Origin of the sequence: Cupriavidus sp. SZY C1 (assembly GCF_032190535.1) — a bacterium.
GTDB lineage: Bacteria > Pseudomonadota > Gammaproteobacteria > Burkholderiales > Burkholderiaceae > Cupriavidus > Cupriavidus pauculus_C.
Map to the genome: position 1 here is coordinate 57,672 of NZ_JAUANU010000015.1, position 55,917 is coordinate 113,588.

The following is a 55,917-nucleotide window of genomic DNA, read 5'->3' on the forward strand; positions in this document are numbered from 1 at the left end:
TGGCGTCCTCGGTCTGGGCGTGCAGCCGGGCGCGCTGCGCCGGGTCGGCCGCGGTCACCGTCTGCCAGGCCAGCACGTAGAGCTCGCCCCAGACGCCGCGCATGCCGGCGCTGTAGTTCAGGCCGGGCAGCGCGTCGGTGCGCATGATCGTGGTTTCGCGCTCGATGGCCGTCAGCCGGTTATAGGCCGCCAGGCTCATCATCGTCATGACCAGCAGGATGAAGGTGAAGCTTGCCAGGATGCGCGTGCGGATGGTCCAGTGGTTCACGGTCTATGGAGTCTGGTTGGGCCGGGACGGGGGCGGCGGGGGCGGCGGGGCCGGCCCGGGCCGCCGGCCGGGGCACGCCCACCGGACCCTGGGGAATCCCACGAACGGGTGGTAGGCGTTTGCGGCGTAGGGTACTGTAACGCCCGGGCCATTTCAACGGCGGCCCGCTACCCGCCAGGCCGCGCCGTTGCGCGGGAGCGGCGGGAATTTGAAGCGCTTGCTTTTTTCAAGGTTTTCGTCACACTTGCCAAATAGCTTGAGCGGGAAACATGTTCATCACAACTGATAGGGCAGGGATGGTGGCCAAGTCGGAGGCGCAGGCGACTGGCGCCTTGCCGCCGGCGGACCTGGATCCGCTGACCGGCGTGGTCGTCCGCCAGGCGTTCTTGAAGCGGGTGGAAGCGCGTCTGCAAAGCGAGACGACGCCCCGTTTCGCCCTGTTGCTGGTGGGTATCGACGATTTCCGCGCTTTTAACGACATGCACGGCCATGCCGAAGGCGACGCCGTGCTGCAGCAGGTGGCCCGCCGCCTGCGCGATGCGTCGCCGCGCGACGCCGTGGTGGGCCGCGTGGGCGGCGACGAATTCGGCGTGCTGCTGACGTCGATCTCGGACCCCACGCTCGTGCGCCATGTCAGTGCGGCCATCCTGTCGATGCTGTCCGCCCCCTTCGAACTCAATGGCAACCGCCACCACGTGCTGGCCAGCCTGGGCGCGTGCGTGATGCCCGCCGGCGGCGACAGCACGGCCGACGTGCTGGCCGCCGCCAGCCTGGCGCTGGCCCGGGCCAAGCACGACGGCGGCCGCACCATCCGCTTCTTCAAGCCGCAGATGCGGGCCGACGTGACCACGCGCCTGTCTTTGGTGCAGGCCCTGCGCGAAGCCTACGCCCAACGCCAGTTCGAACTGCTGTACCAGCCGCAGGTGGACCTGCGGGACGGCCGCGTCAAGGGCGCCGAGGCGCTGATGCGCTGGCGCCATCCCACGCTGGGCCTGCTCACGCCGGCCGCGTTCATCGACGCGCTGGCCGCCAGCAGCGTGGCCGCCGACGTGGGCATGTGGCTGCTGCACACGGCCTGCGCCCAGGCGCGGGCATGGTCGCTGACGTTCGAGGACGCGCCGCGCGTGGCCATCAACCTGTTTGCCGCCCAGCTGGCCGAAAGCCGGCTGCTGACCGAGGTGCGCCACGTGCTGCGCGCGCTGGAGCTGCCGCCCGACCGGCTGGAAATCGAGATTACCGAGACCATCGCCCTGCAGCAGGGCGACGAGGTGTCCGACCAGCTTCAGGCGCTGCGCCGCGACGGCGTGACGCTGACCTGCGACGACTTTGGCACCGGTTACGCGTCGCTGAGCTTCCTGAAGACGTTTCCGGTGGACCGGCTCAAGATCGACCAGTCGTTCATCCGCAACGTCACGCAGGACAATGTGGACGCCGCCATCGTCCGCTCGGTCATCAACGTCGGCCAGAGCCTGCAGATCGGCGTGGTGGCCGAGGGCGTGGAAACGCCCGAGCAGCGCGATTTCCTGCTGGCCCACGGCTGTGTGGAGGCGCAGGGCTACCTCTACGGCCGCCCGATGCCGGCCGACCGGCTGACCGAATTCCTGCGCAACCAGCCGCGCTGAGCGGCGGCGCCTGCCGCACCGCAGCATCGTCCCGCCCGGCGGCGGGGCGGCCCCCCAACTGCAAGACTTGTATCCGGCTTTGTCCCGCAAGCCCCGCCGGGCATGCCGGGAAATAAGTCCTTACAAAGACCGGTGCACAGACCGGTCCGCCTGCCGTTATCCGGGATACGGTGGCAGCGGGTGCGTGCCGCCATGCTCGCCGGCACACCCGCCGGACTCAGGTACTGGATCATGCAACCCCGTTATCGCCTCGTCATCGTGCCCGCCGTCGGGCTGGCCGCGCTGCTTGCCCAAGGGCAGGCTGGCGCACAGGACTACAACGCCGCCGTGCCGCCCGGCTATGTCGAACGGGCGCCCGACGACGCCAATGTGCTGGGCGATCCGTCCGCGCTGGCTGCCGACCCGCCGTCGCGCATCGCCACCGTGACCGACATGGCCGGCGGGCTCAGCTTTGCGCCGGCCAGCTCTGACGAATGGGCGCCGGTGGGGCTGAACCGGCCGATGACCACCGGCGACCGGCTCTGGGTGGACCCCGGCGGCCGCGCCGAACTGCACGCCGGCACCACGGCGGTGCGCCTGGGGGGCGGCACGGCCGCCACGATCCTGAACCTGGACGATCGCGCCACGCAGGTCAAGCTGACGCAGGGCACGCTGCAGCTCCGCGTGCGCGCGCTGCCGCCCGACCAGCAGGTGGAGGTCGACACGCCCAACCTGGCGTTCGTGCCGCGCGAGCCCGGCGACTACCGGATCGACGTCTCGCCCGATGGCACCACCACGCTCGTGACGATGCGCCATGGCAGCGCCGTGCTGTATGGCGACACCCGCGCCATCGAGTTGACGCGCGGCCAGCGCATGCGCTTTGCCGGCACCGACCTGGCCGACGCCGGGCCGGGCAACTATCCGGGCCCCGACAGCTTTGACCAGTGGACCGCCGCCCGCGACGCGCGCGAGGACGCGTCGCCGTCCGCCCGCTACGTGCCGGCCGACATGACCGGCTACACCGCGCTGGACGACTACGGCGACTGGCAGCAGGACCCCGGCTACGGCGCGGTGTGGTTTCCGCGCACGGTGGCGGCCGGCTGGGCGCCGTACAGCGCGGGCCACTGGGCCTGGGTGGCGCCGTGGGGATGGACGTGGATCGACGACGCGCCGTGGGGGTTTGCGCCATCGCACTACGGGCGCTGGGCGTACTTCGGCAACCGTTGGGGCTGGGTGCCGGGGCCGGTGGCGGTGCGGCCGTGCTACGCGCCGGCCGTGGTCGGCTTCATCGGTGGCGCCAGCATCCGCATTGGTGGCGGGCCGGGCGTGGCGTGGTACCCGCTGGGGCCGCGCGACGTCTACCGGCCCGTGTACCGGGCCAGCCCGCGCTACATCACGCGGATCAACAACATCACCGTCAACAACACATGGATGCGCGGCGGCGACCGTGACCGCTGGGTCAACCGCAACGTGCCCGGCGCCATCACTGGCATGCCGTCGCGCAACTTCGTGGAAGGCCGGCCCGTGCCGCGCGGCAGCCATCGCGACGAATGGCGCACGCTGCCCGTGGGCGAGGGGCGTGGCGGGCCGATCATCGCGCCGGTCAAGGCCAGTCTTTGGGGCGGCGGCGCGCGGCCGCAGGGCTTGCCGCCGATGGCGCGGCAAGGCTTTGAACGGCAGGCCATTGCGGCACGGCAGCCGGGGCGGCTGGGCAGCGACGACCTGGCGCGCCGCTTTGCGCGCGAGGGCGGCACCGCCGGGGCCGGTCCGGCGTGGCGGGGGCCGCAGCCGGGCCAGGAAGGCCGCGGCCAGCAGGCCGGCCGCGACGACCGCCGACGCGGCCCGCAGCCGGCGCAGGCGCTGCCATGGCAGCCCGACGTCCGCATGAGCCAGGCGGCGCAGGCCGGGCGCGGACCGGGCGGCTGGTCGGGCGGCCAGCCACGCGCGGGCATGCCGGACGCGCAGCGCCAGCAGTTCGTGCAGCAGCGCCAGCTCGACGACCAGCAGCGGCAGAGCGCCGACAACCAGCGTCAGCAGCAACAGGCGTTGCAGCGCCAGCTCGACAGCCAGCAGCGGCAGATGCAGGGCCAGCGGTGGCAGGGCGAAGACCAGCAACGGCGCCAGCAGTTCGAGCAGCAGCGGATGATGCAGGACCAGCAACGGCAACTGGACGACCAGCGGCGCGAGGCGATGAACCGGCAGCAGTTCGACCAGCAACGCCAGCAGCAGGAGCGTCAGCAGCAGGATATCCAGCGTCAGGCACAGGAGCGCCAGCGGCAGTTCGACCAGCAACGCCAGCAGCAGGATCGGCAGCAGCAGGATATCCAGCGTCAGGCACAGGAGCGCCAGCGGCAGTTCGACCAGCAGCGCCAGCAGCAGGATCGGCTGCAGCAGGATATTCAGCGTCAGGCGCAGGAGCGCCAGCGGCAGTTCGCCGACCAGCAGCGGCAGGCGCAGGAACGGCAGGCCGACATGCAGCGGCAGGCGCAGATGCGCGACCAGCAGCGGCAGTTCCAGGAGCAGCAGCGGCAGCAGATCGACCAGCAGCGGCAGCAGGCGGCGCAGCGCGAGCAACTGGAGCAGGCCCGCCAATTCCAGGAACAGCAGCGCCAGCAGTTTGAGCAGCAGCGCCAACAGGCCATGCAGCGCCAGCAGATGATGGAGCAGCAGCGCCAGGCGCAGGAGCAGCAGCGGCGCGTGCACGAGCAGCAGCAACAGCAGGCGCAGCAGCAACAGCAGCACATGCAGCGGCAGGCGCAGGAACAGCAGCGCCAGTTCCAGGAGCAGCAGCGCCAGCAGCAGGACCGCCAGCGCCAGTTCCAGCAGCAACAGCAGCAACAGCAGCAACAGCAGCAGCGCGGCCAGCAGGCGCGCAACGACGACCGGCGCTAGCGCCGGGCCTGACCGGCGGCAGCAAAGACAAAGGGCGTCCGGTGGTGCCGGACGCCCTTCGCTTCTCTCCACGTCGACTGTTTTGACTGCCTTGTCGATGCTGGCTGCCCGCCAGCCGGGTACTGCCCCCTCCGCCTCTCTCTCTTTGCGGCGCCTTACTTCGCCAGTTCCGACAGGCGCACCGGCTCGATCTTGCCCTTCTGCACCCAGCCGACCACGGTGTCGGCCTCGGAGCCGCCCTTGGCGTCGATGCCGTCCACCTCGTTCGGATTCACTTCCTTCGGCAGCGCCTTGACCGCATCGGGCATCTTTGCCCGGATGGCCGCCGCGTCGGTGGTGGTGCCGGCCAGCTTCATCGCGTTGGCCAGCGCCCACGTCATCGTGTAGTTCAGCGACATCTCCGTGGTGGCGTCGCGGCCGTCATGCAGCTTCTTGTAGCGGGCGTTGTACGCCTGCGCGGCCGGGCGGGCGTCGTTGACCAGCGGCATCACGCCGATGGAGCCTTCCAGCATGCCCAGCCCGTTGGTGACCTTGGCCATCTCGTCCATCTTGGCCTGGTCCATGATGATGAAGCCGCCCTTGAAGCCCAGCTCGCGGGCCTGCTTGACCACCAGCGCCGTCGGCTCTGACGGGCCGCCCACGAACATCACGTCCGGCTTGTCGGCGATGGCGCGCGACACGCCGGTGTAGAAGTCGGTGGCCTTGGTGTACGACATCGGGTTGTTGCCGACGACCTTGCCGCCCGCGCCTTCCCAGGCCGGCACGAACGCCTGCACCCACGCCTTGGCGTAGTCGTGGTCGGCCGGCACCAGCGCCACGTTCTTGCCGTAGCGCTTCATCTGCGCCTTGACGAACGGCTCGATGTAGCCGGTGTAGGCCGGCGGGATGCGGATCGTCAGCTTGTTGCCGGCGTCGGTAATGCGCGGCACGCTGGAATAAGCCATGACCAGGAACTTCTCCTGCTCGTTGAACGCCTGCAGCGCGAAGATGCCACCCGAGTGCGGCACGAACACGGCCGGCGTCTTGTGCTGCTGCACCAGCCGGCGCGCATTGATCGCGGCCTCGGCCGGCGCGTACTTGTCGTCCAGCGCCACGACTTCGAGCTTCACCTTCTTGCCGCCCACCTGCAGGCCGCCCGCGTTGATCTCGTCGACGGCCATCTGGATGCCCGACAGCACGTTCTTGCCATAGAGCGCGGCACCGCCCGACAGCGGGCCGGTATAGCCGATCTTGACCACTTCCTGCGCCAGCGCGGGCGAGGAAGCCAGGACTGCCGCCGCGGCGCACGCGGCAAGCGCGAAGAAACGACCCAGTGTTTGGTGGTGCATGTGCTGTCTCCTAGTCTGTTCTGGCTTCGATAGCCAATTGTTTTCTCCCCTCTCCCGCCTGCGGGAGAGGGGCGGGGGAGAGGGCAGGACGTTCCAGATGCGACGGTCGCGATTTGGACCGCAACGCCCTCTCCCCCAACCCCTCTCCCGCGAGCGGGAGAGGGGAGCAAACCTTTCCACTACCCCCCGATATAAGCCTTCCGGATTCCCTCGTCCTTCAGCAGCGCGTCGCGGTCGCCTTCCATGACGATGCGGCCGCTTTCGATCACGTAGGCGCGGTGGGCGATGCCCAGCGCCGCGTAGGCGTTCTGCTCGGCCAGCAGCACCGTGGTGCCGGCGCGGTTGATGCGCTGGATCACCTCGAACATCTGCTTGACCACCAGCGGCGCCAGGCCCAGCGACGGCTCGTCGAGCAGCAGCGCGCGCGGGCGGCCCATCAGCGCGCGGCCCAGCGCCACCATCTGTTGCTGGCCGCCCGACAGCGAGCCGGCCGGGTCGTCCTTCTTCTGGCGCAGGATCGGGAACATCTCGTAGACCTCTTCCAGCGTGGCGCGGATGCCGGCGCGGTCGCGGCGGTGCACGTAGGCGCCGAGCGTCAGGTTCTTCTCGACGCTCATGGCCGGAAACAGCTTGCGGCCTTCGGGGCAGTGCACGAGCCCGGCCTGCACGATCTGCGACGGCTTCATGCCGCCCAGCTCGCGGCCGTCAAAGCGCATGCTGCCGCCGCTGGTGCGATGGATGCCGCTCATCGCCAGGAAGATCGAGCTCTTGCCGGCCCCGTTGGCGCCCAGCAGCACCACCAGTTCGCCGGCGCCGGCGTGGAGCGTGATGTTGTCCAGGGCGCGGAAGCTGCCGTACGACAGCGAGACGCGTTCAAGCTGCAACATGGTCGGCTCCCAGGTAGGCTTCGATGACGCGCGGGTCCTGCTGGATCTGCGCGGGCGTGCCCTCGGCGATCTTCTCGCCGTAGTTGAGCACCATGATCTTGTCGGCCAGCCGCATGATCATGTCCATCTTGTGTTCGATCAGGCAGACCGTCTTGCCGTGCCGCACCATCTTGCGGATCAGCTCGGCCAGGCCCACGGTTTCCTCCGGGTTCACGCCGCCGGCCGGCTCGTCGAGCAGCAGCAGGTCGGGGTCGGTGGCCAGCGCGAGCGCAAAGGCCACGCGCTTGCGTGCTTCCTGCGTGATATCGGCGGCCACCTCGTGCGCCAGATGGGTCAGGCCGACGAAGTCCAGCGCGGCTTCGGCCTTGTCGCGGCACAGGCGTTCTTCCTCGCGCAGGCGGCGCGTGTTCAGCAGCACGTCGGCCAGGCCGGACTTCGTGCGCAGGCGGTGGCCGACGATCAGGTTGTCCAGCACCGTGGCGCGGTCGAACAGCGCGGTGGCCTGGAACGTGCGCGCCACGCCCAGCCGCGCGATCTGGTCGGCCCGCAGGCCCGCCACGTCCTGGCCCTTGAACAGCACCTGCCCGGACGAGGGCGCGTGCGTGCCGGCGATCAGGTTGAAGAACGTGGTCTTGCCGGCGCCGTTGGGGCCGATGATCGCGTTGATGTGGCCGGCCTCGAACGTCACGGACACGTCGTGCACGGCCGTCAGGCCGCCAAACTTCTTGGTCAGGTTGCGGATCTCAAGCATTCTCGGCTCCCGGGCGGCGCGTGGCGATGGGCTGGGCGTTGCGCGCGGCGGCCAGTTCGCCCCGGCGTTGCGCGGCGGCGCGGCGCGCCTGGCGCTTCAGGTAGGACCCCACGATGCCGTCGGGCACGAAGATGATCAGCAGGATCAGCACCGGGCCGAACACCAGCATCCGGTAGTCCTGCAGGAACTGCAGCGTCTGGGTGACCCACGGCACCAGCACGGCGCCCAGCAGCGGCCCCAGCAGCGTGCCCGTGCCGCCCACCAGCATCGACATGACCATGTCGAACGTGATGTCGGTGCGCGCGATGTCCGGGCCCAGGAACCGCACCTGCCCCGCGTAGAGTGCCCCGGCAAAGCCCGCGTAGGCCACCGACAGCACGAACGACAGCACCTTGGTGCGCATCAGGTTGATACCCAGCGCCTCGGCCAGCGCGTCGCTGTTGCGCACGGCCATGAAGCCGCGCCCCAGCAGCGAGCCGACGATGCGGTGCATCACGAACGTGCCGATCGTCAGGAACGCCAGCACCAGGTAGTACTGGGCCTGCACGCTGTCGAAGGCGAGCGGGCCGATGGCCGCCGGCACCGGGATGCCGATCAGGCCGACGGCGCCGTGTGTGAGCCCCTCCCACTTCTCGATCACCAGGTAGATGATGTAGCCCACGCAGAGCGTGAAGATCGAGAAATAGTGGCCCTTCAGGCGCAGCGACACCACGCCCACGCCGTAGCCCAGCACCATGCAGACCACGCCGGACAGCGCGAACGCCAGCCAGAACGGCACCTGGTGGTCGACGGTCAGGATGCCGAGCGTGTAGGCGCCGACGGCCATGAAGCCGCCGTGCGCCAGGTTCAGCTGGCCCGTGTACCCGGTCAGCAGGTTCAGGCCCAGGGTGGCGATGGCGGTGATGAACGCGAGCGTCATCACGGTCAGGAAGTAGCTGTTGGGAACGGCCAGCGGAAACGCGATGGCGGCGGCCAGCAGCAGCGCCCAGCCTGTCTTGCCTTGCAGTGCTTTCATGTCGGTGTCTCCTCAGGCGGCCTTGCCGGCGAACAGGCCCTGCGGACGCACCGACAGGATGATCACGAGCAGCAGGAAGGCGATGATGTCCTTGTAGTCGGTGGAGATGTAGAACCCGCCGAAGCTTTCGGCCATGCCGATGATCAGCCCGCCGACGATGGCGCCGGGAATGCTGCCCATGCCGCCCAGGATGATGATGACGAACGCCTTGGTGATCACCAGGTTGCCCATGCTCGGGTACACGAGGTTGATCGGCGCGTAGAGCGTGGCGGCGATGGCGGCCAGCGCACCGGAGATGGCGAACACCAGCAGCGTGACGCGCGTGGCGTCGATGCCCACCAGCGCCGCGCCCTCGCGGTTCTGGGCCATCGCCATGATCGTGGAGCCGGTGACCGTGCGCGTGAGGAACAGGTGCAGCAGCACCATCAGGCCAAACGCGGCCACGATGATCAGCACGCGCTGCAGCGGCGCGGTGAGCCCGAAGATGTCCACCATCTGGCCGTACGGCGTGGGCATGCGGTGGAAGTCGGCGCCCCACAGCGCCTGCGCGCCGGCTTCCAGGAACAGCAGGATGCCGATGGCCGCGATCATGTCGTGGATCTCGGGCGCGTTGCGCAGCGGATGGAACACCAGCCGGTCGGCCAGCATCGACAGCACGGCCACCACGGCGGCCGCGGCCAGCATCGCCAGCCAGTAGTTCAGGCCCAGCGTGGTCATGGCGTAGTACGACACGTAGGCGCCGGCCATGTACAACGCGCCGTGCGCGAAGTTGGGCACGTGCAGGATGCCGTAGACAAGGGTCAACCCCAAGGCCACCAGGCTGTAGACGCCGCCCAGTGTCAAGCCATTGAGGAACTGCTGGAAAAACAGTGCCATGCGTTTGTCTCCTTGCGATGGTGTGCCACCGGGGCACCCGCGCTGTGTCCGACGCCGTGTCGCGTTCTCGCACGGTCGTTCTTTTTCGGCGACTTTGCATAGCGTTTCAGCGAGCGTCAAGCGATCAGACGTAGTATTCCGATACGCGAAATAGCATGCCCGCAACGGGCCGAAAACCGTCCGTGTATTCCCTGATTTCAGCGTGCAAGCTGCTGCGGGGCGGGCCAGCAGGCGCATATTTACGGGGCCTATGGCCCCTATGTTTTCCCTACATACCGGCGCTCGCCGGCATGGAAACTGATATCAATCGCTCATGAAACGCACCACCTCGATTCCGCAGCCGCTCGATGCCGCACTGGTGTCGGCGGATGTCGCGTGTCCGAACGATGCCGAGGACCGCAATTTCGTGACGGCGCTGGCGCGGGGGGTGGAATTGCTGCGTGCGTTCGGGCCCGACGACGACTTCCTGGGCAACGCCGAGTTGTCGCGTCGTACGGGTATTCCCCGACCGACCGTGTCGCGGCTGACCTACACGCTGGCCAGCCTGGGCTATCTGGTCTACGTGCCGGCGCAGGAGAAGTACCGCATCGGCCAGGGCGCGATGCTGCCGGGCCAGCGGTATCTGTCGGGTGCCGGCATCCGCCATATCGCGCAGCCGCTGATGCAGTCGCTGGCGTTCGCCACCGGTTGCACCGTGGCGCTGGCGGCGCCGGACCGGCACGACATGCTTTACCTGGAAGTCTGCCAGCCGCGTGGCGCGCTTGTGATGCGGCTGACGCCGGGGTCGCGGCTGCCGATGTCGACCTCGGCGATGGGCCGTGCGTGGCTGGCCGGGCTGCCGGCGCCGCGCCGCGTGGCGGTCATGGCCGAGCTGGAGCGCCACCACGGCGCGCGCTGGTCGGCCGTGCGGACCAAGCTGGAACGGGCGATGCGCGAACACGCGCGGCGCGGCTTCTGCGTGGCCCATGCCGAATGGGACCGCTCGGTCAGCGGCGCCGCCGCGCCCGTGCGGCTGGCCGATGGCTCCGAGGTGCTGGCGCTCAACATTGGCGGCGCATCCACGCGCCTGTCGCCCGAAGTGCTCGAAGGCAACCTGGGCCCGCGCATCCGCGAGCTGGCCGATACGCTGGCCGCGCGGCTCTGGCAGCCCGCCTGACCGATTCCGAAAACCTGCAAGGAGAGAGAGATGGAGATTCGCAACAAGACCGTGATCGTCACCGGCGGTGGCACCGGCATCGGCCGCGCACTGGTGCTGGCGTTTGCGCAGGCCGGCGCCCGTGGCGTGGCGGTGGCCGACATCGACGCGGCGGGCGCTGCACAGGTGGCCGCCGAGGCCGCCGCAGCCGCGCCGGACTGCCAGGTCTTCTCGCAGCGCGTGGATGTGGCCGATGCGGCCGCCGTGCAGGGGCTGGTCGACGTGGCCACGCAGCGCTTTGGCCAGGTGGACGTGTTCTGCTCGAACGCCGGCATCATCCTGCGCAAGGGGCTGGAAGCCTCCGCCGACGACTGGCAGCGCATCTGGGAAATCAACGTCATGGCCCACATCCACGCGGCACGGGCCGTGCTGCCGCAGATGCTGGCGCGCGGCGAGGGGTACTTCGTCAACACGGTGTCGGCGGCGGGCCTGCTGTCGCAGATCGGCTCGGCGCCGTACGCGGTGACCAAGCACGCCGCGATCGGCTTTGCCGAGTGGCTGTCGATCACCTACGGCGAGCGTGGCATCAAGGTGAGCTGCATCTGCCCGCAGGGCGTGCAGACGAAGATGCTGTTCGGCGACGATGGCGAGCGCAAGGGCTTTCTGCAGGCGGGTTCGGTCACGCCGGAGCACGTGGCCGAGAAGACGCTTGAAGGCGTGGCCAACGAAAGTTTCCTGATCCTGCCGCACCCCGAGGTGCTGGAATACTATCGCCGCAAGGGCCAGGACTACGATCGCTGGCTGCGCGGCATGCGCCGGCTGCACGAGCAGGTCACCCAGGAATTCGGCAATATCGCCGTGTAGCAGCAAATCCCACAAGAACGATTCAGGAGACAGACATGCGTGCTCGACTGTTCCGGCGCCGGCAGGTGCTGGCGATACTGGCCGCCACGGCCGCAGTGATGACGGCGCCCGTGGTGCAGGCCGCCGATGCCTACCCGTCCAAGCCGATCCGGATCGTGGTGGGCTTTCCCAGCGGCGGCGCGCCGGACATCCTGTCGCGCATCTTCTCCGAGAAGGTGTCCCTGGGCCAGCCCGTGGTGGTGGACAACAAGCCTGGCGCGGGCGGCAACATCGGCGGCGAGATCGTCGCCAAGGCCCCGCCCGACGGCTACACGCTGGCGCTGGGCACGGTCGGCACGCATTCGATCAACGGGGCGCTCTACAGCAAGATGCCCTACGACATGGTCAAGGACTTCGTGCCCGTGATCCTGCTGGCGTCCACGCCCAACGTGCTGGTCGTGCATCCGTCGGTGCAGGCCAGGAACGTGCAGGAACTGATCGCGCTGGCCAAGTCCAAGCCGGGGCAGTTGACGTTCGGCACGCCGGGCGTCGGCACGTCGCTGCACGTGGCGGGCGAGCTGTTCAACACGATGGCCGGCACGAAGATCGTGCACGTGCCGTACAAGGGCCGGGCGATGGCCATTCCGGACCTGCTCGGCGGCCATATCACGATGATGTTCGACAACCTGCCCTCGGCGCTGCCCGTGGTGAAGGAGGGCAAGCTGCGCGCGCTGGGCGTGACCAGCGCCCAGCGGTCGGCATCGGCGCCCGACATCCCCACCATCGCCGAACAGGGCCTGCCGGGCTACGACGCCACGTCGTGGTTCGCGGTCTTCGCGCCGGCCCACACGCCCAAGGACGTGGTGGCCCGGCTCAACGCCGAGCTGAACCGGATCTTCACGTTGCCGGACGTGCAGGCCAAGCTCAAGACGCTGGGGCTGGACCCGGTGCTCGGCCCGCCCGAGAAGCTGGCCGAGTACCAGCGCAGCGAGATCGCCAAGTGGGCCAAGGTGGTCAAGGACTCTGGCGCCAAGGCGGAATAGCCGGCTGGGCGGGCGGCGGCTAGCGTTCAGAAGGCGCGCGCCGCCGCGCCAGTCTGGGAACGAAAGCGGTAGCCCACCTTGGGCACCGCCGAGACGCAGCTGTCCAGGCCCAGTGGATGCAGCGCGCGCCGCAGCCGCGACACCAGCTGCGTCAGGCAGTTCTCGTCGACCATGGCCTGCGGGCCCCAGACCGCCGCGATGATCTGCTGGCGCGACATCACGGTCTCGCCATGGTCCTTCAGCACGATCAGCAGCCGTAACTCGAAGCGCGTGAGCTTGGCGATGACCCCGTTGCACGACACGATGCCCTGCGACTCGTCGATGTGCAGCGCGTCGTCGATATCGGCGAACGACACGGGCGCCGACGACGTGGAGATCGGCACCCCCAGCCGTGCCAGCACATGGGCCAGCCCGCGCGCCTGCTCGATGCCCGATTCCATCGGCTGGGCCGGCTGGACGGGCTGGGCCGCCTCGGCGGGCGGCACGGTGGTCGTGTAGGGCACGGGGATGAACCGGTACCCCTGGCGCGGCACGGTGACGATGTGGGCGTCCAGGCTGACCGGGCTCAGGGCCTTGCGCAGACGGTAGACCAATTGCACCAGGTATAGCTCGTCGACCAGCGCCGCGCGTTTTCCCCAAACGCCCTTGAGCAGGGAATCGCGGGATTTGACCGGTGCTTTTCCTTCCACCAGCAGGCGCAGCAGTTTCTTTTGCTGGCCGGTTATTTTCGCCACCACGCCGCCGCGCAAAACTCGGTCGGTGTCCCAATCGAAAAATACAGAATCGCCATTCCGGATCATTTGGATTACCCCTGTCGTCTGCGATGGACGACAAGCGTATCGACCCGCAGAAATAGCTCCCATGGAAGATATTTCTCTCGGTATCTGACCCGCACGGGTGACAGCTCAACGCCGCTCTATGCCGTATATCGCCAAATATGGAAACAATGGCGAGCATCGAATGCCCGTCTTCTTCGCGCGAATAAGGAATGGCTGTCAACGCTGACCGGTTGTCACTACATCAGGACGTGACAGGATTAAAGACGGCTGGCGCGGCATTCCGCCTGCATCATAACCCATACGGGTATGCGTTTCGGATATCGACGAGACTGTTCAATCCGATGGATTTCCCGGAATCCACGTCATCCATTTGGCGTGGTGGATCAGTGCCGATCCATATCGATTAATCGCCGGGCATTGGCGGCGGGGTGAAATGCCAAATGCCGCGCCAAATGCGGCCGGCTATTCGGATGGAATGGTTATGACCGCCGATATTCCACGTTGAATCCATGTCATTGCAGGCGGCACGGGAGAAAGATGCGTCTGGCCGCCGGTGCCGCAGTCCGGATGAGAGGGGCTCCCAGGGCGCCGGCGGCATTCAAACCATTCTGCAAGGACAGATGTCATGACAAAGAAAACGTGTGACAGCAAGGACCAACCCGCAGGCCAGGCGACGCAGGGACGCGCCGGGCTGCTTGGCCGGACGTACCGCAGCGGCGATCCGTCGGATCCGGAACCGCCGCGCACACCGCGCCGCCGCTTCAGCAACGTGCGCGCCAACCTGGGCGCCGGCCGTACGAACAGCAAGCTCGTCTACGCGGAGGATCCGGGCGATCCCGCCATCTCCGGCACGGCGGGCGCCACGGAACGCACCTACCGTCAGAACAACTTCGACCCGTCGACCGAGGTGCAGAACTACTCGTACACGTCGACGCGCGTGGCCAAGCGCGTGTACAACAAGTACGGCGCCCCGCAGCAGGGCACGGAAGTGTTCGGCTACTACACGGACTGGTCGCAGTACGACGGCCGCCTGGATGGCAATTTCACCAACAGCGCCGCCGGCCGTGGCACGGACCTGATGCTGCTGGACGCCGCCGCCTACGACCGCCTGATCATCGGCTTTGCCGGCATCGTCGGCGATCCCGGCGAGAAGCAGTACGCGATCGACGAGGCCGCGCGCCAGTTCGGCCGCAAGCTGAACGAGGCCACCTTCACCGACCCGTGGGGCGACGTGGCGTCGTACCGCAACGTCGGCTTCTCCGGCTGGGTCAGCGACGACTACAAGTGGCTGTTCGACCAGAGCCGGGCGCAGGGCATCCTGGGCGGGCTGGCCAAGCTCAAGCAGAAGAACCCGAACCTGAAGCTGTCGTTCAGCCTGGGCGGCTGGACCATGAGCGGCGGGTTCCACGCCGTGGCGGCCGACCCCACCCGGCGCCAGACGCTGATCGAAAGCATCGCCTACATCTTCGATCGCTTCCCGATGTTCACCGAGGTGGACGTTGACTGGGAATACCCGGGCATGCCGGGCGCCGGCAACCCGCACGGCCCCGAGGACGCCGCGAACTTCCAGGCGCTGGTGCGCGGCATCAAGCAGCGGCTGCCGAACGTGCGCGTCAGCATTGCCGCGGGCGCGTCGATGGACACGATGATCGCCGCCGACATCCCCGGCATGCTCGAAGCCGGCGTCGAGGGCATCAACCTGATGACCTACGACTTCTTCGGCACGCCGTGGGCGCCCGCGCTGGCGCACCACACCAACCTGTACGACTACGCCGACAGCGCCTTCAGCATCGACCGCTCGGTGAAGTACCTGCTGAGCGTGGGCGTGCCGTCGAAGAACATCTTCGTGGGCTACGCCGCGTACAGCCGCAGCGCGCGCAATGCCGTGATCGAAAGTTGGTCGCCGCTGGTCGGCACGTACAGCCCGGGTACCGGCACCACCACCGGCTCGTACGAATCGGGCGCGAGCGAGTTCTACGACATCCTGTACAACTACCTGGACCTGGAGAACCGCACCGGCATCAACGGCTTCAACCTGTACACGGACAAGGAGGCTGACGCCGACTACCTGTACAACCCCGAGTCCGGGCTGTTCCTGTCGATCGACACGCCGCGCTCGGTGCTGGAAAAAGGCCGGTACGTGCTGCAGAACAACCTCGGCGGCCTGTTCACGTGGACCATCGACATGGACAACGGCGTGCTGCTGAACGCCGCGCGTGAAGGGCTGGGCGCCCCGATCCAGAACGAAGTGATCGACATGGACCCGCTGTACTTCGAGGGCATCAACACCGAGAACATGGACACCACGGTGGCCGTGATCGAGGGCCCGACCGAAGCGTTCGAAGGCGCCACGGTGTCGTTCTCCGGCCTGCGGTCGTGGGGCGCCGAGCCGCTCACCTACAAGTGGAGCGCGTCGGGCCTGACGTTCCTGGACGGCAAGACCACGGCGGTGGTGGAAGGCACGCTGCCGCTGACCACGCGCACCTACACGGTGACGCTGACCGTGACCGACGCCGACGGCGACACGGCCACGGCCACCCAGTCGCTGGTGGTCAAGAAGAAGACGCAGGAACCGCCCACGTCGCGGATCACGGTGATGCTGGAATCGGGCACGCCGTACGCGCTGTCCGCGGAAGCATCGTTCGACCCGGACGACAACGCGCTGACCTACAGCTGGGACGCCCCGGACCTGTCGTTCGACGGCAGCACGGCCGAACTGGTGGAAGGCACCGCACCGGCGGTGACCGAGCCCACCGACTTCTGGGTCAAGCTGACCGTGAACGACGGCACGGAAACCGACCAGAGCGCGATCTTCCTGACCGTGGTGCCCGCTGAAGTGGAAGAAGGCGACGTGAAGGCCGTCATCACCGGCCGTACGCAGATCGAAAGCGGCGCGCCGATCCAGCTCTCCGCCAGCGAGTCGAGCGGCCCGCCCCCGCTGCTGTTCTCGTGGTCGGCGCCGGGCCTGTCGTTCGACGGTGCCGATTCGGTCTCGGTCAGCGCCAATGCACCGGTCGTGGACCGCGACACGATCATCGAGGTGACCCTCACCGCCACGGGCCTCGCAGGCACCGGCGACGAGGGTACCGCCACGGTGGAACTGCGCATCCTGGCCGGTGGCAGCGCGGAGACGGAAGGTACGTGGCGTGCGCAGGGTTATGCCCAAGGCTCCGAGGTGACCAACAGCTACCTGGGCCAGGGCCTGCGCAAGTATCGCGCCAAGTGGTGGGCAGAAGCCACGCAGGAGCCTGGCAACCCGCTCTACACGACCACGCTGGCCGATGGCGACAACCGCGTGTGGCTCGACCTGGGTCCGGCCTGAGTTGACCGGGAGGTCCCCAGCCGGCGGGTAAGCCGGTAGCGGTTCCGGGCAACGCGCCGTCAGGCAGGACGGCGTGTTGCCCGGTCTTTTTCATTGGGCCGGGTGCCCGGAGAGGCGCGAATCATGCTGAAGCGAACGGTGCGCGGGCTGGCCGCGCTGGCCTTGATGCTGACGGGCTGCACGGTGATTTCGGTCGAAGGCGACCACAACCGGATACGCGATGCCGGCGGACACGGCGGCGTGGCGCTGCCGGAGCGGGACGACGGCGCGGCGACGTGGCTGGAACGCCTGGAACGGATCGAGAAGGCGATGGGCATCGCCCACCGTGACGCCCAGCGCTGACGCGTGGCCGACTTACCGCCGGCGCAGCCGGCTCAGGCTGACCAGCGCGCCGACCGACGCCACGGCAGCCGCCACGTACAGCGCAGTGCGGGCCGCGCCGGCGCGGTCCAGGCTGAACAGCAGCGCCACCACGGCCGTACCCGTGGTCTGCCCCAGCAGCCGGGTCGTGGCCTGCGCGCCGCTGGCGCCGCCGCTGCGCTCGTGGGGCGTGGCGCTGATCATCGCCCGGTTGTTGGGCGACTGGAAGAACCCGAAGCCGGTGCCGCACAGCGCGGTGCGCCAGGCAATGTCCAGGCTCGACGCGTCCGGCCCGAGCATCGCCAGGCTCACGAGTCCGGCGCCCAGCATCAGCAGCCCGCCGCCGGCCAGCACACTGGCCGGATAGCGGTCGGAAAGCCGGCCCGACAGCGCGGCCATCACCGCCACCATCAGCGGCCACGGCGTGATCAGCAGGCCGGTCTCCTGCAGGCTGCGCCCCAACTGGTATTCGAGATAGAACGGCAACGCCACGAACGCCAGCATCTGGGTCATGAACGAGCAGAACGACGTGGCAACGGCCAGCGTGAATGCGCGGCTGGCGAACAGGTCCACCGGCACCAGCGGGGCGGCCTGGCCCTGCTGGCGGCGCACCAGGACCCAGCCCAGCCCCAGGGCCAGCACCAGCCCGCAACCGCCGGCAATGCGCAGCGGTGCGTGGCCCAGCGCGTCGACGCCCAGGATGAACATGCCGATGACCACGGCGGACAGCACCGCGCTCGGATAGTCGAATGCGCGCGGCTGCGGCGGCGTCTCGGGCAGCGCCCGGCGCGCCAGCGTCAGCGCGAACAGCGCCACGGGCACGTTCACCGCAAACAGCCACGGCCAGCTGGCAATGCCCAGGATCAGCGCGCCCAGCGACGGCCCCACGGCAATCGTCACCCCCACCACCAGTGCGTTCAGCCCGATGCCGCGCCCGAGGCGCGTTGGCGGGTAGATGACCCGTACCAGCGCGGTGTTGACGCTCATGATGCCGGCCCCGCCGATGCCCTGGATCACCCGCGCCGCCACCAGCATCGGCAGGTTGACCGAGATTGCGCAGAGCAGCGACCCAACCAGGAACGTGGCCAGCCCCACGCGATACACGCGCTTGTAGCCGAGGATGTCGCCAAGCGAGGACAGCGGCAGCAGGCAGACCGTGACGGTCAGTTGATAGGCGTTGACGACCCAGATCGTCCGCGCCGGGTCGCTTTGGAGTTCCCGGGAGATGGACGGCAGGGCGATGTTGGCGATCGATCCGTCCAGCACGGCCATGATCAGGCCGCAAAACACAGTCAGGATGGCCCAGGTACGCTGGGGGCGCGGAAGACCTTGATGGGACTGCATGGAGGCGGGTCGGGCGGCTTGCGCTGTTCTTGGAAAGCCCGGACCCCGCGGAAGATGACAATTCTGTCAGGATCGGACGCGCCATTATCGTCCGGCGCGCCGCCCTGTGCAAATGCGTGGCGCATCCGCGCTACGGTGCCGCAGCCGCCGGCACCCCGCCACCGGCCGGATCGCCGGCGCCGTCCTGCTGGAACGCCAGCACGGCCGCGTGCAGCGCGCCGCCGGCCTCCGCGATGGCTTCCGACCAGCCCTGCTCCTGCTCGCACAGCGCCTCCACGGCCCGGCACAGCGCCACGGTGTCGTGCTCCGCGACGATCAGGAACGCGCCCGCCGAGCGGTGCGCCCAATGCTGCAGCGCCACCGGATCGTGCCGCAGCAGGATGTCGGCCAGCTCCGGCTCGTCGGCCAGCAGATGCTGGCGCAGGATGCCCCGGTAGCGGGCCAGTTCGGCGGGCGGGATCGGCGGGTCATCGTCGACGGGGTCGGCGTAGTCGGCAAGGTCGGGGGATTCCACCGGGGCCGGGATGGCCTGCAGCGCCTGTTCCAGCGCCTTGAGCGACGCGGGTTTGGCGACATGCCCGGCGAACCCGCGAGCGCGCCAGTCCTCGGCCTGATCGCTGGTCGTCACGGCGCTGAACGCCAGCACCGGCAGCGACGGATGCGCGGCCCGTATCGCGCCCAGCAGCGCATAGCCATCCATCACCGGCATGTGGATGTCGGTCAGCACGGCGTCGAACCGGGCGTGCTCCAGCGTCGACAGCGCCTGCCGGCCATCGCCGACGACCACCGGGTCCCAGCCCAGCGTGTCGAGCTGTTCCGCCACCAGCATCTGGTTCAGCACGTTGTCCTCGGCCACCAGGATGCTGCGGCGGGGCAGGGCGGGATCGCGGGCGGGCGCCACCGGCGCGGCGTCCGCCGCCGTCAGGGCCGGTGCCGCCTCGTCGTTCAGCGCCGCGAGGGTGCCGGCCAGGATCGCGTCATGGCTGAACGTCGACACCTCGTAGACGCCGTCGCCGCGCGCCGCGGGTTGTTCCGGGCCGTCGCGCGTCACCCAGACCACGTTGGCCGGATGCTGCCGACGCAGCGTGTCGAGCGTGTCGCGTCCGTACTCGCCCGTGACCACGAGGATGTGGGGCCGGTTGGCGCGCAGCCATGCCTGCGCGGCGTCGAGCCGGTGGAACGTATCGACCCGCCAGCCCGCGCGCTCCAGCCACGCCTGCAGCACGGTGCCAGATTCGGTTTCCTGGCACAGCACCATCGCGCGCGTGCCCCGCGCCACCGGCTCGGGCGCCGGCAGCGCCGCGGCGGCGGCCCCCAGCGGCACGGCCATCGTGAACGCGGTACCCACGCCTTCCACGCTCTCCACGGTGATATGCCCGTTCATCAGCTCCGTCAGCCGCGCGCAGATCGACAGGCCCAGGCCCGTGCCGCCATAGCGCGCCGACGTACTGGCCTCGCCCTGCACGAACGGGTGGAAGATGCGCGCCACCAGCGCCGGCGGCATGCCGATGCCGGAATCGCGCACGCGGCAGACCAGCACGCTGCGCTCCTGCGTGTCCGTGGTCATCTCGGCGCTCAGCGTGATCTTGCCGCACGACGTGAACTTGAACGCGTTGCTGAGCAGGTTGTTGACGATCTGCGCGATGCGCGTGCGGTCTCCCACCACCATCGTGTCCAGCGACGGCGACAGATGCACGTAGAAGCGCACCGGCTTGTCCTGCACCATCGGCGCGTACGACATCGCCAGGCTTTCCAGGTCGGCGATGGGCCGGAACGGCTCGTTGACCAGCTTCATCTCGCCGGCATCGATCTTCGAGAAATCGAGGATGTCATTGACGATGCGCTGCAGTCCTTCTGACGCCACCTGCAGCGCCCGCAGCCGCGCCGCATGGGGTGCCAGGCCGTCGGCGCGCGTCAGCAGTTCGATATTGCCCAGCAGCGCGTTCAGCGGCGTGCGGATCTCGTGGCTCATCGACGCAAAGAAGTTCGACCGTGCCCGCATCATCGACTCGGCCGTCTCACGCGCCGTGCGTAGCTGCGATTCGAGCTGGTGCTGCGCCGTGATGTCCTGGACGGCGCAGAACAGCACCGCCTCGTCCCGGTACGTGGCCGGGGCGCAGGTCACCTGCAGGAACTGGGTGGCCGATTCGGCCGGCGCGAACGCAGCGGGCACGGTCACCTGCGTGATCGACGCCGCCGGCTGCCTGTCCGCCGGCGCGCGGCGCCGCAGCGCATCCATGATGTGGGCCGGCATGCGCGCGCCCTGGCCGTGGCCCAGCAACTGGTCGGCCACCGCGTTCGACGTCAGGATCGATTCGTCCTGCTGCCGCACGATGCACAGGCCCACCGGCGTGGCACTGACCAGGATATGGCTGATCGTCTCGCTTTCCAGCGCCCGCGCGGCTTCGGCGTGGCTGCGCCGCAGCAGGTGGATGTCCCAGTAGCGCGCCGTCAGCACGATGCCGGCGATCAGCAGCAGCCCCGCGCCCAGGATCACGGCCAGTTCCGTGGCAATCGATCCGAACAGCGTGCCATAGGGCAGGAAATAGACGAGGGAGCCGAAGTCCGGCTTGAGCGGCTGCACGAGCAGCAGGCCGTCGCGGGTCAGCGCGGGCGCGTCCGATGTCGAGTCGCCCGCATGTTGCAGCACACGCGCCGCCACGGCGGGCTTCACGGTCGGCGAGACGTCGATGATGGCGTTGTCGCGGTTCCGCAGCCACAGGACGGCAGGCATGTCCGGCCGTTCCAGACTTGCCAGGAACGACGCGGCGGGCAGGCTGACGGCGGCCAGCGGCAGCGCACCGGTCGCGCCGGCCCGCGCGCCCAGCACGGCGATCACGGCGGGCCCGTGTACGGTGGGGTCGTCGACCGGACCGACCCAGCGCGGACCGGCATCGGCGCTGCCCGACTGGCCGGCGTGCCGCACCAGGCTGTCGCGCAAGGCGGCTACCTCGCCGGCCTGCGGCTGTTGCGCTGCCGGAAAGCCGGACGGCGACAGCAGGATCGCGTACGCCCCGCCGGGATCGACGACATAGGCGCGCTGGTCGAGCTGGAACGCCATCTGCGTCGTCAGCGTGGCCGTGGCGATCTGCTGGAGCTGCCAGACCTTGCGCGGCAGCGCGTCGCCCCATTCGCGGCGCGTGGCCTCGGGCACCAGCAGCACGTACCGGCCATCGGCCGACCGCGCCGAGCCCGACTGCCGCACCTGCGCCAGCAGGGCCGCGTCCGGCGGCGCGTCGACGCTGGCGCCCAGGTAGTAGTCGATCGTCAGCGCCGTGCGGCGCAGGAACGACGCCTGGCTCTGTAACTGCAACGAAATCGTGCTGACGTACTGCGCGATCTGCCCGCGCCGGACGTCGAGGTGCCGCGCCGCCGCCAGCCCGGCCAGCAGCAGGCCGGACACGATGACGATGGCGATCAGCAGGCCGACCGTGGCGTAGTAGAGGTGCTGCTGGCGGCGGGCGTTGCGGGCGAGGGAGGCAAAGGCTTGCGCAAGGGATTCCTGCGTGCGGTCGAGAATCTGCTGCATGGCGCGTCAGATCAGTCCGTTCTCGTAGGCGTAGCGGATCAGGTCCGTATTGGTCTGCACGTTGAGCTTGCGCATTGCCACGGTCTTCTGGCTGGAGATCGTGCTGACCGACCGGCCCAGCTTGTTGGCAATCTCGCTGAGCTGGAAGCCTTGCGCGTACAGGCGCACCACCTCCAGTTCGCGCAGCGTCAGTTCGGTATTGGGGGCGGCGGAGGCCACGCCGTCCAGCACGGCGCGGATGGAGGGAGAGTAGAAGTTGCCGTGGCTGACCGTTACATGGATGCAGGCGCGGACGATCTCGTCGAGGTCGTCTTCCTTGCTGACGAAGGCGCGGGCGCCGAGCTTCATGGCGCGCACGATGACGCCGGGATTGTTCTGCGCGCTGACGATCACGATGCGCGTATCGGGGTAGAGCCGCGTCAGCCGGCGCAGCAGGTTGAAGCCGTCAAGCGAGGCATCGCCGTGCCCCATGCTGAAATCGGTGACCGCGACATCCACCGGATTCTGGGCCAGCGCGCCAATCAGTTCGCTGCCGTTCGTGCATTCGCATTTGACCTGGAAGCCCGGTGTGCGCTGAAGGCAGTCGCGCAGGGCTGTGACGACGAGCGGATGGTCGTCCGCCAGTGCGACCCGGATGGTTTTTGCAGGCATGCCTCGGTGTCCTTTTCGCAGACAAGGTGGCGCACCCGCCGGCGCGCAACCTGAGTTCGTGCTTTCGCAAGCATAGGAATAACTCCATCTCGAAGACGCGCACGATCACGCGATGCGAACGATTGAGCGCGCAGTATTCGATGGAGCCGGAGAAGCTATCGTGGATATCGTTGAAACAGCGTAAATCTACGAGTAAAACCCCGTGACGGAACGATAGCGTATTGGCAGCAAATCGAGCCGTGCATCGGATCTGTCGCATTCTGATGTTTCAGCGACGCGAGAGAAATCGCAATTCAACTAGTTTTCGCCGATGCGTGCGTCACAGGATCGGTTCCTGCAAATGCCGCGACTGCTTGGCCAGCGAATCGGTCAGCCCGCGGTACTGCGGCAGGACGCGGCTGACGCGTTCGATAAAGCCGGCGCAGCGCTGCGAGCGCACCGGCGCGCTGGGCCGCACCAGCATCGCGGCCGGATGCGACATGGCCGGATGCTTGGCCAGCGCGTCGGGCAGGCGGTCCAGCCCGCGCAGGCGCATCAGCATCAGCAGCTCGATTGGCATGGTCTGTTCGACGGGATGATCGAAATCAAAAAGCGACTCGTCGCTATCGCGGCTGGTCTGCATCAGATGACGGTCGGCCAGCTCGAAAGCCAGCGGCATGAACACGTCGTCCGGGGCCTGCCATTGTTCGACGATGCGCGCCAGCAGCGCATCGCACTTGTGGAACACGGTCTGGGGCACTGTCACGTCGAGCGCCTGGCCGGCCACGCCGACGATCATCCCGGTCATGCCGCCGAGCGGGTGGGGCGCGGCGCCCTCGGCATCGACGCCGAACCAGGACTTCAGCGCGAACGCCGCAAGGTCCTGCCAGTCCAGCGCGAGCAGCATCGCCAGTTGCAGCGACATGTCGCGCTCGTAGGTCTGCCGGCGGGTCGGGCCGCTCCATTGTTCCTTGTGCAGCGCCAGGGCATGGGTGCCGGCCAGCGACTCCACGACGCCAAGCTGCAGCGACAGCCAGTTCGGCGCGGGACAGGTCTCCGTCCGGTTCAGTTCGATCGCGCGCCACTGCCGCAGCCGGCCCAGCCAGAACATCGCGCGCGCCGCGCGCGGCACCGGCACGGCGGCCGGCGTGGTCATGAAGACTGTGAGCGTGTCCCGGTACATCCCATGCAGGGCATCCGCCTGCGCCTGCGCCGTATGGAAGAGGCTCTGACGCCGTTGCTCGCCTTCAATTTCGTGAGTGGTCTTCTTCCGCATTTGTCGTGCCCGTGAGGATGGAGATAGGGAATGTCGACACTACGAGTGGAGGCAAATCGGGTCTATCGGCATTTGTTTAAATTCACCGCAAACCGTGCGGCCGCCGTCCACCATGGGTCACGAACTCGACAGATTTCCGGCCGGCCCGGAGCCGCCCGACGGCGGAATTTAAGGAAACGGTTAGGTGGAAAAGCCCCGGCCGAAGTGGCGCCGACGGAGCAATACATCCGGTGGCCGCAGGGTCTTTCGCAGTGCGTCACGGCCACGCGCGAAAAGTGGCATGCTGGGGCCGGCGGAACCCGGAGCGGAGGTGTGCCATGACGATGCGTCGATTCGAGGAGTTTCCCCCCGAGGAACAGCAGGACGTCGAGGCCGTGTTCAGGCAGGTGGGGATGGCGATGCAGGAGTTCGAGATTTCCGATGCCAATGGCAGTGCCGCCCGCCAGGTGACGGTGCGCCGACAGCGCACCGGCGCGGAGAGCGTCTACGACGCCGGCCCGGGCACGTCGTGGATCGAGGAATTCGAAAGCGACCTGGAATGCGGCCTGTTCGGCCAGCTCTCGCAGTAGGACGCGCTGGGCGCCGCGCGGCAAGCGGCGGGGTCAGCCCCGCCCGCGCTCGTGGCTGCGGCCCACGATCGACGCACCCGCGATCAATTCCTGCAACAGCGCCAGCGACGCCGCGCCGGGCATCCGGTACGGGTCGAGTTCGCCCTGCGCCGAATACTTGAGCAGCGTGGCCGCGTTGATCTTGCCGGCGTTGACGCGGCCCATCGACCACCCGGAGAACGCACGCTCGGCGATCTCCTCGTAGTGCAGCAGCACCACGTCATGGTGGCGGGCGTCCTGGCCGATGTTCAGGTAGAGCCGCGACACCGCCTCGCGGCTGCCCTCCAGCGCCTGCAGGAAGATGCTGTTGCTGTGGCACAGCACGCCGGTCACGCCGTGGCGCGGGTTGTTGGCCAGGCTGGTTTCGAGGATGGCATCCAGCACGTCGGCGCTCAGGGGCTCCCTGGCGCGGCTGGCGTAGAGCAGGCGAACTAGCATCGGTCGGCCTCTTGCGGTTCCGGGCGGGTCAGCGCCGGTTCAGGTTCAGCAGCGTCAGGAATTCCCGGCGCAGCTTGTCGTCCTTCAGGAACGAGCCGCGCATCACGCTGTTGGTCATCTTGGCGTCGGTGTCGCGCACGCCACGCCAGTGCATGCAGAAGTGCTCGGCCTCCATCACGATGGCCAGCCCGTCCGGGTTCATCTTTTCCTGGAGCAGATCCGCCACCTGGGCCACGGCTTCTTCCTGGATCTGCGGGCGGCACATCACCCACTCGGCCAGCCGCGCGTACTTGGACAGGCCGATAAGGTTCGAATGCCGGTTCGGCATCACGCCCACCCAGAGGCTGCCGATGATCGGGCACAGGTGGTGCGAGCACGCGCTGCGCACGCGGATCGGGCCGACGATCATCAGCTCGTTGAGCTGCTCGACGTTTGGAAATTCGGTGACCTGCGGCGCCTTGGCATAGCGGCCCGCAAAAATTTCCTTGAGGTACATCTTGGCCACGCGGCGCGCGGTCTCGCGCGTGTTGTGGTCCTGGTCGACGTCGATCACCAGCGTGCGCAGCACTTCCTCCATGCGGGCTTCCACCTCGGCCTGCAGGGCGTCCAGTTCGCCGTGCTCGATATGGCGGGCGATATTGTCGTTGGCGTGGAAGCGTTCGCCGGAGGCGGCGATGCGGGCGCGGATGCGGTCCGATACGGGCGTCGGGGTGGCGGGCCTGGCCCCGTCGGGGTGTTCCTTGTGTGACATGTGCGGCGCCGATGGTCAGGCGGATAGGGCGCTCGGTGCGCGGTGCTTCACTATAAGCGAAAACGGTGCGCCGGGGCTCAGCGCAGCACGGCCAGCGCGGGCAGCAGCGCCAGCGGCATCACGATGGCGCCGGTCTTCAGGAACGTGCCGGCGCCAATGGCATGGCCCTCGCGGCGCAGCGCGGTCAGCCACAGCAGCGTGGCCAGCGACCCCGTGACCGACAGGTTCGGGCCAAGGTCCACGCCGATCAGCACCGCCGCCGTCACCGTGTCCGACGCATGGCCGGCGGCCAGCGCCGACGCCGCGAACAGCCCGGCCGGCAGGTTGTTGACGATGTTGCTGACCACGCCCACCAGCGCGCCCGCCACGCCGGCGCCCAGCACGGCGTCGGTGCCGTGCCGGGCCGACAGTTCGCGCACCCAGTGCGCGAGTTGATCGGTCAAGCCGGTCTGCGCCAGGCCGGCCACCAGCACGAACAGGCCGGCGACCATCGGCAGCACGCCCCACGACACCTCGGCCAGCGCCGGGCGCAGCAGGCGGGGCTGCGTGGCGCAGACGGCCAGCAGCGTCGCCGCGCCGCCCAGGAACGTGGGCCAGCCCAGATCGCGGCCCAGCAGCGACGCGGTCAGCAGCGCCACGCCGGTCAGCACGATGCCGGCGGCCGTCAGCCACGCCTGAGCGGACAGCGGCGGGGTCTCGACGTCCTGGGCAATCGGCTCGTCCAGCGCCTTGCGCTGCGTCCAGTACAGCGCCAGGAACGTCATGACGATGGCGACGACCGACGGCAGCGTGAAGCGCGCCAGCCAGCTCATCAGCGGCGGCATGCGCTCGCCGAACAGCACGAGGTTGGCCGGGTTCGAGATCGGCAGCACGAAGCTGGCGGCATTGGCGATGAACGCGCAGGCGTAGAGGTAGGGCAGCGGATGCCGCACGCGCGCCGCGCGCGTGGCGGCCAGCACGGCCGGCGTGAGCACCACGGCGGTGGCGTCGTTCGACATGAACGCGGTCACCGCGATGCCAAAGCCGTAGACCAGCACGAACAGCCGCCGGGCCGACCCCCGCGCGCTGCGCACGGCCAGCGCGGCCACGTGGTCGAACAGGCCGGTCTTCCGCGCCAACTCGGAGATCAGCATCATGCCGGCCAGGAACAGGTAGACGTCGTTGCCGCGCGCCACGGCTTGCAGCGCGTCGCGCCACGGCAGCAGGCCGGCCACGCACAGCAGGACGGCGCCCGCCATGGCCCAGAACGGCTCGGGCAGGCGGAACGGGCGGAACAGCACGCCGGCGGTGGTCAGCGCGGCAACCGCCCAGATCATCGGTGTGGCGTACGCGGCCGATGCGGTCATGACAGCCTTCAGAGAGCAGGTGCGAGCGGAGCGCTGGCGGCCGCCGGTGCGCCGAGCGCGGCCGGCGTGGGCGTGGCGAGGGACGGAGCGCCGGGCATCGCGCCCGTGGCAGGCATGTCCGGCACCGCAGGCGGCGGCGGGAAGCCGAGCGAGGCCAGGCCGTGCGACCCGTCGGCATTCTCGGCATAGGCCCAGTCGTTGTTCATCCGCGCCAGTTGCGGCGGCGCCGGAAAGTCGGCCGTCGGCACGCCGGCGAGGCGGCCTTCCATGTAGGCGGCCCAGATCGGCAGCGCGGTGGTGGCGCCGAATTCGCGGCGGCCCAGGCTGAGGTTGTCGTCGTAGCCCATCCAGGCCACCGTGACCACCTGTCCGGCGTAGCCCGCGAACCAGCCGTCGACCGAATCGTTGGTGGTGCCGGTCTTGCCCGCCACGTCGTCGCGCCGCAGGTAGCGGCGCACGCCGGCGCCGGTGCCTTCGTCCACCACGCTCTGGAGCAGGCTGTTCATGACGAACGCATTGCGCGCCGAAATCACGCGCGGCGGTTCGGCGGTATCGGCGGCGAACAGCACGTTGCCGTCGCCGTCGGTGATTTTTTCGATCAGGTAGGGCTCGATGCGGTGGCCCTGGTTGGCGAACACGCCATAGGCGGCGGCCAGACGCAGCGGCGACGTGGTGCCGGTGCCCAGCGCCATCGGCAGGTACGGCGGCAGCTTGCGGGCCGAGAAGCCGAACTTGCCCGCGAAATCGATCGCGTACGAGATGCCGATGGCCTGCAGCGTCCGGATGGCCGGCAGGTTGCGCGACTCGGCCAGCGCCTCGCGCATGGTGATCGGCCCGACAAAGCGCCCGTCGTCGTTCGACGGCTGCCAGCGTGGCGAGTTTTCGAGCGGCGCGTCGTTGATCAGCGTGCCCGGCGAGATGCCGCGCTCCAGCGCCGCCGAGTAGATGAACGGCTTGAACGTCGAGCCCGGCTGGCGCTGCGCCTGCGTGGCGTGGTTGAAGCGGCTGGTGGCAAAGTCGGTGCCGCCGACCATCGCCTCGATGGCCCCGGTGCGGGCGTCCAGCGAGACCAGCGCGGCCTGCGGCATCGGCACCGTGGCGGCCTTGCCGGCGCCATGGCGCTTGCCGTAGCGCTCGATGCCGGCGCGCACGGCGTCGTAGGCCATGGTCTGGTGCATCGCCGAGACCGTGGTGTAGACGTTCAGGCCGCGCGTGTAGGCGTCGTCGCCAAAGCGGTCATGCGCGAGCTGGCGCGCCAGTTCCGCCACGTACCCGGCGTGGCCGTCGAAGCGGCCGTTGGCGTCGCGGTTGACCACGATCTGCGCGTTGCGCGCGTCGCGGTACTCGTCCTGCGTGATCATGCCCAGCGCCAGCATGCGGCCCAGCACGTACTCCTGCCGGCGCTTGGCGCGCGGCAGGTTGACCATCGGGTTCATCGTGGAGGGCGCCTTGGGCAGGCCGGCCAGCATGGCCGTCTCGGCCAGCGACAGCCGCGCCAGCGGCTTGCCGAAGTAGGTCTGCGCGGCGCTGCCGAAGCCGTACGCGTGCTCGCCCAGGTACACCTGGTTCATGTACAGCTCCAGGATGCGGTCCTTGGACAGCGAGCGGTCGATCTGGAACGCCAGCAGAATCTCGTACCACTTGCGCGCCAGCGTCTTCTCGCGCGACAGGTAGAAGTTGCGCGCCACCTGCATCGTGATCGTGGACGCGCCCTGTGCGTAGCCTTCGCCGATATTGGCCAGCGCGGCCCGGACCAGCCCCGCCACGTCGACGCCGACGTGGTGGTAGAACTGGTCGTCCTCGGCCGCCAGCAGCGCGTCGGACATCCGTTTGGGCATCTGCTCGATCGGGATGAACTCGCGGTGCTCGGTGCCGAATTCGCCGATCTGCACGTCGTCGCGCGTGAAGATGCGCAGCGGCACCTGGGGGCGATAGTCGCGCAGCGCGTCGACCGGGGGCAGTTGCCGCAGGCTGACCAGCGCGGCGAAACCGGCCACCAGCACGCCGGCGGCAGCCAGCGCCGCCGTGACGCCCGCCGCCTTGACTACGATTCTTTTCATGGCGCGCATTCTACCGCGCGGCGGAAAGCGGCAACGGCATGCCGGTATCGGTCAGGTCGGCCGGCGGCGGCTGGGGCACCCGCTGCGGTGGCTGATGCGGCACACCCTGGGCAAACTCGCAGAGCGCCACCCAGGTTTCGGGCCGCTCGACGATCGTGTAGTGGTCGGTGCCGGCGATGGTCTGCACGGCCACCGGGCCCGGCCAGGCGGCCATCAGGCGCTCCGAGCACTCGTGCGGCACCACGTCGTCGATCTCGGCCAGCAGCACCTTCGTGCTCTGCACCACCTTCTTGCAGTGGGAAATCGAATCGAAATGGTGGCGCATGAGCTGGCGCAGCGGCACCAGCGGAAAGCGCTTGCGCACGATTTCCAGCAGCGAGTCGTAGGGGGTGATGAGCTGCAGGCTCTCGAAATCCTGCAGGTCGGCAAGCTGGATCGCCACGCCGGTGCCCAGCGAGCGGCCCACCACGTGCACCCGCACGCCCGGAAACGCGCGGCGGATATGCAGCAGGAACTGGCTGGCGTCGGCCACGGCGGCGGCCTCCGACGGCATGCCGTCGGAATGGCCCAGCCCGCGGTAGTCGAACGTGGCGAAGCCCATGCCGGCCGGCAGCCATTTCATGAACTGCAGCGTGTCCAGCACGTCCTCGCCGCGTCCGGGCAGGTAGAACAGCAGGTCGCGCACGCCCTCGTGGTCGGCGTGGTAGGTGTAGCCGCGGAACAGCCCGCCCGGCACGGGGTGCGAGTAGGCGTCGATGCCTTCGGGCAGGTCGCGGGGTGGGCGGCGGCGCGCGTCGAACAGCAGCCGCTCCTGGTTGACGGCGAGATAGGTCCAGTAGCAGGCGAAGCCGCCGGCGGTCAGCAGCGACGCGGCCAGCGTTCTGCGCAGAAACGACGATGACATGGGGGCGTGAAGGAGGTCATGGGCGCGGACGGTCATGCGCGTCCAGCGTACCCGAAATTCCGGCAATGCGGCGTTGGACCCGGCCGGCCGCAAGTTCTTGTACGATATGCCGCATATCGAACCAAGGCCGCCGGGGGGCTGTTGCATGAACGACGAACAGAAACGCGCTGAAGAGGCGCAGGCGATGGAGCGCGTGGTCAACGCCACGCGCCAGGTGCAGGTGGCATTCACCGCGCTGCAAGGCCAGTATCCGCCGCAGGGTAGCGACAAGCCGTCGAAGATCGCGCTGCAGACCTTCGACGCCGCGCTCCAGGCGCTGGAAGACGCCCAGGCGGCGTTCGACGAGGTGCTGAACGACCTGCTGGACGGCAATCGCTGAGGCGCGGGTCACTCCAGCGTGAACCTTGCCTCCTTCACCGTCGCGGAGTCGAGCCCGACCTGGACGTTGAAGTCGCCGGGCTCGGCCACGTAGTCGAGCCGGGCGTCGTAGAACTTGAGCATCGCCTCGTCGATCGGGAATTCGACCACCCGCGATTCGCCCGGCGCCAGCATGACCTTGCGGAAGCCCTTGAGCTCCTTGAGCGGGCGCACCGTGGACGCCATCACGTCCTGCACGTAGAGCTGCACCACGGTCTCGCCCGCGCGGTCGCCGGTGTTGCGCACGGTCACGCTGGCGGTCAGGCGGCCGTTGCGGGCCAGCTTGCCGGCCGACAGGCGGATGTCCGACAGGCTGAACGTCGTGTAGCTCAGGCCGTAGCCGAACGGGTAGAGCGGTCCGTATTCTTCCTCGAAGTACTGCGACGTGTAGTTGGGCGCCTTGCCCGGCGTGAACGGCCGGCCGATGCGCGGCGCGTTGTAGTACGTCGGGATCTGGCCGAGCGAGCGCGGGAACGTGATCGGCAGCTTGCCGGACGGGTTGGCGTCGCCGAACAGCAGGTCGGCGATGGCGTGCCCGCCCTCGGTGCCGGGGTACCACGCTTCCAGGATCGCGTCGGCGTTTTCCTTCTCCCAGTTGATCGTCAGCGGGCGGCCGTTCATCAGCACCACCACCAGCGGCTTGCCGGTGGTCTTGAGCGCCTTGAGCAGCGTGAGCTGGCTGCCGGTCAGCCCCAGGCTGGAGCGGCTGGACGCCTCGTGCGACATGCCGCGCGTCTCGCCCACGGCCACCACGATCGTGTCGGCGCCGCGCGCCACGCGTACCGCTTCCTCGATCATGTCGCCGGCCGGGCGCTTGTCCTGCACCACTTCGGGGTTGTCCCAGTTCAGGAAGTTCAGGTAGCCCACCACGCGCGGGTCGTCGGTGATATTGGCGCCGCGCGCGTAGACGACCTGGCCCTTGCCGGCCAGCGCGTCGCGCATGCCCTGCAGCAGCGTGACCGACTGTTTGGCCACGCCCGCCGCCGACCAGCTTCCCATCATGTCGATCTGCGCATCGGCCAGCGGGCCGATCACGGCCACGGTGCCGGCCTTCTTCAGCGGCAGCGTGCGGTTGCGGTTTTCCAGCAGGACCATCGACTTGCGCGCGGCGTCGCGGGCCTCGGCGCGGTGCAGGCGGCTGTCGGCGTTGACGTCGGCCGGGTCGGTCCGCGCGGTGCCGATGCGGCGGAACGGGTCATGGAACAGGCCCATGTCGTACTTGGCGCCCAGCACCTCGCGCACGGCGTCGTCGAGCAGCGCCATCGGCACCGCGCCGGACTTGACCAGCGTGGGCAGCTGCTCCAGGTAGCGCGTGTCGGCCATGCTCATGTCGACGCCGGCCTCGATGGCCCGCTGCGCGGCCTCGCGGCCGTTGCTGGCCACGCCGTGGCGCAGCAGTTCGTCGATCGCGCCGTGGTCGCTCACGGTCACGCCCTTGAAGCCCCATTCCTTGCGCAGCAGGTCGCGCAGCAGCCACTTGTTCGACGTGGCCGGCTGGCCGTTGACCGAGTTCAGCGCGATCATCACGCCGCCGGCGCCGGCATCCAGCCCGGCCCGGTAGGGCGGCAGGTAGTCGTTGTACATGCGCTGCGGGCTCATGTCGACGGTGTTGTAGTCGCGTCCGCCTTCCACGGCGCCGTACAGCGCGAAATGCTTGACGAAGGCCATCACGCTGTCCGCGTTGGCCGGCGAGCTGCCCTGAAAGCCCTTGACGCTGGCCCGCGAGCACTGCGAGACCAGGAACGGGTCTTCGCCAAAGCCCTCGGACGTGCGGCCCCAGCGCGGGTCGCGCGAGATGTCGACCATCGGCGCAAACGTGGCGTCCAGCCCGTCGGACGCGGCTTCCAGGCCAGAGATGCGCGCGGCCTGCTCCACCACGCCCATGTCCCAGCTCGATGCCAGGCCCAGGCTGATCGGGAAGATGGTGCGATGGCCGTGCACCACGTCATAGGCAAAGAAGATGGGAATCTTCAGGCGGCTACGCGTGGCGGCTTCCTGCAGCGGGCGGTTGTCCTTGCGCGTGACCGAGTTGAACGTGCCGCCCACCCGGCCGGCCGTGATTTCCTCCATCAGCTTCGCGGCCGGCATCTCGGGGCCGATGCTGATGAGCCGGAGCTGGCCCACCTTCTCGTCGAGCGTCATGCGGGCGACGAGGTCGTTGACGAACGCCTGCTTGTCGGCCAGGGCGGGCGCAGCGGTGGCGGTGGCAGTGGCGGCGGCGGGCGCGGCGCCGGCAAACAGCGGCGCGCAGGCAAGGCTGGCCGCGGCGGCCAGCAGGGAAAGCATTCGCATTGTTCGTTGTCTCGGATGGGCGCAGCGCCGGGATGTTCGCCCCGCCATGGTGCGGCAGGGCCGAATGCCCGACTGTCGCCGCGTGTCTGACAGGCGCGTCAGGCGAAATCGGTTATGTTTCTGAACTGCGCCGCAAGTTTACAGCCTTACCGTGCCGGGAATGGCTTGTTTGTGGCTTTTTCCCCATTCCAACCGCTGTCAACCTGGAGATCGCCTGGTGGTTACTGCCTTCGCCGCGCGTCGCGTCGCATCGTTTCGTAACAGGATGCAAATTGTCTTGCCGGGCCTGGCCCTGGCCGGCTGCCTGGTCGGTATCGCCCCGGCGCACGCCTTTTCCCTCGATGACGTGACGGCGCGCGCCCGCAAGCTGTCCGAGCAGCCGTACGCGGCGCCTGCCAGCAACCTGCCCCCCGTATTCGCCCAGATGCAGTTTGGCGACTACATCAAGATCCAGCCGAAGATGGAGAACGTCGAGTGGAAGGGGCAGGGCACGCCGTTCAAGCTCGGCTTCTACCACCAGGGCATGCATTTCAGCACGCCGGTGCGTATCAACGAGATCGTCGACAGCCGCGTGCAGGAGATCAGGTACGAGCCCAGCCGCTTCGACTTCGGCGACCTGAAGCTCGACAAGGCCGCCACCAACAAGCTCGGCTACGCCGGCTTTCGCGTGCTGTACCCGATCAACCGCGCCGACAAGCTCGACGAGGTCATGAGCGTGCTGGGCGCCAGCTACTTTCGCGTGATTGGCAAGGGCCAGGTGTACGGCCTGTCCGCGCGCGGGCTGGCGATCAACACCGGGCTGTCCGAGCCCGAGGAATTCCCGGCCTTCCGCGAATTCTGGATCGAGCGGCCGAAGCCCCAGGACAAGCACCTGGTGTTCTACGCGCTGCTGGACTCGCAGAGCGCCACGGGCGCCTACCGGTTCGAGCTGCGGCCCGATTCGGACGCGGTGCTCAAGGTGCAGGCGCGCGTGTTCATGCGCGGGCCGGTCAAGAAGCTGGGCATCGCGCCGCTGACCAGCATGTTCCTGTTCGGGCCGCAGCAGATGCGCGACGCCAACAACTTCCGCCCGGCGCTGCACGATTCCAATGGGCTGTCGATCCACACCGGCAGCGGCGAATGGCTCTGGCGCCCGCTGAACAACCCGCGCTACGTGGCGCTGAGCATGTTCCAGGTGGACAACCCGCGCGGCTTCGGCCTGATGCAGCGCGGCCGCGACTTCGCGCAGTATGAGGACCTGAAGGACCGCTACGACCTGCGCCCCAGCGCCTGGATCGAGCCGCAGGGCGACTGGGGCCGTGGCAAGGTGGAACTGGTGGAAATCCCCACGCCGGACGAGACCAACGACAACATCGTGTCGTTCTGGACGCCCGACCAGTTGCCGCCCAAGGGCACGCCGATCAAGGCCGACTACACGATCCACTGGACCATGGACGAGCGCGGCGTGTTCGCCAAGGACCTGGCCTGGGCGCGCCAGACGCTGCGCACGGCCGGCGAGATCACGCAGAAGAACCTGATCCGCCATCTGGACGGCAGCCTGGGCTTCGTGATCGACTTCGAGGGCGGCCCGCTGGCCAGCCTGCCGGCCAATACGCCGGTGCAGGCCCAGTTCAGCGTGGGCGACAACGCCGAGGTCATCGAGAACGTGCTGCAGCCGAACCCGGTGACCAAGGGCTACCGCGTGACGCTGCGCATCAAGGTCAAGGACCCGGGCAAGGTGGTGGAAATGCGCGAGGCGCTGGTGGTCAACGGCAAGCCGGTCAGCGAGACCTGGAGCTACCAGATCCCGCCGGGCACCGCGCACCTGCCCACGCCGACGCAGGCGGCGAAGTAACGCCGCGCCCGCCGCGCCCGTCGCAAACGCCGCACAGGCAAGCCCCCGGACCGCTCAGAGGCCGGGGGCTTTTTCACGCAGGGGGAGCAGGTGCTTCAGGCCGTTGTGGTCGAGTTCGTGCATCAGCGCCAGCAACCGGCCGATTTCGCCGGGCGGAAACCCCTCGCGTGCAAACCAGTTCAGGTAGTTGCCGGGCAGGTCGGCGATGACCGTGCCCTTGTGCTTGCCGAACGGCATCTCGCGGGTCACGAGCAGGCGCAGCGCGTCGTGGTCTGCCAGCATGGCGGAGGCTCCGGATCCAGGGAGCCGGCATTGTAGCGCCGCCCATCCGCCGGCACGCCGCGGCGGCCGGGACACAGGCCGCCCGCGAGGCGCGCACGCCACAGGCGCCCTGGGCGCGCCGCCTCGGCGGCGGGGCGCGGGAAACTTACCGGCCGCCCCGGCCGTCGAAGCCGGATTCACCACAATCCGGGCCCACCCCATGCGCGTCCTTTGCAGCATCTTTGGCATCCTTCTTCTTGCGGCACTGGCGCAGGGCTGTACCACGGTCTCCGAGACCGGCGAGCGGCAGTCCAGCGTTACCGCCTACGGCACCGTCGATGCCGGTGTCAGCGTGACGCGCGACCGCTAGGCGCCCGGCGCGCCCGATGCCAGGTGCGCCGCGTAGCCGGTCTGGTCCGGCGCGATGTCGGCCCGCAGCGTCAACGTCGGAATCTCGTAGGCGCCGCCGTTCTGTGGACGGAAGGGTAGCGGCGCGGCCGTGAACAGGTCGTCCAGCCGCTGGCCCAGCGCCTCGGTGGTGGCCGCAAAGCGCGCCGCGTCCATCTTGCCGGCGCGATAGACCACGAACGGCGGCACCACGTCGAAGCCGGGGTAGTACAGGATGCCGTGATGGATCGGGAACAGGATGTCGTCCATCGGCCCGTTGATGCCGCGCGCGCTGTAGTGCGATGCCCAGCCGCCGGTCGTCACCACCAGCATCGCCCGCTTGCCTGCCAGGTTGCCCTCGCCATACCGGTCGCCCCAGCGCGCGTCCGAATGCTCGCCCACGCCGTAGGCAAAGCCGTACGCATAGACGCGCTCGACCCAGCCCTTGAGGATGGCAGGCATCGAGAACCACCAGAGCGGAAACTGCAGGATCACGGCATCGGCCCAGCGCAGTTTTTCCTGCTCGGCCGCGATGTCGGGGCTCTGCAGCCCGTTGGCGAACGCGAACTGCGAGTCGAGCGAGGGGTGGAACGGCGCGTCGCCGGGCCGCCGGGCCAGCGCGTCGCCGGCATCGAGCGGCGCCTTCCATTGCATCGCGTAGAGGTCGGACACCTGCACGCGGTGGCCGGCGTCCTGCAGCCGCTGCACGGCGAAATCACGGAGCGACCCGTTCAGCGACGTCGGTTCGGGATGGGCGTAGACGATCAGTACGTTCATGGCTGCCTCCTGCAAGGCGAATCGATGGGGATGGCTGCAGGATAGGGACGGCCAACGTATATGGGAAATGAATAGTCGGGATAGCAGGTATTATCGAAGCCTATGCCAGGCCCCCTCGATACCGCCATGATCAACCTGCGTCGGCTCGACCTGAACCTGCTGGTCACCCTGGATGTGCTGCTCTCCGAGCACAACGTCACGCGTGCGGCCCAGCGCCTGCACTATTCCCAGCCTTCGGTCAGCGTGCATCTGGCCCGCCTGCGCGAGATCTTCGACGATCCGCTGCTGCTGCCGGGCCCGCGCGGCATGCGGCCCACGGCGCGCGCCGAATCGCTGCGCGAGCCGTTGCGCGAGGCGCTGGCCGCGCTGGAGCGCGCGGTGTCGCCCGAGCAGCCGTTCGACCCCGGCGCGGCCACGCACACCTGGCGCATCGCCGCCAGCGACCACAGCGAATTGACCGTGCTGCTGCCCGCGTTGGCCACGCTGCGTCAGGCGGCGCCCGGCACGCGCGTGGCCGTGGTGGAGATGGTGCCGCCCCGGCTGGCGCGGCAGGCGGAGCAGGGCGACATCGACCTGGCCTTCCACACGACCGAAGGCGCGCCGGCCGCGCTGCATCGCCAGTCGCTGTTCACCGAGCGCTACGTGCTGGTGGGCCGCGTGGGCCATCCGCGCCTGAAACGCAAGCCCACGGCCGCGCAGTTCTGCGCGCTGGAGCACGTGATCGTGTCGCCCGATGGCGGCGGCTTCCTTGGTGTCACCGACGAGGCGCTGGCCGCCGTGGGGCTGTCGCGTCGCGTGGTGCTGTCGGTCCCGCATTTCCTGTATGTGGCGTCGGTCGTGGCCAGCACCGACCTCGTGGCCATGCTGCCGGCCCGGCTGGTGCGCGACAACGCCGCGCTGCAGGCGGTGGACGCGCCCGTGGACGTGCCCGGCTACGAGATGTCGATGCTCTGGCACGAGCGCGCGCACCGCGATCCCGCGCACCGCTGGCTGCGCGAGCAGATCGCGGCGGCGGTGGCGTAGCGCGCGCGGCGCGGGCCGCCTTCGTCAACTAGTTGCAGACGATGCCCGGCACCGGCTTGCCCGAGTTGGTGAAGCCGCGGCAACTGTCGCCCGCCATCAGCGGCGCATCGCCCGACTGCTGCGGGGCCATGCGCAGCTTGCCGGCCACGGTGCAGCAGCTTTGCGGCACGCTGACCTGCTGCTGCGCGCCCTGGGCCTGGTGTTGCGGCGACATCTGCGCCGGCGGCGGCGATGCCGGCTGCGGCGCGGGTTGCGGCTGCACCTGCGACGGCGGCGATTGTGGCGATACGGGCGACGGTGCCGGCGATGCCTGCGGCGCAGGCTTGGGCGAGAGCCGGATCGTCGGCAGCGGCTTGGAGGCCGGGGCCGACGAACCAGACGAGGTGGACGACGACCCCGTGGCGGCCGGGCTGTCTGTGCCGTCGGCATCGGCGGCCATGCATACGCCCTGGTTGCATATGCGGTCGCCCTTGCATTGCATGTCGTGCTGGCAACCCTGCCCGAAGGCGGGGACGGTCCAGGCCAGGCCAATGGCCGATAAAAGCAGTGCATTCCGCAGGGACATATCCCCTCCCACACGACGATACGCGCGGCATCCGGCACCGTGCTTCGTGGGCTCGATGCCCGGGCGCCGCATGTCTTCAGCATAGGGCGGCCATCGCGGCGCCCGCAATGCTCGTTGTGCCCTATCCCACAGTGCCAGGGGCCCCAGTGGATACCTGCGGATACAGTACCCGCGCGCAGGGGCTTTGCGGCGCGCCCGGCAGCGTCCGCCGTTTTGGCCCACAATAGCGCCCTCGCGCGTAGGCGTGCCGCCCCGGCGGCACTGCGTGGTACTACGCAGCCGAACGCAACGCATCGCCGCAACCGGAGCACGCTGGAGCCCCCGAGGCAGGACGCAAGATCCCGCTCGCCAGTGCGCGGCGCCGCCATGAAAAATATTGCCTGCTTCTCGCCTCATGACCGCTCCTTCCGGAAATTTTGACAACCTTCCCGATCTGCCAGGCTCGTCCACGGCCGACGCGCCGCGCGACCGTGCCGCCGACCGCCGCGCGCTGCTGGCGCTGGGCGTCGGCAGCTTTGGCATCGGCACCGGCGAATTCGTGATCATGGGCCTGCTGCCCGACGCGGCCCGCGACCTCGCCATCACCATCCCCGAAGCCGGCCACCTGATCAGCGCCTACGCGCTGGGCGTGGTGATCGGCGCCCCGCTGCTGGCCGTGCTGGGCGCGCGCTGGCCGCGCCGCAACCTGCTGATCGCGCTGATGGCGTGGTTTGCCATTGGCAACGTAGCCAGCGCGCTGGCGCCGGACTACCTGTCGATGCTGGCGCTGCGCCTGCTGACCGGCTTTCCGCATGGCACCTACTTTGGCGTGGCGGCGCTGGTCGCGGCCAGCCTGGTGGCGCGGGAACGCCGCGCGCAGGCGGTGGGGCTGGTCATGCTCGGGCTGACCGTGGCGACGCTGGTGGGCGTGCCGATCGCGGCCGGCATCGGCGCGTGGCTGGGCTGGCGCGCCGCGTTCATGATTGTTGGCGCCATCGGCGCGCTGACGGTGCTGCTGGTCTGGCGCTGGGTGCCGTTCGTGCCGGCCGATCGCCACGCCAGCCCGCTGCGCGAGCTGTCCGCGCTGGCGCGCAAGCAGGTGTGGCTGACGCTGGGCATCGGCGCGATCGGGTTTGGCGGCATGTTTGCCGTGTTCAGCTACGTCAAGCCGACGATGCTGGAGGTGGCGCACCTGCCGGCCAGCGGCATTCCGGTCGTGCTGGCGCTGTTCGGCGTGGGCATGGTGGCGGGCAACCTGGCTGGCGCCAAGCTGGCCGATCGCGCGCTGATGCCGACGGTCGGCGGCGTGCTGGTCTGGTCGGCGCTGGTGCTCGGCGCGTTCGTCTTCACGGCGCACCACGCGTGGCTGGCGTCGCTGAACGTGATGCTGGTGGGCACGGCCGTGGCACTGGGGCCGCCGCTGCAGATCCGCCTGATGGACGTGGCCGGCGACGCGCAGACGCTGGCTGCCGCGCTGAACCACTCGGCCTTCAACCTGGCCAACGCGCTGGGCGCGTGGCTGGGTGGCGTGACCATCGCCGCCGGCATGGGCTGGACGTCGACGGGCTGGGTTGGCGCGCTACTGGCGCTGGGCGGCCTGGCGGTGTTTGCGTGGTCGCTGGCCAGCGCGCCGCGCCGCGACGTCACGGTGCCGGCGTAGCGCCGGCCGCCAGCCGGTGGGCCGCGTGCTCGCGCGCCGCGGCGTCGATCACGCGGTGCACGAATTCGAGCTTGGCGACCACCGTCGGCGACAGCGTGAACGGGTAGCTGTCCGGCGCGCCAAGGCTGCGGTTCAGGCTGTTCAGCACGTAGGTCAGCGGAAACCAGCGGTTCATCAGGCTGCGGAAGCTGGCGTCCTCCACCGGCGTCTGGTCGGTCAGCGTCGGCTCCTGGGGGCTGTCGGGCTTGAGCACGAGCCCGCAGGACACGGCCGTGTCGAGCGTATCGACCATGTGCAGGTAGTGCGCCCAGGTCTCGGCCCAGTCTTCCCACGGATGCATCGTCGCGTAGGCGCTGATGTACGACGCCTGCCAGTCGGGCGGCGCGCCCTGTTCATAGTGGCGCTTGAGCGCCTGGCCGTAGTCGGCGCGTTCGTCGCCGAACAGCTTGCGGAATGGCTCCAGCCGCCGCGTGTCGGCAATCAGCAGGTTGAAGTAGAAGTGCCCCACTTCGTGCCGGAAGTGGCCGAGCAGCGTGCGGTACGCCTCGCCCATCTTGTTGCGCGTCTGCTCGCGGTGCGTGTCGTCGGCCTCGGCGATGTTGATCGTGATGCGGCCGTTGTCGTGGCCGGTCATCGCGCGCGAGTGGGGGCCGGCATCGGCCAGGAAGTCGAACTGCAGGCCGCCCTGCGGATCGTCGCCGCGCGAGATCACCGGCAGGCCCAGCGCCAGCAGCGTATAGAGCAGCCGCCGCTTGGCAGATTCCAGCCGGTACCAGTACAGCCGGTTGCCGGGCACGTCGAGGTTGGGGATCGTGTGCGTGAGCTGGCAGGCGTCGCACAGGGGGCTGGCGTCGCCGGCCGGCACCATCCAGTTGCAGACCGCCTCGGCGCGGTAGTTGTGGCAGCGGCGGAACATCTGGTCCGGGGCGTCCGGATGCAGGCTGCGCCAGCCGCTGTCGTCGTCGCCCTCGAACGCGGCAATCTGCGAGATGGCCGGGAGGAAGCCCAGCACCGCCTGGCAGCGCTCGCAGGCGACGTTTTCGAAGAACACCAGGTTGCCGCAGCGGTTGCAGTGGAAGGTCTTCATGGCGCCGGCCGGGGGCTGGGCAGATTGGGCACGATGGGCTGATCGTGCCCCGGCGCGGGCGCCCGTGCAACCGGGCGCCGTCCTACAACCGCGGGGTGGGGGTCAGAAGAACGACGAGTCGTCGTCCTGGCCGGCATCGACGTAGTCGTCTAGCCCGTTGTCGAGGTTGCCGTTATCGGCCAGCAGCGCGTTGTCCCGCTGGCCGCCCGAACCCGCGTCATCGCCGTAGAAGTTGTTGACGACGGTCTCCGAGCCAGAACTTGACCCCGAACCCGAACCCGACCCCGTCTGGTTGCCGAAGAAGCCGCCGCCGTTGCCGTGGTGGAACAGGTTCTCGATGCCCTGGAACAGCATCGCGCCGCCGGCCACGCCGGCCGCCGTGGTGGCGATGGTGCCCAGCGTGCTGCCGAATCCGCCACCCAGGAAGCCGGGGCGGGCCGCCTGCGCCGGCTGCTGTGCCATCGGCGCCTGGCCCGGCGCGGCCTGGTAGCCGGCCGGCGGGTACTGCGGCGCCGGCTGGTAGGCCGGGGGCTGCGGCGCGCGGCCGGCGCTGTGGCCCCAGGCGTTGTCGTTGTCGACAAAGCTCCGGCCTGCGCCGCCCTGGGCGGCCTGCAACTGGTTCTGCAGCGTCACGATCTGCGCCTGGGCGTTCTGCAGCGCGCGGTCCAGCAGCATCGACCGCTGCACCAGCAGGTAGGCGGCGTCGGGCTGGCGGGCCGCGGCGTCGGCGATCATCGCGGCGGCCTGCGGGTCCTTGTTGTCCACGCGCGCCTGGGTCAGTTGGGTCAGGAAGGCTTCCAGGGCCTGCACGTCTTGGGGAGTCATGGCATCACCTCTTGCGGTTCGGTTGCGTCGTTGCGGTACGGCTCCAATCTAGGGCCGAAGACTTAAACGAGACTTAAGGCGAAACTTAGCGGCAATCGGCCCGCGCCGGGGCTACACTTTTGTTTCGAATGATCTCGCCACGCAACATTTCATGTCCGCACTGCGCACCCTCTACCCCGACATCGAACCCTACGAGACCGGCACGCTCGACGTGGGCGACGGCCATGTGCTGTACTTCGAGCGCGTGGGCACGCGCGGCGCCAAGCCGGCCGTGTTCCTGCACGGCGGCCCGGGTGGCGGCATCTCGCCCGACCACCGGCGCCTGTTCGACCCCGCCCGCTACGACGTGCTGCTGTTCGACCAGCGCGGCTGCGGCAAGTCCACGCCGCACGCGTCGCTGGAGGCCAACACCACCTGGCACCTTGTCGACGACATCGAGCGGCTGCGACAGTTGATCGGCGTGGAACAGTGGCTGGTATTCGGCGGCTCGTGGGGCTCCACGCTGGCGCTGGCCTATGCCCAGACCCACCCGCGCCGCGTGAGCGAACTGGTGCTGCGCGGCGTGTACACGGTGTCGCAGGCGGAGCTGGACTGGTACTACCAGTTCGGCGTCTCGGAAATGTTCCCGGACAAGTGGGCGCGCTTCCAGGCCCCGGTGCCCGAGGCCGAGCGCGGCGACATGATGGCCGCCTACCGCCGGCTGCTGACCGGCGACGACCGTGAGAAACAGCTTGCGGCGGCCCGCGCCTGGAGCGTCTGGGAAGGCGAGACCATCACGCTGCTGCCGAACCCAGACAACAGCGCCAAGCACGACGAAGGCCATTTCGCGCTGGCCTTCGCCCGCATCGAGAACCACTACTTCACGCACCGTGGCTGGCTGGAAGATGGCCAGCTGATCCGCGACGCCCACAAGCTGGCCGGCATCCCCGGCGTGATCGTGCACGGCCGCTACGACATGCCGTGCCCGGTGCGCTACGCCTACGCGCTGCACCAGGCCTGGCCCGACGCCGACTTTCACCTGATCGAGGGCGCCGGCCACGCCTGGACCGAGCCCGGCATCATGGACCAGCTACTGGCCGCCACGGACCGCTTCGCCACACAGCCGAACGGCTGATGCCGGGCGGGCGGGGCGGCCGGTCGAGGAAATCGTCTATCGGCCGGAAAGCCCGTGGCGACCGCACGATCGTGCGCCTATACTGACTTTCTGTTGCGCTGCAGCAATGTCTGCTTTTGCATCTTTTGCGAAAAGGGCGGGCGTCGCTGTTGCGGTGTCCGAAGTCAGAGTTGGAGAGCACCATGGTTCCTTGCGAACTCTGCAAGAACCTGCTGGGTCGTCCCGGTCATGTTCCGCCCCATCCGCGCCTGGCCAGGTCAGGCGAGACGCAAGTCCACGCCGGCCGGCAGGTCTTTGTCTACACCTGCCAGCACTGCCACCAGAAGGTCGTCCTGTCCACGCACGACGACGGCGCCGACTACTGGACCGGCCACGCGCCCGGCACGCACTAGCGCCGGGCCGCGCGCTCAGGTGCCCAGCGCGGCCGCCATGTTCTCCACCCGCAGCGTCTGCGGCTCGGACAGCGAGATATTGGCCGCCCGCAGCCGCTTGAGGATATCGAACAGCAGGTCGCTCTTGGTGCCGGCCGCGATGCGCGGGCTGGACACGTAGCCCGTTACGCTCAGCGTGATGCCATTCGGCGCCAACTGGCTGAACGTGACCGACGGCGCCGGGATGTCGAGGATGGTGTCGTTCTCGCGGTACACGTCGAGCAGCAGGTCGCGCACCGCCTCGGGGTCGGTGTTGAGCGGGAAGGTGAGCTGCAGCGTCGCCACCCCCTGCGTGCTGTTGCTCATCGTCACGTTGCGCACGTTCTGCGAGATGAGCTGCGAGTTCGGCACGATCACCGTGGAGCGGTCGCCAAGCTGGATTTCCGTCGCCCGCACGTTGATGCGGCGGATGTCGCCCTCCACGCCGGCCAGGCTGACCATGTCGCCCACCTTGACCGGGCGCTCGGTCAGCAGGATCAGGCCGGACACGAAGTTCTTGACGATTTCCTGCAGGCCAAAGCCGATACCGACCGACAGCGCGCTGACAATCCACGCCAGGTTTTCCCACGTCACGCCCAGCAGCGACAGCGTCAGCAGCACCAGCAGCACGTAGCCGACGTTGCTGAACAGCGTGATCAGCGACGCGCGCAGGCCGGGCTCCGAGCACAGCTTGGGCAGCAGTTCCGCGTCCAGCCAGCGGCGCACGGTGCGCAGCAGCCAGATGCCGACGATCAGCGCGATCACGGCGTTCAGGATGCGGTCCGGCATGATGTTCATGCTGCGCAGCTTCTCGCCGCCCAGCACGGTCAGCAGGCTGTTCAGCAGGTCTGCCGGCGTGGTGCCGAAGCCGCCGGTCAGCAGCGCCAGCACGGCCAGCAGCAACAGCACGCTGGCGCCCAGGCCGGACAGCACGGTCGACACCTGCTCCAGATGGCTGTCGCCCACCCCGAACAACTGCTTGATGATGCGCCCGCTGCGGTGGTTGGCCGAGAACAGCGCCTCGCAGACGTCGCGCGTGAGCTGGGTCAGCAGATACAGGCTGCACAGCACGATGTCGAACCAGACCAGCTCGTAGGTCAGGAATCGCGCAAAGCTGATGTAGCCGATCAGCAGCGCCACGAACGACACCGCCACGATTACCGTGACGGCGGCGTGGATCAGCCCGGCCAGCGTGGCGCGTTCCTCGGGCCGCTCGCCGGCCGCCACCAGTTCGCTGCGGACCTTGTTGGCGCGCAGCAGCGCCGCGCCAATCGTCAGCACCACCACCAGCGACACCAGCCCCCGGCCCAGCAACGTGACCTGCACCGTGGTGTCGGCCATGCGATTGAGCTGCTCCAGCGTGCCCGCCAGCAGCAGCAGGCCGGCCAGCACGGTCGGGAACGGCTTCATCGCCAGCGCCACGGGATCGGCCAGCGCGGGCAGCCGCCAGCTCGGATGCCGGGTGCACAGCAATGCACGTCCCAGGCCGGCGATCAGCGCGCTGGTCATCGTCAGCTTGGCAATCTCGTTCATCAGGTCCTGCAGCGCCGGCGCGATCTCCTCGCCGCCCGTGAACGCCGCATAGACGATGCGCACGGCGAAGGCGGTAGTGACGACCGTGGTCAGCGCCGTGGCCAGCGCCAGCGCACTGCGGCGCAGGCGGGTCTCGGGGAGCTGCGTCAGGCAGAACCACGCCAGCCCGCGTTCCAGCAGCCGCCGGCCCAGCGACCAGACGGCCAGCGCCACGGCCAGCAGGATCAGCGTCTTGCCGCGGTTGGACGGGTGCCAGGCGTCGCGGATCATCGGCCCGATGTCGTCGGTGAAGTTGCCCAGCCGTTCCTTGTCTTCGTCGGACACCTTGAACAGCGGCGTCCAGAAGGCCGGATTCAGGATGCTGTCCGAACGCAGCGCCAGTTGGTCCTTGAGCCGGCTGCGCTGAAGCTTGGCCAACTGGTCCTGCAGGTGGGCGATGTTGTCCTTGCTGTCGGCCGCCTGCTTCAGTTCGTCATCGAGCTGCGCCACGCGGGCCTTCAGCTCGGCGCGCTGCCTGACCACGGCCGGCGCTTCCTTGGTGGTACCGGCTTCGGGCGGCGGGCCCAGCAGGTCCACCTGGGCCTGCACCTGGGCGCGCTGCGGCGTCAGCGACGCGGTCAGCCTGTCGACATCCTCGTCGAGCGTCTTCAGGGCGTCGTTGAGGTCGCCAAGCTTGGTATTGCCCGACGCGCTGGATGCCTGCTGCTTCACACGATCCTGCTCGGATTGCAGGCGCTTCAGTTCGGCAACGGCTTCGGCGTGGGTCAGGACGGGGACTTGCTGCGCTTCGGCCTCGGAGGCCGGATCGGCGGCGAATGCCGGCACCTGGAGCAGTGCGGCAATGACAAGGCTCATGACGAGCCAGATGATTCTGCGCATGAGGGGGGGCGCGGTGGTTGACCGGCCCGGCAGTATAAAAGCCGCCCTTTCAGCGCCCGGTGTACAGTACGCCTTCCACTGCACAGCCTCACATGCTGTTACATAAAACGGCGCCGCGCGGCGCCACTTTGCCTACGAGTTCGCTCTGTCATCGACCGATGAAACGCTGCAAGCTTTCGTCAAGTCGCCGGACAAGGTTGTGTCGGGGGAGGAAGATGCGTCGGAGGATTTGATAAGGTATTTGAGGCGGCAGCGGTAAGGCGATTCGAACCGCCATAGACGCAAGTGGGAGAAAGAAAAGCCCCGGGGAAAGTCCGGGGCTTTTCGATCATTACTGGCTTAGGCGCGGCAGTTTGCTGGGCGCAGGTTTGCAGGCAGCGTACCGCCGGTGCAGGTCCATTGCCCATCCCACGTGGCCGCGGTGCTAAGGTCCGTAGTTGCGCCAGCCGTGCTTACCGGCGTAAAGATTACGGTCTGGCCTGCGGCTGCGGCAGCCACGGCCGTGTACGTTACGGTGATGACCCCCGTGTCCGCAATCGCGACGCTGGTAACATTCGGAGTCGCATTCGGAGCAACCCAGCCGGTGGCCGCAGTCATCGCGACCGGACCGCGGCTCTGGTAAGTCTCGGTCACAGCCGTCTTAGCCGACGAAGCCAGACCGAGACCTTCCGTGACGCGCGCTCGCTTGGTGTAATCCTGATATTGCGGAATCGCAATAGCAGCCAGGATACCGATGATCGCGACCACGATCATCAGTTCGATCAGCGTGAAACCCTTCTGGACCCGTTGGATTCCCATCCGTGCTTTTTTCATGGAATTGACCCCTTTGATTAATTTGGAAACAGCAGTTGCTGTCGGGTGCATAGAGAGCAACAGGTGTGCCAGCCCTGAAACCGGCCAGAATTCGTAGAAATGTGAGAATTCTTGTCACCTGTAACCAGATGTATCTGTCAAAAGTTGTCACCCCACTCTGGGAGGGAGCGACTTAAGAAACACCTGGTGACGGTTTTTGTCAGCGGGAGGTGGCGATTAAACCGCCTTCGGCGCCCATTTAACGCGGCTGAAAGACGATCACGGCCATGCCGGCGACGGCGATTGTGACACCTGTCACATCCCAGACCGTTGGCCGCAGGCCGTCGACGAGCCAGAGCCAGCCGATGGCCACTGCTATATAGATACCGCCGTAGGCGGCGTAGACCCGGCCGGAGGCGTCCGGGTGCAGCGTCAGCAGCCAGGCAAAGACGGCCAGCGAGATGGCGCCGGGAATCAGCAGCCAGGGGCTGCCGTGCTGCCGCAGCCAGAGGTAGGGCAGGTAGCAGCCGAGGATTTCGGCCAGCGCGGTCAGCAGGTAGAGGGCGATGGTTTTCATAGGGTTGTGGCTTCTATCAAGCGGCGTCTGGCATTGGGTGCGCAAACCGGAAGCAGGCAGGCGCCATCAACTGACCGCCCGCTGCAGCGCCGCCACCAGCGGCAGCACCAGTTCATTGGCTTCCGACTCCCGGCGCCACATCACGCCCACGGGCGGCAGGTCCCAGCTCAGCGAGAACGGTAGTGCGGCGGCGTCGCCCAGTTCGATCAGTTCGGCGGCCACGGCGCGCGGCACGATGGTGATGGCGTCGGGCTGGCTGCGCAGCAGCGTGGCCATCGGCTTGACCGAGTAGGTCTCCACAATCGGCAGCGGCGGCGCCACGCCGGCCACCGCGAACATCGTATTGATCGTGCGGCGCACCGGGGTGTGCGGCGGCGGCAGTATCCAGTCGAGTTCGGCCAGCCGCTTCCAGTCCAGCCCGCCGCGCGCCAGCCGCGCCTTGGCCCGCGACGGTACCACGAGCACCGGCTCTTCGCGGTAGAGCGGTTGCTGGGCGATGTCCTCGCCGGCCAGGTAGAACGACCGGGCGATGGCGCAGTCGAGTTCGTGCTGCCGCAGCGCGCCCACCAGTTCGTCGGTGGTCCCCTCGCGCACCAGCACGGTCAGGCGCGGCGACTGGTCCAGCGCATAGGCCAGCGCCGCGTCCAGCACCGCCCGCGCCGTGTACGGAATCACGCCCAGCCGCAGCCGGCCGCGCTTGCCGGCCTCGATCACGGCCAGCTGGCGGCCCAGCGCCTCGGCGTCGGCCATTGTCATCCGGGCGTGGGTCAGCACGGCCGCGCCCGTGGCGGTGGGCTCCAGCCCGTTGCGCGTGCGCGTAAACAGCGGCGTCATGAAGATGTCCTCGATCTCGCGCAGTGCCTTGGTCACCGCCGGCTGGGACAGATTCAGCTCGGCCGCCACGCGAGACACCGAGCGCTGGCGCTCCAGCGCCAGCAGCAGCGGCAAATGACGCAGGCGCAGGCGAGACACGATCTGGTGCAGCAGCTTGTCGGTGGCAATCGGCATGGGAAAGGCAGGTCCGGGGCAGGTATAACCGGATGGTAATACAACGATAAGAAATTCGATGTTGGCAGTTATCCCGGCTGCCTATACTCGAATCACGTTGCACATGCCTGCAAAAGGAGTCATTACCCCATGTTCACGACACGCCCCGAGATCGTCGGCACCTTCGGCGTCGCCGCTTCCACCCACTGGCTGGCCACGCAGACGGCGATGGGCGTGCTGGAACGCGGCGGCAATGCCTTCGACGCGGCGGTGGCGGCGGGCTTCGTGCTGCAGGTGGTGGAGCCGCACCTGAACGGCCCCGGCGGCGAGGTGCCGATCCTGTTCTGGAGCGAAAAGGACCGCGCCGTGCGCGCGGTCTGCGGCCAGGGCCCGGCCCCGGCGCTGGCGGACCCCGAGGCACTGCGCCGCCAGGGCATGGAACTGATGCCCGGCATCGGCCTGATGCCCGCCACGGTGCCCGGCGCGTTCGGCGCATGGCTGACGATGCTGCGCGACCACGGCACGTGGTCGGTGGCCGACGTGCTGGCGCCCGCCATCGGCTACGCGCGCAACGGCTTTCCGCTGGTGCCGCGTATCTCGCAGGCCATCCTGGCCGTCGAGTCGCTGTTCCGCGACGAATGGCACAGCTCGGCCGATACCTGGCTGCCCGACGGCAAGGTGCCGCGCCCCGGCGCGCTGCACACGCTGCCGGTGCTGGCCGATACCTACACGCGCGTGGTGGAGACCGCCATGGCCGCCAGCGACAGCCGCACCGGCCAGATCGACGCCGCGATGCAGTGCTGGTACCGCGGCTTCGTGGCCGAAGCCATCGACGCCTACTGCCGCGACACCCCCGTGCGCGACACCACGGGCGAAAAGCACACCGGCCTGCTGCGCTACGACGACCTGGCGGGCTGGACGCCCACGGTCGAGGCGCCGGTCTCGCTGGACTTTGGCCGCTACGCGGTGGCCAAGTGCGACATCTGGAGCCAGGGGCCGATGTTCCTGCAGCAGCTTGGCATGCTGCGCCACGCCGGGCTGGACGCCCACGCCCCCACGTCGCCCGAATTCGTGCACAAGATTGCCGAGGCCGCCAAGCTGGCGATGGCCGACCGCACCGCGTGGTACGGCGATCCGCTGTTCACCGACAGCCGCCTGCGCGCGCTGCTGGACCCGCAGTACCTGGCCGCGCGCGCCGCGCTGATCGGCGACCAGGCGTCGACGGCGATGCTGCCCGGCGCGCTGGGCGGCCTGGCGCCGCGCATGCCGGACCTTGGCGTGGCCGAGCGCACGCTGGCCGTGGCCGACACGCGCTTCGGCATCGGCGAGCCCACGTTTGCCGCGCTGCCGCCGGTCAGCGAATGGGCCGAGCGCGAGGTCTTTGTCGGCGATACCTGCCACATCGACGTGATCGACCGCCACGGCAACATGGTGGCGGCCACGCCGTCGGGCGGCTGGCTGTCGTCGAGCCCGACCATCCCGTCGCTGGGTTTCGCGCTGAACACGCGGCTGCAGATGACGTGGCTGGAACCGGGGCTGCCCAACACGCTGGCACCGGGAAAGCGCCCGTGCACCACGTTGTCGCCGTCGCTGTGCCTGCGCGACGGCGAGCCGTACATGGTCTTCGGCACGCCCGGCGGCGACCAGCAGGACCAGTGGTCGCTGGCGTTCTTCATGCGCCACGCGGTGCACGGCATGAACCTGCAGGAGGCGATCGACGCGCCCGCGTGGCATATCGACCATTTCCCGCAGTCGTTCTGGCCGCGCCAGACGACGCTGAACCGCATTACCGTCGAATCGCGCTTCCCGGCTGCCACCGTGGACGCGCTACGCGCGCGCGGGCACGAAGTTCGCGTGGGTGAAGACTGGTCGGAAGGCCGCATGTCGGCCTGCACGCGCGAGCGCGATGCGCGCGGCCGGCGGGTGCTGCGCGCCGGCGCCAACGCGCGCGGCATGCAGGGTTACGCAGTGGGCCGCTAAAGCCCGATTACATCGAGAAGTCCGAAGACAGAAGGGGAGTTGCATCATGAGGTCCGTATTCAAGAGCCTGCTGTGCGGTGCCGCCGCACTGGCGATGTCGTTCGCCGGCCACGCCGGTGCCGCCGACGCCTATCCGGCCAAGCCCGTCACGCTGATCGTGCCCTGGGCCGCCGGCGGGTCCACCGACATCCTGGCGCGCGTGCTGTCCGAGCACCTGACGAAGTCGCTGGGCCAGCCGGTGATCGTCGACAACAAGCCCGGTGCGTCGGGCAACATCGGCTCGGCCATGGTCGCGCGCGCGCAGCCGGACGGCTACACGCTGCTGATCGGCTCGATGAGCACGCACGCGATGAACCCGGCGCTGATGGCCAACATGCCGTTCAAGGGCGTGGACGACTTCACGCCGCTGGGCCTGCTGGCCTACGTGACCAACACGATGGTAGTGAATCCGTCGGTGCCGGCCAGCAACGTCAAGGAACTGATCGCCTACGCCAAGGCCAACCCCGGCAAGCTGGCCTACGCCAGCGCCGGCCCGGGCTCCACCAACCACCTGAGCGCCGTGCTGTTCGAGAAGATGGCCGGCGTGCAGATGCTGCACGTGCCGTACAAGGGCGGCGCCCCGGCCGTGGTGGACACCGTGGCGGGGCAGACCCAGTTGCTGTTCTCGGCCGGCACGCAGACGCTGCCGCACGTGAAGGGCGGCAAGCTGAAGCTGCTGGCCGTGACGGAGGCCAAGCGCTCGCCGCTGCTGCCCAACGTGCCGACCGTCGGCGAGACCATTCCCGGCTACGAGCTGTCGGTCTGGTACGGCGCCTTCGGCCCGAAGAACATGCCCGCCGACCTGGTGGCGCGCCTGAACCGCGAGATCAACCGCGTGATGACGCTGCCCGAGGTCAAGGCCAAGATGGATGCCATCGGCGTGGAAACGGCCACGTCGACGCCGCAGGAATTCGGCAAGATCCTGCGCCGCGACGCGGACCGCTACGGCAAGCTGATCAAGGACCTGGGCATCCACGGGGAATGAGGATGGAAAGCGTGGATACGCTGGGCCACTGGCAGGCGCACCTGCACCCGCTGTTCGACCGCCTGCGCGCGGCCGCCACGCCGCAGGCCGTCATGGACGCGGTGGGCCAGGCCACGCTCGACATCGTCGGGCCCGGCCTGCTGACCATCAACGCCTGGGACGTGCCGACCCGCGAAATCCGCCGGCTCTGGTCGTCGGACCCGGCCGCGTACCCGGTGGGCGGCAAGAAGGTCAAGGGCGACACCGCCTGGACCCGCCAGCTGCTGGAACGCGGCGAAGTCTTCGTCGGCGAAGGCGACACGGCCCTGGCCGCCGTGTTCGACGACATCGGCACCATCCGCAACCTGGGCCTGAACGGCGTGGTCAACGTGCCGCTGTGCCACGGCGGCACGGTGATCGGCACGTTCAACTACCTGGCTGCGGTGGAGACGTGGACCGCCGAGGACCTCACCGCGCTGCGGATGCTGGCGCACTGGGTGGCCGGGGCGGTGCGGGAAGCGACAGGCGGGTGAGACCGCGACAGCTTTTCCTCCCCTCTCCCGCCCGCGGGAGAGGGGCCGGGGGAGAGGGCACCGAGGTGCAATTTGCGACGTGTCCCCGCCAGTACCCCCGCCAGCCAATCCGCCCACCCCTCAACCCCAGCTCCCCGTCGCCAGCGCCTGCGGTGACGCGCCGTCCGGGTCGATGTCCCAGCGCAGCGGCAGCGCCGAATCGCGGCGGACGACCTGTTCCGGCACAAAGCGCCACAGCCGCTGGGCGCCCTCGAAGCGGGCGATGTCCGGCGAATCGGTCAGTACCTCGGCGCGGCCGGTCATCTGCAGCAGGTCGCCCGTTGCGTAGCTGACGAATACCAGCCCGGCCACCGGGTTGGCCACGATATTCCCCAGCGTGTTGAAGAACGTATTGCCGGCGAAGTCCGGGATGGTCAGGCCGCCGTCGTCGTCCACGCGGACAAAGCCGGGCTTGCCGCCACGGTGCGACACATCCACCTGGCGCTGGCCATCCGGCAGGTCGACATAGGTCGCCACGAAGAACGAGTCGGCGTGGCGGATCAGCGTGCGCGCGCGGGGGTCCAGCGCGTCCAGCACCTCGGGTGCCACCGGGGCCGGCGTGTCGGCGTCGCGGATAAAGATCGGCGCCCGTTTCTGGATGTACTGCGGGCAGTTGCCAAAGCTCTGGCCCACCGCCACATGAAAATGCCCCGCGTCGGCGCGATGCACGGCGCCGTTCATCCGGTTGCGCCGCCGCGTGGCCGGCTGGATGCCGAGCAGGCCGATGGCGTTGCCGTCCTCCATGCCCGCGTCGGCCGGGTCGTCGGCGTCGCGCACCAGTGTCACGTCCAGCCGGCGCGGATCGGGCGAATGCAGGAAGCCCGGCTGGCCGGCGCGCACCGTGGCCCACGGACGGCCATCGGGCGCCACCGTGCCGATCACGATCGACGGCAGCATCGCAAAGAAGTCGCGGTGCTGGTCCGGCATGTAGTCGCGCACCACGCGCGGCCCCACCTCGGCCAGCCGCGTCTCCACGCCGATGCTGGCCTGGAGCTGGCGTTCGCCGGTATGCCAGGGCGTACCGGGCTGGATGGCGGCGTGGGCGGCGGGATGCGGGGTCATGGCGGGCTCCTTCGGCAACGGGGCGAATCGGAACGGTTAAGGCTCAGGCGGCAAGGCCGACGGCGGTCTGCTGGAACGGCACGAAGCCCGGCAGCGCCTCCACGCGGGCCAGCCATTGGCGCACGTTGGGATACTCGGCAAGGTCGACGAAGCCTTCCGGCGCGCGGGCCGTGTAGCTGTAGAGCGCCACGTCGGCAATGGTCGGATGGTCGGCGGCGATCCACCCTGTGGCGGCCAGCGCGTCGTCCATGCGCCTGAGCAGGATGTGGGCACGCGAGATGGCGTCCTCGCTGTCCAGCGGGGCCTTGAACACGGTCACCAGCCGCGCCCGGGCCGGCCCGAACGCCAGGTCGCCGGCAGCCACCGACAGCCAGCGCTGCACGGCGGCGGCCTGGGCCGGCGCTTCCGGCAGCCAGTCGGTGCGGCCGAGCTTCTTGCTCAGGTAGACCAGGATCGCGTTGGAATCGTTGACGACCGTGTCGCCATCCACCAGCACCGGCACCTGGCCGAACGGGTTCATGGCCAGGAATTCGGGCGTCTTTTGGGCGCGGGCCAGCAGGTCGACGTCGACCCATTCGGCCGGCTGGCCGAGCAGCGAGAGGTACAGCCAGGCGCGGTGGGCGTGGCCGGAGAGCGGGTGTCCGTAGAGCTTCATGGTCGGGGGTCCTGGGTCGATTGTTGCGGCAGGGAGAAGCTGTGCCGGGTACGGATCGACTATAGACAGCCCGATCAGGCGGAAAAACGGGCGGCCGCCGAAGGGACTCTTGTGGATTCCAGAAGAATGCGGCCGGGCGGCGCTCAGCCGCCGTTCAGCGACGCCGTGCCGCGCAGCGTATCGACAGCCAGGTCGATGAAGGCCCGCACCTTGTGCATCGCGTGGCGGCCTTCGCGGTGGATGATGTGGATGGGCAGCGGCGGCGGCTCGAAGTCGGCCAGCACGATCCGCAGGCGGCCGTCGCGCACTTCGTCGGCAATCTGGTAGGACAGCACACGTACCAGCCCGAAGCCGGACACGGCCGCGGCGATGGCCGAGTCATTGGTCGTGGTGGCCATGCGCGGGGCCAGCCGCACCGGCATCGGCTCGCCGTTGTGCTGGAAGCGCCACTCCGGCGCGGTCGAGATGCCGGTGGTCTGGATCACGGCATGGGCCGCCAGGTCATCGGGCGAGCCCGGCGTGCCGTAGCGCGACAGGTAGTCGGGCGCGGCGCAGACCACCCGCCGCACGCGGCCCACGGGGATGGCCTGCAGCGACGAACTCGGCAACTCGCCAATCCGCACGCCGACGTCGATCCCCTCGTCGATGAAATTGACGATGCGGTCGATGAACAGGCAGTCGACGTCGACCTCCGGGTAGCGCCGCAGGTATTCCACCACCACCGGCGTCACGAAGCGGCGCCCGAACAGCACCGACGCGGTGATCGACAGCCGCCCGCGCGGCGCCTCGTGGCTGCCGGCGGCGGCCAGTTCGGCCTCGTCGATCTCGGCCAGGATGCGGCGGCAGTTCTCGTAGTAGGCGGCGCCGGTGGCCGTGGGCCGCACCACGCGCGTGGTGCGCGTCAGCAGCCGCACGCCCAGGTGGGTCTCCAGGTCGGTGACGATGCGGCTCACCACGCTCAGCGACGCGTCCAGCCGGCGCGCGGCCGGCGTGAAGCCGCCGCATTCCACGACGGCCACGAACGTCTTCATCGCCTGGAGTCGGTCCATGGTCGGGCGCCCCGGTCAGTGCAGGTCGGCCGGGTCCTCGGTGTTGTTGAGGTCCCAGCAGGCGATGAACAGCGCCGCGATCAGCGGGCCGATGACAAAGCCGTTCAGCCCGAACAGCGCCATGCCGCCCAGCGTGGAGATCAGCACCACGTAGTCCGGCATCTGCGTGTCCTTGCCGACCAGGATGGGGCGCAGCACGTTGTCCACCAGGCCGATCACCAGCACGCCGAAGCCGATCAGGATGCAGCCCTTGAGGATGGCGCCGGTCAGCAGGAAGTAGACCGCCACCGGCGCCCAGATCAGCCCCGCGCCCACGGCCGGCAGCAGCGACAGGAAGGCCATCACCACGCCCCACAGCAGCGCACCCTGGATGCCGAGCACGGCAAAGATGCCGCCGCCCAGCACGCCCTGCACCACGGCCACGGCGATATTGCCCTTGACCGTCGCGCGCACGACGGTGGTGAACTTCTGGATCAGGTGCTGCTTGTGGCTGGCGCTGAGCGGCACGGCCAGCCGCAGCTTGCGCGACAGCACGGGCCCGTCGCGCAGCAGGAAGAACAGCAGGTACAGCATGATGCCGAAGCCGATCATGAACTGGGCCGTGTTCTGGCCGATGCTGAGCGCCCGGGTGGCCACGGCCTGGCTGGCCACCAGCGCGCTGGCGCTGAGCTTGTCCTTGAGGTCGGACACGCTGGCCAGGTTGGCGCGGGCCAGCATGTCGCGCACGAACGGCGGCAGCGCGTCGGCGGCGGCCTGGAAGTAGTGGCCGAAGTTGATCTGGCCCGAGCGGATGCTGTCGTACAGGTTCACGCCTTCCTGGATCAGCGACATCGTGATGACCGTGACCGGCAGGATGACCAGCACCAGTACCAGTATCAAGGTCAGCAGCGCGGCCACGTTGGTGCGGCCGCGCAGCGTGTTGACCAGCCGCCGTTGCAGCGGCGCGAAGATGATGGCCAGCACGGCGCCCCAGAACACGGCGCCGTAGAACGGCAGCAGGATCCAGAAAAATGCGATGGTGACCATCGCCAGCAACAGCAGGAATGTCTTGTGATGCAGACCGTCACGATCGGCCATGGGTGAACCCCGGGGTTGCCAAGTAATTGGCCATTCTACGATGGAAGGGTGACTGGCCGATGCCAGACAGCCACTGGCAGACCGCTTCCGTTACTCCCACAGGGGGCCGGGCGGCAGCGAGGCGTCGCAGGCGTCCGGGGCATCGGGGCCTTGCGGAGCCTGGGGAGAGCGCTGGGATTGCGGGGCGTCGTGCGCGGATCCGCCGGTCAGCGTGTCCCACATGTCCAGCAGGCGCACGGCACACGGATACAGGCGATCGGCGGCGGCCGTGGGCGACATGGCCGAGGGGGAGCGGTTGAACAGCGCCGTGCCCAGCCGTTCCTCCAGCCGCTGCACCGCATAGCGGATCGACGCGGCCCGGACGCCCGTGTAGTGCTCGGCCGCCACGGCGGACTCGTATTGCATCAGCAGCACAAAGCGGCGCAGGTGCGTGGTGCTGACGTGCCGGGCGGGCGGGGCGGGGCGGCATTCCTCGGGCGCCCGCACCGGCAGGGCCAGCGCCAGACGGCCGTGCCGCGGTTCGCTGCCTGCCGTCGCGCCGCATTCCGGCGCGTATCGTTCCCTGTTCCGTTTCGCTGTCACTGTGGCCGACGCCCAAATTGCGGCATTGTGGCGGCATTCACTTTCGGGCCACTTGTCGGCAGACAAGGCGAGGCGTTTCCCGGAACGGGATGCGCTAACTGCAACCTTTTCGTCGCAGATGTGAGGAATTACGGACGATGTGGCGCTGTGCTACAGGTTCAGCGCGGCGTGGCGGCATTGGCCGGCGCCCCGGCGCCCTGTGCCGCCGCGATATTGGCGGCGATGCGCGTGGCAGTCTGGGAATCGGGCGGCAGCAGCCGGTACAGCCGCTGCCAGTAGTCGATGGCCTGTGCCACGTCGCCGCGCTGGGCGGCGGCGCTGGCCGCCAGCGCCAGGCCCTTCGGGTCTTCCGGGTCGTGGGCCAGCGCGGCGCGAATCTCGGTCATTGCCCGGCCTTCGAGCGATCCATCGTCCAGGCTCGCCAGCACGTCGGCGTAGTCCGAATGGAGCGAGGCCACGCCGGGCGCCAGCGCAATGGCCCGGGCGTAGGCCGAGGCGGCATCGTCGAACCGTTCGAGCACCGTGTACGAGCGCGCGAGCATGGTCCAGCCC

Annotated in this window: 50 protein-coding genes (2 of these 50 running past the window's edge); 18 read left to right on the plus strand and 32 right to left on the minus strand. The window is 68.8% G+C overall.

Annotation, left to right across the window (positions count from 1 at the left end):
• Positions 1-268, minus strand: partial view of a methyl-accepting chemotaxis protein gene (locus tag QTN24_RS20875; RefSeq protein WP_313839491.1) — the 5' portion only. Its footprint begins 1,352 nt before the window's first position; 268 of the gene's 1,620 nt are visible here — the first part of the coding sequence; it begins with the start codon at positions 266-268; its stop codon lies beyond the left edge, outside the window.
• A gap of 296 nt (positions 269-564) precedes the next feature.
• Here QTN24_RS20875 and QTN24_RS20880 point away from each other — a divergent pair, with 296 nt between their 5' ends.
• Positions 565-1,890 (plus strand): bifunctional diguanylate cyclase/phosphodiesterase, encoded by a 1,326-nt coding sequence (locus tag QTN24_RS20880; protein WP_313839616.1) that lies wholly within the window; start codon positions 565-567, stop codon positions 1,888-1,890.
• A gap of 231 nt (positions 1,891-2,121) precedes the next feature.
• The gene (locus QTN24_RS20885) at positions 2,122-4,761 is read left to right on the plus strand and encodes a DUF6600 domain-containing protein (protein WP_313839492.1); all 2,640 of its coding nucleotides are present in this window, start codon (positions 2,122-2,124) and stop codon (positions 4,759-4,761) included.
• A 155-nt stretch (positions 4,762-4,916) separates the two neighbouring features.
• On the opposite strand, the gene QTN24_RS20890 is transcribed toward QTN24_RS20885, so the two are convergent.
• The 5 genes from QTN24_RS20890 to QTN24_RS20910 all read right to left on the minus strand — a co-directional run bounded on the left by QTN24_RS20890 (position 4,917) and on the right by QTN24_RS20910 (position 9,618).
• Entirely contained in the window at positions 4,917-6,089 is a 1,173-nt protein-coding gene (locus QTN24_RS20890) for an ABC transporter substrate-binding protein (protein WP_124685469.1), read from the minus strand.
• Between the two features lie 179 nt (positions 6,090-6,268).
• A complete protein-coding gene (locus tag QTN24_RS20895; RefSeq protein WP_313839494.1) occupies positions 6,269-6,976 on the minus strand; it encodes an ABC transporter ATP-binding protein in 708 nt (235 codons plus the stop codon).
• Positions 6,963-7,727: an ABC transporter ATP-binding protein gene (locus QTN24_RS20900; protein ID WP_124685467.1), complete on the minus strand. Its 765-nt coding sequence runs from the start codon at positions 7,725-7,727 to the stop codon at positions 6,963-6,965. Before QTN24_RS20900 ends, QTN24_RS20895 begins: the two co-directional genes overlap by 14 nt.
• Entirely contained in the window at positions 7,720-8,742 is a 1,023-nt protein-coding gene (locus tag QTN24_RS20905; RefSeq protein WP_313839496.1) for a branched-chain amino acid ABC transporter permease, read from the minus strand. Before QTN24_RS20905 ends, QTN24_RS20900 begins: the two co-directional genes overlap by 8 nt.
• A gap of 12 nt (positions 8,743-8,754) precedes the next feature.
• Positions 8,755-9,618 (minus strand): branched-chain amino acid ABC transporter permease, encoded by an 864-nt coding sequence (locus tag QTN24_RS20910; protein ID WP_124685465.1) that lies wholly within the window; start codon positions 9,616-9,618, stop codon positions 8,755-8,757.
• Between the two features lie 313 nt (positions 9,619-9,931).
• On the opposite strand from QTN24_RS20910, the gene QTN24_RS20915 reads away from it, so the two are divergent.
• Genes QTN24_RS20915 through QTN24_RS20925 form a run of 3 tightly spaced genes read left to right on the plus strand, consistent with a single transcriptional unit; the run spans position 9,932 to position 12,639 of the window.
• On the plus strand, positions 9,932-10,774 hold the full coding sequence (locus QTN24_RS20915) for an IclR family transcriptional regulator (RefSeq protein ID WP_313839498.1): 843 nt from the start codon (positions 9,932-9,934) through the stop codon (positions 10,772-10,774).
• Positions 10,775-10,804: 30 nt separating this feature from the next.
• Positions 10,805-11,617, plus strand: a complete 813-nt coding sequence (locus QTN24_RS20920) for an SDR family oxidoreductase (RefSeq protein ID WP_124685463.1) — start codon at positions 10,805-10,807, stop codon at positions 11,615-11,617.
• Between the two features lie 35 nt (positions 11,618-11,652).
• Entirely contained in the window at positions 11,653-12,639 is a 987-nt protein-coding gene (locus QTN24_RS20925; protein WP_313839501.1) for a tripartite tricarboxylate transporter substrate binding protein, read from the plus strand.
• A 26-nt stretch (positions 12,640-12,665) separates the two neighbouring features.
• On the opposite strand, the gene QTN24_RS20930 is transcribed toward QTN24_RS20925, so the two are convergent.
• Positions 12,666-13,373, minus strand: coding sequence for a transcriptional regulator (locus QTN24_RS20930; protein WP_172966139.1), 708 nt, complete (start codon positions 13,371-13,373; stop codon positions 12,666-12,668).
• Positions 13,374-14,043: 670 nt separating this feature from the next.
• On the opposite strand from QTN24_RS20930, the gene QTN24_RS20935 reads away from it, so the two are divergent.
• Both QTN24_RS20935 and QTN24_RS20940 read left to right on the plus strand, forming a co-directional pair.
• Positions 14,044-16,740 carry a glycosyl hydrolase family 18 protein gene (locus QTN24_RS20935; RefSeq protein ID WP_313839504.1) on the plus strand — a complete coding sequence of 899 codons (2,697 nt, stop codon included), beginning with the start codon at positions 14,044-14,046 and terminating at the stop codon, positions 16,738-16,740.
• Positions 16,741-16,863: 123 nt separating this feature from the next.
• The gene (locus QTN24_RS20940; protein WP_313839506.1) at positions 16,864-17,082 is read left to right on the plus strand and encodes a hypothetical protein; all 219 of its coding nucleotides are present in this window, start codon (positions 16,864-16,866) and stop codon (positions 17,080-17,082) included.
• Positions 17,083-17,094: 12 nt separating this feature from the next.
• Here the strand turns inward: QTN24_RS20940 and QTN24_RS20945 are convergent, their stop codons facing one another.
• From QTN24_RS20945 to QTN24_RS20960, 4 genes are all read right to left on the minus strand, one after another.
• Positions 17,095-18,444, minus strand: coding sequence for an MFS transporter (locus QTN24_RS20945; RefSeq protein WP_313839508.1), 1,350 nt, complete (start codon positions 18,442-18,444; stop codon positions 17,095-17,097).
• Positions 18,445-18,574: 130 nt separating this feature from the next.
• A complete protein-coding gene (locus tag QTN24_RS20950) occupies positions 18,575-21,973 on the minus strand; it encodes an ATP-binding protein (protein ID WP_313839510.1) in 3,399 nt (1,132 codons plus the stop codon).
• 6 nt (positions 21,974-21,979) lie between these two features.
• The gene (locus tag QTN24_RS20955; RefSeq protein WP_124685456.1) at positions 21,980-22,624 is read right to left on the minus strand and encodes a response regulator transcription factor; all 645 of its coding nucleotides are present in this window, start codon (positions 22,622-22,624) and stop codon (positions 21,980-21,982) included.
• Between the two features lie 319 nt (positions 22,625-22,943).
• Positions 22,944-23,759 carry a hypothetical protein gene (locus QTN24_RS20960; RefSeq protein ID WP_313839512.1) on the minus strand — a complete coding sequence of 272 codons (816 nt, stop codon included), beginning with the start codon at positions 23,757-23,759 and terminating at the stop codon, positions 22,944-22,946.
• A gap of 437 nt (positions 23,760-24,196) precedes the next feature.
• Between QTN24_RS20960 and QTN24_RS20965 the strand changes: the two genes are divergently transcribed.
• Entirely contained in the window at positions 24,197-24,448 is a 252-nt protein-coding gene (locus tag QTN24_RS20965; protein WP_124685455.1) for a hypothetical protein, read from the plus strand.
• A 33-nt stretch (positions 24,449-24,481) separates the two neighbouring features.
• Here the strand turns inward: QTN24_RS20965 and QTN24_RS20970 are convergent, their stop codons facing one another.
• The 5 genes from QTN24_RS20970 to QTN24_RS20990 form a co-directional block, all read right to left on the minus strand.
• Positions 24,482-24,925 (minus strand): BLUF domain-containing protein, encoded by a 444-nt coding sequence (locus QTN24_RS20970; RefSeq protein ID WP_124685454.1) that lies wholly within the window; start codon positions 24,923-24,925, stop codon positions 24,482-24,484.
• A 28-nt stretch (positions 24,926-24,953) separates the two neighbouring features.
• A complete protein-coding gene (gene folE / locus QTN24_RS20975) occupies positions 24,954-25,676 on the minus strand; it encodes a GTP cyclohydrolase I (RefSeq protein WP_124685453.1) in 723 nt (240 codons plus the stop codon).
• A gap of 77 nt (positions 25,677-25,753) precedes the next feature.
• Positions 25,754-27,022: an arsenic transporter gene (locus tag QTN24_RS20980; RefSeq protein ID WP_313839516.1), complete on the minus strand. Its 1,269-nt coding sequence runs from the start codon at positions 27,020-27,022 to the stop codon at positions 25,754-25,756.
• Between the two features lie 8 nt (positions 27,023-27,030).
• Positions 27,031-29,082: a penicillin-binding protein 1A gene (locus tag QTN24_RS20985; protein ID WP_409559065.1), complete on the minus strand. Its 2,052-nt coding sequence runs from the start codon at positions 29,080-29,082 to the stop codon at positions 27,031-27,033.
• 10 nt (positions 29,083-29,092) lie between these two features.
• Positions 29,093-29,986 (minus strand): alpha/beta hydrolase, encoded by an 894-nt coding sequence (locus QTN24_RS20990; RefSeq protein WP_124685450.1) that lies wholly within the window; start codon positions 29,984-29,986, stop codon positions 29,093-29,095.
• Between the two features lie 145 nt (positions 29,987-30,131).
• Here QTN24_RS20990 and QTN24_RS20995 point away from each other — a divergent pair, with 145 nt between their 5' ends.
• Positions 30,132-30,365, plus strand: coding sequence for a hypothetical protein (locus QTN24_RS20995; protein ID WP_313839520.1), 234 nt, complete (start codon positions 30,132-30,134; stop codon positions 30,363-30,365).
• A gap of 8 nt (positions 30,366-30,373) precedes the next feature.
• On the opposite strand, the gene bglX is transcribed toward QTN24_RS20995, so the two are convergent.
• Positions 30,374-32,689: a beta-glucosidase BglX gene (bglX, locus tag QTN24_RS21000; RefSeq protein WP_313839618.1), complete on the minus strand. Its 2,316-nt coding sequence runs from the start codon at positions 32,687-32,689 to the stop codon at positions 30,374-30,376.
• Positions 32,690-32,960: 271 nt separating this feature from the next.
• Between bglX and QTN24_RS21005 the strand changes: the two genes are divergently transcribed.
• Complete coding sequence (locus tag QTN24_RS21005) at positions 32,961-34,529, plus strand: glucan biosynthesis protein G (RefSeq protein WP_313839522.1); 1,569 nt, start codon at positions 32,961-32,963, stop codon at positions 34,527-34,529.
• A gap of 54 nt (positions 34,530-34,583) precedes the next feature.
• On the opposite strand, the gene QTN24_RS21010 is transcribed toward QTN24_RS21005, so the two are convergent.
• The gene (locus tag QTN24_RS21010; protein WP_313839524.1) at positions 34,584-34,811 is read right to left on the minus strand and encodes a DUF3820 family protein; all 228 of its coding nucleotides are present in this window, start codon (positions 34,809-34,811) and stop codon (positions 34,584-34,586) included.
• A 199-nt stretch (positions 34,812-35,010) separates the two neighbouring features.
• Between QTN24_RS21010 and QTN24_RS21015 the strand changes: the two genes are divergently transcribed.
• Positions 35,011-35,160, plus strand: coding sequence for a hypothetical protein (locus QTN24_RS21015; RefSeq protein ID WP_313839526.1), 150 nt, complete (start codon positions 35,011-35,013; stop codon positions 35,158-35,160).
• Here QTN24_RS21015 and QTN24_RS21020 read toward each other — a convergent pair.
• Entirely contained in the window at positions 35,157-35,954 is a 798-nt protein-coding gene (locus tag QTN24_RS21020; RefSeq protein WP_313839528.1) for an NAD(P)H-dependent oxidoreductase, read from the minus strand. The genes QTN24_RS21015 and QTN24_RS21020 overlap by 4 nt on opposite strands.
• A 126-nt stretch (positions 35,955-36,080) precedes the next feature.
• On the opposite strand from QTN24_RS21020, the gene QTN24_RS21025 reads away from it, so the two are divergent.
• Positions 36,081-36,977 carry a LysR family transcriptional regulator gene (locus QTN24_RS21025; protein WP_313839530.1) on the plus strand — a complete coding sequence of 299 codons (897 nt, stop codon included), beginning with the start codon at positions 36,081-36,083 and terminating at the stop codon, positions 36,975-36,977.
• Between the two features lie 28 nt (positions 36,978-37,005).
• Here the strand turns inward: QTN24_RS21025 and QTN24_RS21030 are convergent, their stop codons facing one another.
• Positions 37,006-37,542 carry a hypothetical protein gene (locus QTN24_RS21030; RefSeq protein WP_313839532.1) on the minus strand — a complete coding sequence of 179 codons (537 nt, stop codon included), beginning with the start codon at positions 37,540-37,542 and terminating at the stop codon, positions 37,006-37,008.
• Between the two features lie 394 nt (positions 37,543-37,936).
• On the opposite strand from QTN24_RS21030, the gene QTN24_RS21035 reads away from it, so the two are divergent.
• Complete coding sequence (locus QTN24_RS21035) at positions 37,937-39,181, plus strand: MFS transporter (RefSeq protein WP_124685443.1); 1,245 nt, start codon at positions 37,937-37,939, stop codon at positions 39,179-39,181.
• Here QTN24_RS21035 and QTN24_RS21040 read toward each other — a convergent pair.
• Both QTN24_RS21040 and QTN24_RS21045 read right to left on the minus strand, forming a co-directional pair.
• Positions 39,165-40,268: a putative zinc-binding metallopeptidase gene (locus QTN24_RS21040; RefSeq protein WP_124685442.1), complete on the minus strand. Its 1,104-nt coding sequence runs from the start codon at positions 40,266-40,268 to the stop codon at positions 39,165-39,167. The genes QTN24_RS21035 and QTN24_RS21040 overlap by 17 nt on opposite strands.
• A 102-nt stretch (positions 40,269-40,370) precedes the next feature.
• On the minus strand, positions 40,371-41,093 hold the full coding sequence (locus tag QTN24_RS21045; protein WP_313839535.1) for a DUF2076 domain-containing protein: 723 nt from the start codon (positions 41,091-41,093) through the stop codon (positions 40,371-40,373).
• A gap of 151 nt (positions 41,094-41,244) precedes the next feature.
• On the opposite strand from QTN24_RS21045, the gene pip reads away from it, so the two are divergent.
• Together pip and QTN24_RS21055 are read left to right on the plus strand one after the other, a co-directional pair.
• Positions 41,245-42,207, plus strand: a complete 963-nt coding sequence (gene pip / locus QTN24_RS21050) for a prolyl aminopeptidase (protein ID WP_313839537.1) — start codon at positions 41,245-41,247, stop codon at positions 42,205-42,207.
• A gap of 182 nt (positions 42,208-42,389) precedes the next feature.
• Positions 42,390-42,599, plus strand: coding sequence for a hypothetical protein (locus QTN24_RS21055; protein WP_124685439.1), 210 nt, complete (start codon positions 42,390-42,392; stop codon positions 42,597-42,599).
• A gap of 15 nt (positions 42,600-42,614) precedes the next feature.
• Here the strand turns inward: QTN24_RS21055 and QTN24_RS21060 are convergent, their stop codons facing one another.
• The 4 genes from QTN24_RS21060 to QTN24_RS21075 all read right to left on the minus strand — a co-directional run bounded on the left by QTN24_RS21060 (position 42,615) and on the right by QTN24_RS21075 (position 47,406).
• Complete coding sequence (locus tag QTN24_RS21060) at positions 42,615-45,029, minus strand: DUF3772 domain-containing protein (RefSeq protein ID WP_313839540.1); 2,415 nt, start codon at positions 45,027-45,029, stop codon at positions 42,615-42,617.
• Between the two features lie 339 nt (positions 45,030-45,368).
• The gene (locus QTN24_RS21065) at positions 45,369-45,842 is read right to left on the minus strand and encodes a pilin (protein WP_313839541.1); all 474 of its coding nucleotides are present in this window, start codon (positions 45,840-45,842) and stop codon (positions 45,369-45,371) included.
• A 238-nt stretch (positions 45,843-46,080) separates the two neighbouring features.
• Entirely contained in the window at positions 46,081-46,398 is a 318-nt protein-coding gene (locus tag QTN24_RS21070) for a YnfA family protein (protein WP_124685436.1), read from the minus strand.
• A gap of 66 nt (positions 46,399-46,464) precedes the next feature.
• Positions 46,465-47,406, minus strand: coding sequence for a LysR substrate-binding domain-containing protein (locus QTN24_RS21075; protein ID WP_124685435.1), 942 nt, complete (start codon positions 47,404-47,406; stop codon positions 46,465-46,467).
• Between the two features lie 129 nt (positions 47,407-47,535).
• Here QTN24_RS21075 and QTN24_RS21080 point away from each other — a divergent pair, with 129 nt between their 5' ends.
• Genes QTN24_RS21080 through QTN24_RS21090 form a run of 3 tightly spaced genes read left to right on the plus strand, consistent with a single transcriptional unit; the run spans position 47,536 to position 50,901 of the window.
• The gene (locus tag QTN24_RS21080) at positions 47,536-49,365 is read left to right on the plus strand and encodes a gamma-glutamyltransferase family protein (protein ID WP_313839542.1); all 1,830 of its coding nucleotides are present in this window, start codon (positions 47,536-47,538) and stop codon (positions 49,363-49,365) included.
• Between the two features lie 46 nt (positions 49,366-49,411).
• Positions 49,412-50,389: a Bug family tripartite tricarboxylate transporter substrate binding protein gene (locus QTN24_RS21085; RefSeq protein ID WP_124685433.1), complete on the plus strand. Its 978-nt coding sequence runs from the start codon at positions 49,412-49,414 to the stop codon at positions 50,387-50,389.
• Positions 50,386-50,901: a GAF domain-containing protein gene (locus QTN24_RS21090; RefSeq protein WP_409559066.1), complete on the plus strand. Its 516-nt coding sequence runs from the start codon at positions 50,386-50,388 to the stop codon at positions 50,899-50,901. The genes QTN24_RS21085 and QTN24_RS21090 overlap by 4 nt, the downstream gene beginning before the upstream one ends.
• Before the next feature lie 120 nt (positions 50,902-51,021).
• On the opposite strand, the gene QTN24_RS21095 is transcribed toward QTN24_RS21090, so the two are convergent.
• From QTN24_RS21095 to QTN24_RS24955, 6 genes are all read right to left on the minus strand, one after another.
• Positions 51,022-52,002, minus strand: a complete 981-nt coding sequence (locus tag QTN24_RS21095) for a pyridoxamine 5'-phosphate oxidase family protein (RefSeq protein ID WP_313839547.1) — start codon at positions 52,000-52,002, stop codon at positions 51,022-51,024.
• Between the two features lie 43 nt (positions 52,003-52,045).
• Complete coding sequence (locus tag QTN24_RS21100) at positions 52,046-52,657, minus strand: glutathione S-transferase (RefSeq protein ID WP_313839549.1); 612 nt, start codon at positions 52,655-52,657, stop codon at positions 52,046-52,048.
• Between the two features lie 143 nt (positions 52,658-52,800).
• Positions 52,801-53,706, minus strand: a complete 906-nt coding sequence (locus tag QTN24_RS21105) for a LysR family transcriptional regulator (protein ID WP_313839551.1) — start codon at positions 53,704-53,706, stop codon at positions 52,801-52,803.
• Between the two features lie 15 nt (positions 53,707-53,721).
• Entirely contained in the window at positions 53,722-54,783 is a 1,062-nt protein-coding gene (locus tag QTN24_RS21110) for an AI-2E family transporter (RefSeq protein ID WP_313839552.1), read from the minus strand.
• A 90-nt stretch (positions 54,784-54,873) separates the two neighbouring features.
• The gene (locus tag QTN24_RS21115) at positions 54,874-55,365 is read right to left on the minus strand and encodes a LysR family transcriptional regulator (protein WP_313839553.1); all 492 of its coding nucleotides are present in this window, start codon (positions 55,363-55,365) and stop codon (positions 54,874-54,876) included.
• Positions 55,366-55,523: 158 nt separating this feature from the next.
• Positions 55,524-55,917, minus strand: partial view of a cytochrome c-type biogenesis protein CcmH gene (locus tag QTN24_RS24955; RefSeq protein WP_409559067.1) — the end only. The gene runs 674 nt beyond the window's last position; the window shows 394 of its 1,068 coding nt (coding positions 675-1,068); its start codon lies off the right edge, out of view; its stop codon occupies positions 55,524-55,526.

What these genes read in the sequence shown, in the direction of transcription:
- QTN24_RS20880 (WP_313839616.1), top strand. Translation starts at nt 565, where the DNA reads ATGGTGGCCAAGTCGGAGGCGCAGGCGACTGGCGCCTTGCCGCCGGCG.
- QTN24_RS20885 (WP_313839492.1), top strand. Translation starts at nt 2,122, where the DNA reads ATGCAACCCCGTTATCGCCTCGTCATCGTGCCCGCCGTCGGGCTGGCC.
- QTN24_RS20890 (WP_124685469.1), bottom strand. Translation starts at nt 6,089, where the DNA reads ATGCACCACCAAACACTGGGTCGTTTCTTCGCGCTTGCCGCGTGCGCC.
- QTN24_RS20895 (WP_313839494.1), bottom strand. Translation starts at nt 6,976, where the DNA reads ATGTTGCAGCTTGAACGCGTCTCGCTGTCGTACGGCAGCTTCCGCGCC.
- QTN24_RS20900 (WP_124685467.1), bottom strand. Translation starts at nt 7,727, where the DNA reads ATGCTTGAGATCCGCAACCTGACCAAGAAGTTTGGCGGCCTGACGGCC.
- QTN24_RS20905 (WP_313839496.1), bottom strand. Translation starts at nt 8,742, where the DNA reads ATGAAAGCACTGCAAGGCAAGACAGGCTGGGCGCTGCTGCTGGCCGCC.
- QTN24_RS20910 (WP_124685465.1), bottom strand. Translation starts at nt 9,618, where the DNA reads ATGGCACTGTTTTTCCAGCAGTTCCTCAATGGCTTGACACTGGGCGGC.
- QTN24_RS20915 (WP_313839498.1), top strand. Translation starts at nt 9,932, where the DNA reads ATGAAACGCACCACCTCGATTCCGCAGCCGCTCGATGCCGCACTGGTG.
- QTN24_RS20920 (WP_124685463.1), top strand. Translation starts at nt 10,805, where the DNA reads ATGGAGATTCGCAACAAGACCGTGATCGTCACCGGCGGTGGCACCGGC.
- QTN24_RS20925 (WP_313839501.1), top strand. Translation starts at nt 11,653, where the DNA reads ATGCGTGCTCGACTGTTCCGGCGCCGGCAGGTGCTGGCGATACTGGCC.
- QTN24_RS20935 (WP_313839504.1), top strand. Translation starts at nt 14,044, where the DNA reads ATGACAAAGAAAACGTGTGACAGCAAGGACCAACCCGCAGGCCAGGCG.
- QTN24_RS20940 (WP_313839506.1), top strand. Translation starts at nt 16,864, where the DNA reads ATGCTGAAGCGAACGGTGCGCGGGCTGGCCGCGCTGGCCTTGATGCTG.
- QTN24_RS20945 (WP_313839508.1), bottom strand. Translation starts at nt 18,444, where the DNA reads ATGCAGTCCCATCAAGGTCTTCCGCGCCCCCAGCGTACCTGGGCCATC.
- QTN24_RS20950 (WP_313839510.1), bottom strand. Translation starts at nt 21,973, where the DNA reads ATGCAGCAGATTCTCGACCGCACGCAGGAATCCCTTGCGCAAGCCTTT.
- QTN24_RS20955 (WP_124685456.1), bottom strand. Translation starts at nt 22,624, where the DNA reads ATGCCTGCAAAAACCATCCGGGTCGCACTGGCGGACGACCATCCGCTC.
- QTN24_RS20960 (WP_313839512.1), bottom strand. Translation starts at nt 23,759, where the DNA reads ATGACCACGCCGGCCGCCGTGCCGGTGCCGCGCGCGGCGCGCGCGATG.
- QTN24_RS20965 (WP_124685455.1), top strand. Translation starts at nt 24,197, where the DNA reads ATGACGATGCGTCGATTCGAGGAGTTTCCCCCCGAGGAACAGCAGGAC.
- QTN24_RS20970 (WP_124685454.1), bottom strand. Translation starts at nt 24,925, where the DNA reads ATGCTAGTTCGCCTGCTCTACGCCAGCCGCGCCAGGGAGCCCCTGAGC.
- folE (WP_124685453.1), bottom strand. Translation starts at nt 25,676, where the DNA reads ATGTCACACAAGGAACACCCCGACGGGGCCAGGCCCGCCACCCCGACG.
- QTN24_RS20980 (WP_313839516.1), bottom strand. Translation starts at nt 27,022, where the DNA reads ATGACCGCATCGGCCGCGTACGCCACACCGATGATCTGGGCGGTTGCC.
- QTN24_RS20985 (WP_409559065.1), bottom strand. Translation starts at nt 29,082, where the DNA reads ATGAAAAGAATCGTAGTCAAGGCGGCGGGCGTCACGGCGGCGCTGGCT.
- QTN24_RS20990 (WP_124685450.1), bottom strand. Translation starts at nt 29,986, where the DNA reads ATGTCATCGTCGTTTCTGCGCAGAACGCTGGCCGCGTCGCTGCTGACC.
- QTN24_RS20995 (WP_313839520.1), top strand. Translation starts at nt 30,132, where the DNA reads ATGAACGACGAACAGAAACGCGCTGAAGAGGCGCAGGCGATGGAGCGC.
- bglX (WP_313839618.1), bottom strand. Translation starts at nt 32,689, where the DNA reads ATGCTTTCCCTGCTGGCCGCCGCGGCCAGCCTTGCCTGCGCGCCGCTG.
- QTN24_RS21005 (WP_313839522.1), top strand. Translation starts at nt 32,961, where the DNA reads ATGCAAATTGTCTTGCCGGGCCTGGCCCTGGCCGGCTGCCTGGTCGGT.
- QTN24_RS21010 (WP_313839524.1), bottom strand. Translation starts at nt 34,811, where the DNA reads ATGCTGGCAGACCACGACGCGCTGCGCCTGCTCGTGACCCGCGAGATG.
- QTN24_RS21015 (WP_313839526.1), top strand. Translation starts at nt 35,011, where the DNA reads ATGCGCGTCCTTTGCAGCATCTTTGGCATCCTTCTTCTTGCGGCACTG.
- QTN24_RS21020 (WP_313839528.1), bottom strand. Translation starts at nt 35,954, where the DNA reads ATGAACGTACTGATCGTCTACGCCCATCCCGAACCGACGTCGCTGAAC.
- QTN24_RS21025 (WP_313839530.1), top strand. Translation starts at nt 36,081, where the DNA reads ATGATCAACCTGCGTCGGCTCGACCTGAACCTGCTGGTCACCCTGGAT.
- QTN24_RS21030 (WP_313839532.1), bottom strand. Translation starts at nt 37,542, where the DNA reads ATGTCCCTGCGGAATGCACTGCTTTTATCGGCCATTGGCCTGGCCTGG.
- QTN24_RS21035 (WP_124685443.1), top strand. Translation starts at nt 37,937, where the DNA reads ATGACCGCTCCTTCCGGAAATTTTGACAACCTTCCCGATCTGCCAGGC.
- QTN24_RS21040 (WP_124685442.1), bottom strand. Translation starts at nt 40,268, where the DNA reads ATGAAGACCTTCCACTGCAACCGCTGCGGCAACCTGGTGTTCTTCGAA.
- QTN24_RS21045 (WP_313839535.1), bottom strand. Translation starts at nt 41,093, where the DNA reads ATGACTCCCCAAGACGTGCAGGCCCTGGAAGCCTTCCTGACCCAACTG.
- pip (WP_313839537.1), top strand. Translation starts at nt 41,245, where the DNA reads ATGTCCGCACTGCGCACCCTCTACCCCGACATCGAACCCTACGAGACC.
- QTN24_RS21055 (WP_124685439.1), top strand. Translation starts at nt 42,390, where the DNA reads ATGGTTCCTTGCGAACTCTGCAAGAACCTGCTGGGTCGTCCCGGTCAT.
- QTN24_RS21060 (WP_313839540.1), bottom strand. Translation starts at nt 45,029, where the DNA reads ATGCGCAGAATCATCTGGCTCGTCATGAGCCTTGTCATTGCCGCACTG.
- QTN24_RS21065 (WP_313839541.1), bottom strand. Translation starts at nt 45,842, where the DNA reads ATGAAAAAAGCACGGATGGGAATCCAACGGGTCCAGAAGGGTTTCACG.
- QTN24_RS21070 (WP_124685436.1), bottom strand. Translation starts at nt 46,398, where the DNA reads ATGAAAACCATCGCCCTCTACCTGCTGACCGCGCTGGCCGAAATCCTC.
- QTN24_RS21075 (WP_124685435.1), bottom strand. Translation starts at nt 47,406, where the DNA reads ATGCCGATTGCCACCGACAAGCTGCTGCACCAGATCGTGTCTCGCCTG.
- QTN24_RS21080 (WP_313839542.1), top strand. Translation starts at nt 47,536, where the DNA reads ATGTTCACGACACGCCCCGAGATCGTCGGCACCTTCGGCGTCGCCGCT.
- QTN24_RS21085 (WP_124685433.1), top strand. Translation starts at nt 49,412, where the DNA reads ATGAGGTCCGTATTCAAGAGCCTGCTGTGCGGTGCCGCCGCACTGGCG.
- QTN24_RS21090 (WP_409559066.1), top strand. Translation starts at nt 50,386, where the DNA reads ATGAGGATGGAAAGCGTGGATACGCTGGGCCACTGGCAGGCGCACCTG.
- QTN24_RS21095 (WP_313839547.1), bottom strand. Translation starts at nt 52,002, where the DNA reads ATGACCCCGCATCCCGCCGCCCACGCCGCCATCCAGCCCGGTACGCCC.
- QTN24_RS21100 (WP_313839549.1), bottom strand. Translation starts at nt 52,657, where the DNA reads ATGAAGCTCTACGGACACCCGCTCTCCGGCCACGCCCACCGCGCCTGG.
- QTN24_RS21105 (WP_313839551.1), bottom strand. Translation starts at nt 53,706, where the DNA reads ATGGACCGACTCCAGGCGATGAAGACGTTCGTGGCCGTCGTGGAATGC.
- QTN24_RS21110 (WP_313839552.1), bottom strand. Translation starts at nt 54,783, where the DNA reads ATGGCCGATCGTGACGGTCTGCATCACAAGACATTCCTGCTGTTGCTG.